Source organism: Dactylosporangium sucinum, from assembly GCF_014647515.1.
Classification (GTDB): Bacteria; Actinomycetota; Actinomycetes; order Mycobacteriales; family Micromonosporaceae; genus Dactylosporangium; species Dactylosporangium sucinum.
This window is the reverse complement of the sequence record NZ_BMPI01000046.1, coordinates 41,387-96,296: the sequence shown is the minus strand read 5'-3', so window position 1 is coordinate 96,296 and position 54,910 is coordinate 41,387. Positions and strand designations below refer to the sequence as shown.

Annotated in this window: 49 protein-coding genes and 1 pseudogene; 26 read left to right on the top strand and 24 right to left on the bottom strand. The window is 70.8% G+C overall.

The window, feature by feature from the left end:
• The first annotated feature begins 334 nt into the window (after positions 1-334).
• The 3 genes from IEZ31_RS37180 (at position 335) to IEZ31_RS37170 (ending at position 3,151) form a co-directional block, all read left to right on the top strand.
• On the top strand, positions 335-751 hold the full coding sequence (locus tag IEZ31_RS37180) for a lipocalin-like domain-containing protein (RefSeq protein ID WP_229836218.1): 417 nt from the start codon (positions 335-337) through the stop codon (positions 749-751).
• Between the two features lie 9 nt (positions 752-760).
• Positions 761-1,603 carry an MBL fold metallo-hydrolase gene (locus tag IEZ31_RS37175; protein WP_190254776.1) on the top strand — a complete coding sequence of 281 codons (843 nt, stop codon included), beginning with the start codon at positions 761-763 and terminating at the stop codon, positions 1,601-1,603.
• An 84-nt stretch (positions 1,604-1,687) separates the two neighbouring features.
• Positions 1,688-3,151 (top strand): Hsp70 family protein, encoded by a 1,464-nt coding sequence (locus IEZ31_RS37170; protein WP_190254775.1) that lies wholly within the window; start codon positions 1,688-1,690, stop codon positions 3,149-3,151.
• A gap of 25 nt (positions 3,152-3,176) precedes the next feature.
• On the opposite strand, the gene IEZ31_RS37165 is transcribed toward IEZ31_RS37170, so the two are convergent.
• Both IEZ31_RS37165 and IEZ31_RS37160 read right to left on the bottom strand, forming a co-directional pair.
• A complete protein-coding gene (locus IEZ31_RS37165; RefSeq protein ID WP_190254774.1) occupies positions 3,177-4,931 on the bottom strand; it encodes an extracellular solute-binding protein in 1,755 nt (584 codons plus the stop codon).
• Between the two features lie 172 nt (positions 4,932-5,103).
• Complete coding sequence (locus tag IEZ31_RS37160; RefSeq protein ID WP_229836214.1) at positions 5,104-6,192, bottom strand: sulfite oxidase; 1,089 nt, start codon at positions 6,190-6,192, stop codon at positions 5,104-5,106.
• Between the two features lie 166 nt (positions 6,193-6,358).
• Here IEZ31_RS37160 and IEZ31_RS37155 point away from each other — a divergent pair, with 166 nt between their 5' ends.
• Positions 6,359-7,975, top strand: coding sequence for a DUF4241 domain-containing protein (locus IEZ31_RS37155; RefSeq protein WP_190254773.1), 1,617 nt, complete (start codon positions 6,359-6,361; stop codon positions 7,973-7,975).
• 77 nt (positions 7,976-8,052) lie between these two features.
• Here the strand turns inward: IEZ31_RS37155 and IEZ31_RS37150 are convergent, their stop codons facing one another.
• The 3 genes from IEZ31_RS37150 to IEZ31_RS37140 form a co-directional block, all read right to left on the bottom strand.
• Complete coding sequence (locus IEZ31_RS37150; protein ID WP_190254772.1) at positions 8,053-8,412, bottom strand: hypothetical protein; 360 nt, start codon at positions 8,410-8,412, stop codon at positions 8,053-8,055.
• Positions 8,413-8,693: 281 nt separating this feature from the next.
• Positions 8,694-9,596, bottom strand: coding sequence for an NAD(P)-dependent oxidoreductase (locus IEZ31_RS37145; RefSeq protein WP_190254771.1), 903 nt, complete (start codon positions 9,594-9,596; stop codon positions 8,694-8,696).
• 187 nt (positions 9,597-9,783) lie between these two features.
• Entirely contained in the window at positions 9,784-12,243 is a 2,460-nt protein-coding gene (locus tag IEZ31_RS37140; RefSeq protein ID WP_190254770.1) for an IPT/TIG domain-containing protein, read from the bottom strand.
• A gap of 467 nt (positions 12,244-12,710) precedes the next feature.
• On the opposite strand from IEZ31_RS37140, the gene IEZ31_RS37135 reads away from it, so the two are divergent.
• Together IEZ31_RS37135 and IEZ31_RS37130 are read left to right on the top strand one after the other, a co-directional pair.
• On the top strand, positions 12,711-13,730 hold the full coding sequence (locus tag IEZ31_RS37135; protein WP_229836213.1) for a M64 family metallopeptidase: 1,020 nt from the start codon (positions 12,711-12,713) through the stop codon (positions 13,728-13,730).
• A gap of 337 nt (positions 13,731-14,067) precedes the next feature.
• Positions 14,068-15,303, top strand: a complete 1,236-nt coding sequence (locus IEZ31_RS37130) for an alpha/beta fold hydrolase (protein WP_229836211.1) — start codon at positions 14,068-14,070, stop codon at positions 15,301-15,303.
• Between the two features lie 24 nt (positions 15,304-15,327).
• On the opposite strand, the gene pruA is transcribed toward IEZ31_RS37130, so the two are convergent.
• Both pruA and IEZ31_RS37120 read right to left on the bottom strand, forming a co-directional pair.
• Positions 15,328-16,962, bottom strand: coding sequence for an L-glutamate gamma-semialdehyde dehydrogenase (gene pruA, locus IEZ31_RS37125; protein WP_190254768.1), 1,635 nt, complete (start codon positions 16,960-16,962; stop codon positions 15,328-15,330).
• 35 nt (positions 16,963-16,997) lie between these two features.
• Complete coding sequence (locus IEZ31_RS37120; protein WP_190254767.1) at positions 16,998-17,921, bottom strand: proline dehydrogenase family protein; 924 nt, start codon at positions 17,919-17,921, stop codon at positions 16,998-17,000.
• 124 nt (positions 17,922-18,045) lie between these two features.
• Between IEZ31_RS37120 and IEZ31_RS37115 the strand changes: the two genes are divergently transcribed.
• A complete protein-coding gene (locus tag IEZ31_RS37115; protein WP_190254766.1) occupies positions 18,046-19,188 on the top strand; it encodes a PucR family transcriptional regulator in 1,143 nt (380 codons plus the stop codon).
• A 127-nt stretch (positions 19,189-19,315) separates the two neighbouring features.
• A complete protein-coding gene (locus tag IEZ31_RS37110; RefSeq protein ID WP_190254765.1) occupies positions 19,316-20,320 on the top strand; it encodes a LysR family transcriptional regulator in 1,005 nt (334 codons plus the stop codon).
• 39 nt (positions 20,321-20,359) lie between these two features.
• Here IEZ31_RS37110 and IEZ31_RS37105 read toward each other — a convergent pair whose 3' ends face one another.
• From IEZ31_RS37105 to IEZ31_RS37085, 5 genes are all read right to left on the bottom strand, one after another.
• On the bottom strand, positions 20,360-21,391 hold the full coding sequence (locus tag IEZ31_RS37105) for an ABC transporter ATP-binding protein (protein WP_190254764.1): 1,032 nt from the start codon (positions 21,389-21,391) through the stop codon (positions 20,360-20,362).
• Entirely contained in the window at positions 21,388-22,377 is a 990-nt protein-coding gene (locus IEZ31_RS37100) for an ABC transporter ATP-binding protein (protein ID WP_190254763.1), read from the bottom strand. The genes IEZ31_RS37105 and IEZ31_RS37100 overlap by 4 nt, the downstream gene beginning before the upstream one ends.
• On the bottom strand, positions 22,374-23,351 hold the full coding sequence (locus tag IEZ31_RS37095; RefSeq protein ID WP_190254762.1) for an ABC transporter permease: 978 nt from the start codon (positions 23,349-23,351) through the stop codon (positions 22,374-22,376). The genes IEZ31_RS37100 and IEZ31_RS37095 overlap by 4 nt, the downstream gene beginning before the upstream one ends.
• 65 nt (positions 23,352-23,416) lie before the next feature.
• Positions 23,417-25,150: an ABC transporter substrate-binding protein gene (locus IEZ31_RS37090; protein ID WP_229836209.1), complete on the bottom strand. Its 1,734-nt coding sequence runs from the start codon at positions 25,148-25,150 to the stop codon at positions 23,417-23,419.
• 34 nt (positions 25,151-25,184) lie between these two features.
• Positions 25,185-26,156 carry an ABC transporter permease gene (locus tag IEZ31_RS37085; RefSeq protein ID WP_190254760.1) on the bottom strand — a complete coding sequence of 324 codons (972 nt, stop codon included), beginning with the start codon at positions 26,154-26,156 and terminating at the stop codon, positions 25,185-25,187.
• A gap of 240 nt (positions 26,157-26,396) precedes the next feature.
• Here IEZ31_RS37085 and IEZ31_RS37080 point away from each other — a divergent pair, with 240 nt between their 5' ends.
• On the top strand, positions 26,397-27,713 hold the full coding sequence (locus IEZ31_RS37080; protein WP_190254759.1) for a M64 family metallopeptidase: 1,317 nt from the start codon (positions 26,397-26,399) through the stop codon (positions 27,711-27,713).
• Positions 27,714-28,389: 676 nt separating this feature from the next.
• Here the strand turns inward: IEZ31_RS37080 and IEZ31_RS59520 are convergent.
• Positions 28,390-28,560: pseudogene (locus IEZ31_RS59520) on the bottom strand (hypothetical protein); the annotation flags it as partial.
• Between the two features lie 333 nt (positions 28,561-28,893).
• Between IEZ31_RS59520 and IEZ31_RS37070 the strand changes: the two are divergent.
• Positions 28,894-31,650: a helix-turn-helix transcriptional regulator gene (locus IEZ31_RS37070; RefSeq protein WP_190254757.1), complete on the top strand. Its 2,757-nt coding sequence runs from the start codon at positions 28,894-28,896 to the stop codon at positions 31,648-31,650.
• A 70-nt stretch (positions 31,651-31,720) separates the two neighbouring features.
• Complete coding sequence (locus IEZ31_RS37065) at positions 31,721-32,401, top strand: alpha/beta fold hydrolase (protein ID WP_190254756.1); 681 nt, start codon at positions 31,721-31,723, stop codon at positions 32,399-32,401.
• Positions 32,402-32,480: 79 nt separating this feature from the next.
• Here IEZ31_RS37065 and IEZ31_RS37060 read toward each other — a convergent pair whose 3' ends face one another.
• Positions 32,481-32,924 (bottom strand): Lrp/AsnC family transcriptional regulator, encoded by a 444-nt coding sequence (locus IEZ31_RS37060; RefSeq protein WP_190254755.1) that lies wholly within the window; start codon positions 32,922-32,924, stop codon positions 32,481-32,483.
• Between the two features lie 155 nt (positions 32,925-33,079).
• Between IEZ31_RS37060 and IEZ31_RS37055 the strand changes: the two genes are divergently transcribed.
• Both IEZ31_RS37055 and IEZ31_RS37050 read left to right on the top strand, forming a co-directional pair.
• Entirely contained in the window at positions 33,080-34,282 is a 1,203-nt protein-coding gene (locus IEZ31_RS37055; RefSeq protein ID WP_190254754.1) for a trans-sulfuration enzyme family protein, read from the top strand.
• On the top strand, positions 34,279-35,580 hold the full coding sequence (locus IEZ31_RS37050) for an amidohydrolase family protein (protein WP_190254753.1): 1,302 nt from the start codon (positions 34,279-34,281) through the stop codon (positions 35,578-35,580). Before IEZ31_RS37055 ends, IEZ31_RS37050 begins: the two co-directional genes overlap by 4 nt.
• Before the next feature lie 51 nt (positions 35,581-35,631).
• Here the strand turns inward: IEZ31_RS37050 and IEZ31_RS37045 are convergent, their stop codons facing one another.
• Complete coding sequence (locus IEZ31_RS37045) at positions 35,632-37,404, bottom strand: amino acid adenylation domain-containing protein (RefSeq protein ID WP_190254752.1); 1,773 nt, start codon at positions 37,402-37,404, stop codon at positions 35,632-35,634.
• Between the two features lie 327 nt (positions 37,405-37,731).
• On the opposite strand from IEZ31_RS37045, the gene IEZ31_RS58325 reads away from it, so the two are divergent.
• From IEZ31_RS58325 to IEZ31_RS36995, 10 genes are all read left to right on the top strand, one after another.
• Entirely contained in the window at positions 37,732-38,244 is a 513-nt protein-coding gene (locus IEZ31_RS58325; protein ID WP_190254751.1) for a methylated-DNA--[protein]-cysteine S-methyltransferase, read from the top strand.
• 46 nt (positions 38,245-38,290) lie between these two features.
• Positions 38,291-38,782 (top strand): RNA polymerase sigma factor, encoded by a 492-nt coding sequence (locus IEZ31_RS37035; protein WP_190254750.1) that lies wholly within the window; start codon positions 38,291-38,293, stop codon positions 38,780-38,782.
• Positions 38,779-39,393, top strand: coding sequence for a methylated-DNA--[protein]-cysteine S-methyltransferase (locus IEZ31_RS37030; protein WP_190254749.1), 615 nt, complete (start codon positions 38,779-38,781; stop codon positions 39,391-39,393). The genes IEZ31_RS37035 and IEZ31_RS37030 overlap by 4 nt, the downstream gene beginning before the upstream one ends.
• Positions 39,390-40,124 carry a 2OG-Fe(II) oxygenase gene (locus IEZ31_RS37025; RefSeq protein ID WP_190254748.1) on the top strand — a complete coding sequence of 245 codons (735 nt, stop codon included), beginning with the start codon at positions 39,390-39,392 and terminating at the stop codon, positions 40,122-40,124. Before IEZ31_RS37030 ends, IEZ31_RS37025 begins: the two co-directional genes overlap by 4 nt.
• On the top strand, positions 40,121-40,411 hold the full coding sequence (locus tag IEZ31_RS37020) for an Ada metal-binding domain-containing protein (protein WP_190254747.1): 291 nt from the start codon (positions 40,121-40,123) through the stop codon (positions 40,409-40,411). Before IEZ31_RS37025 ends, IEZ31_RS37020 begins: the two co-directional genes overlap by 4 nt.
• Positions 40,396-40,917, top strand: a complete 522-nt coding sequence (locus IEZ31_RS37015) for a type 1 periplasmic-binding domain-containing protein (RefSeq protein ID WP_190254746.1) — start codon at positions 40,396-40,398, stop codon at positions 40,915-40,917. Before IEZ31_RS37020 ends, IEZ31_RS37015 begins: the two co-directional genes overlap by 16 nt.
• A gap of 2 nt (positions 40,918-40,919) precedes the next feature.
• Positions 40,920-41,588: an alpha-ketoglutarate-dependent dioxygenase AlkB family protein gene (locus IEZ31_RS37010; RefSeq protein ID WP_190254745.1), complete on the top strand. Its 669-nt coding sequence runs from the start codon at positions 40,920-40,922 to the stop codon at positions 41,586-41,588.
• 18 nt (positions 41,589-41,606) lie between these two features.
• Positions 41,607-42,218 (top strand): DNA-3-methyladenine glycosylase I, encoded by a 612-nt coding sequence (locus IEZ31_RS37005; RefSeq protein ID WP_190254744.1) that lies wholly within the window; start codon positions 41,607-41,609, stop codon positions 42,216-42,218.
• Between the two features lie 236 nt (positions 42,219-42,454).
• Entirely contained in the window at positions 42,455-42,904 is a 450-nt protein-coding gene (locus IEZ31_RS37000) for an ester cyclase (protein ID WP_190254743.1), read from the top strand.
• Between the two features lie 221 nt (positions 42,905-43,125).
• On the top strand, positions 43,126-43,449 hold the full coding sequence (locus IEZ31_RS36995) for a GYD domain-containing protein (protein WP_190254742.1): 324 nt from the start codon (positions 43,126-43,128) through the stop codon (positions 43,447-43,449).
• A gap of 158 nt (positions 43,450-43,607) precedes the next feature.
• Here IEZ31_RS36995 and IEZ31_RS36990 read toward each other — a convergent pair whose 3' ends face one another.
• The 6 genes from IEZ31_RS36990 to IEZ31_RS36970 all read right to left on the bottom strand — a co-directional run bounded on the left by IEZ31_RS36990 (position 43,608) and on the right by IEZ31_RS36970 (position 49,790).
• Positions 43,608-43,778, bottom strand: a complete 171-nt coding sequence (locus IEZ31_RS36990; RefSeq protein WP_190254741.1) for a hypothetical protein — start codon at positions 43,776-43,778, stop codon at positions 43,608-43,610.
• Positions 43,757-43,885 carry a hypothetical protein gene (locus IEZ31_RS58320; RefSeq protein WP_268241720.1) on the bottom strand — a complete coding sequence of 43 codons (129 nt, stop codon included), beginning with the start codon at positions 43,883-43,885 and terminating at the stop codon, positions 43,757-43,759. Before IEZ31_RS58320 ends, IEZ31_RS36990 begins: the two co-directional genes overlap by 22 nt.
• 14 nt (positions 43,886-43,899) lie before the next feature.
• Positions 43,900-44,649, bottom strand: a complete 750-nt coding sequence (locus IEZ31_RS36985; protein WP_190254782.1) for a helical backbone metal receptor — start codon at positions 44,647-44,649, stop codon at positions 43,900-43,902.
• A gap of 26 nt (positions 44,650-44,675) precedes the next feature.
• Positions 44,676-45,185 carry a MarR family transcriptional regulator gene (locus IEZ31_RS36980; protein WP_229836207.1) on the bottom strand — a complete coding sequence of 170 codons (510 nt, stop codon included), beginning with the start codon at positions 45,183-45,185 and terminating at the stop codon, positions 44,676-44,678.
• Positions 45,186-45,289: 104 nt separating this feature from the next.
• Complete coding sequence (icmF, locus tag IEZ31_RS36975; RefSeq protein ID WP_190254739.1) at positions 45,290-48,538, bottom strand: fused isobutyryl-CoA mutase/GTPase IcmF; 3,249 nt, start codon at positions 48,536-48,538, stop codon at positions 45,290-45,292.
• Positions 48,539-48,707: 169 nt separating this feature from the next.
• Positions 48,708-49,790 (bottom strand): CaiB/BaiF CoA transferase family protein, encoded by a 1,083-nt coding sequence (locus IEZ31_RS36970; RefSeq protein WP_190254738.1) that lies wholly within the window; start codon positions 49,788-49,790, stop codon positions 48,708-48,710.
• A gap of 47 nt (positions 49,791-49,837) precedes the next feature.
• Here IEZ31_RS36970 and IEZ31_RS36965 point away from each other — a divergent pair, with 47 nt between their 5' ends.
• Entirely contained in the window at positions 49,838-50,632 is a 795-nt protein-coding gene (locus IEZ31_RS36965) for an enoyl-CoA hydratase/isomerase family protein (RefSeq protein ID WP_190254737.1), read from the top strand.
• A gap of 15 nt (positions 50,633-50,647) precedes the next feature.
• Here the strand turns inward: IEZ31_RS36965 and IEZ31_RS36960 are convergent, their stop codons facing one another.
• Positions 50,648-51,667, bottom strand: a complete 1,020-nt coding sequence (locus IEZ31_RS36960) for a phosphotransferase family protein (protein ID WP_190254736.1) — start codon at positions 51,665-51,667, stop codon at positions 50,648-50,650.
• A gap of 160 nt (positions 51,668-51,827) precedes the next feature.
• On the opposite strand from IEZ31_RS36960, the gene IEZ31_RS36955 reads away from it, so the two are divergent.
• Both IEZ31_RS36955 and IEZ31_RS36950 read left to right on the top strand, forming a co-directional pair.
• A complete protein-coding gene (locus IEZ31_RS36955; RefSeq protein WP_190254735.1) occupies positions 51,828-52,637 on the top strand; it encodes an enoyl-CoA hydratase-related protein in 810 nt (269 codons plus the stop codon).
• A complete protein-coding gene (locus IEZ31_RS36950; protein ID WP_190254734.1) occupies positions 52,634-53,389 on the top strand; it encodes an SDR family NAD(P)-dependent oxidoreductase in 756 nt (251 codons plus the stop codon). The genes IEZ31_RS36955 and IEZ31_RS36950 overlap by 4 nt, the downstream gene beginning before the upstream one ends.
• A 23-nt stretch (positions 53,390-53,412) precedes the next feature.
• On the opposite strand, the gene IEZ31_RS36945 is transcribed toward IEZ31_RS36950, so the two are convergent.
• Together IEZ31_RS36945 and IEZ31_RS36940 are read right to left on the bottom strand one after the other, a co-directional pair.
• Entirely contained in the window at positions 53,413-54,165 is a 753-nt protein-coding gene (locus tag IEZ31_RS36945; RefSeq protein ID WP_190254733.1) for a crotonase/enoyl-CoA hydratase family protein, read from the bottom strand.
• Positions 54,162-54,910: PucR family transcriptional regulator (locus tag IEZ31_RS36940; RefSeq protein WP_190254732.1), on the bottom strand; the 749-nt coding region annotated here is incomplete at its 5' end. The genes IEZ31_RS36945 and IEZ31_RS36940, both read right to left, overlap by 4 nt.

The following is a 54,910-nucleotide window of genomic DNA, read 5'->3' as shown; positions in this document are numbered from 1 at the left end:
GGTCATAGGGGTTGGCCCGGCGCACCGCCGCCCAGTCCGGGGCCGCCACCAACCCCTCCTGGATGAGCGAGTCGAGGGCCGCGAGGGCGACATTGTCGTCGGCGAACGGCGAACCGGCCATGCGCGCCACCCTAACGGGGGCCCGGCCGCGCGACCAGCACCGCGGACGGGACACTCGTGCACCACGGCGGCGCCGGTCCACGGACGGTCGGGCGCCTGATCGTCAGCCGGGGGAAGCTCGGCGTGTGTGGGACAACCGCGGCCGGGTAGCTGGAGAACCGGCCTGCGTTCGCAAACCGGGTGCACCCTGCCGCGACGGTCAAAGGAAGTGCCGATGCCCCAGTCGAAGATCCGTGATCGGCTTGCCGGAGGGTGGCGGCTCACCGGTTACGAGGTGACCGTCGGTGGCAAGACCGAGCACCCGCTGGGCGACGACCCGCGCGGTGCGATCCTCTACACGCCGGACGGCTACATGGCCGCGCAGCTGGCCGGGCCGGGACCCTACGCCGATGACGGCGAGCCGGATGCCTACTACATCGCATATTCCGGGCCGTATGACGTCGACGAGGACAGCGAAACGGTGGCCCATCACGTGCAGGTGTCGGTGATACCGAGCTGGCTGGGCACCACGCAGATCCGGCAGGTGCGGTTCCACGGCCCGGATGGCCTGACGTTGTCTGTTTCGGAACGCCGCCGCGGCGGCGTGATGAGCACAACCTCGATCAGCTGGGTACGCCAGCCGCCACGATAGGGGAATCGCATGACAGCCACCCGGTCCGCACTGACCTACGACGTCTTCGTCGCTCCGGAAAAGCCGTTCGTCGCCCCGACGCCCGCTGTGGGCGACGCGCCGGCCTGGGACCCGACGACGTCGACGTTGATCTTCGGTGCCCGCGATGCCGTGCTTGTGGACCCGCTGATGACCGTACGCGAGGCCACTGCCCTGGCCGACTGGGTGGCGCTGCACGATCGGCGCCTCACGACTGTCTATATCACGCACGGCCACGGTGACCACTATCTCGGCCTGCCGGTTGTCCTTGATCGTTTCCCGGACGCGCGGGTGGTCGCCACGGCAGGAACGGTGCGGCAGATGCAGGACGGCCAGGGGCTGGACATCTCGCTCAGGACGCGGTTCCCCGGCCAGATCGCCGACACGGTCCCGCTGCCCGAACCGCTCACCTCGCCCGAACTCCAGCTCGAGGGTTGCCCCATCCTGGTGATTGACACCGGCCACACAGACACGGCGGACACGACCTCGCTGCACGTGCCCGACCTGGACCTGATCGTCTCGGGCGACGTTGCCTACAACCACTGCCACATGTTCGTCGGCGCGACGACACCGGAAAGCCGGGCTGAGTGGATTGCCGCGCTCGACCGGCTGGCCGCACTCCACCCCGCTGCCGTCGTCTGCGGGCACAAGGATCCGACCCAGGGCAACCCGCCCGCGGTCCTCGGCGAGTCTCGCGGCTACCTCGAGTACTACGGGCAGCTCCGCGACGCAGCCATCCCCGATGGAGAGCTGTTCGACGCCATGGTCGACCGCTACCCGGGCTGGGTCAGCCGCCAGCAGTTCCTGATACTCGGCGCTGCCACAACGCCGTGATGCCTGCTCGTCGGTGCAGTGCCCGCGGGCCTTGACTGCCCTGCGGTGGCGGGCGGACATGCGGGGGCCGCGTACGCTGCAACGATGGCTTACGGCGTGCTGCTCGGGATTGACTTCGGCACCTTCAACACCGTGGCCATGGTGCGGCGCGGCGACGGTGAAGCACGTTCCCTGCTCTTCGATGGGTCACCGTTGCTGCCGTCGGCGGTCCTCCTGGAGGGCCCCGGCGACGTGTTGTCCGGTGCCGAAGCCGTGCGGTCGGCGCGGGTGCATCCGGATCGGTACGAGCCCAACCCGAAGCGAAGGATGGCAGACGGGATCGTCCTGCTCGGCGGCGACGAGACCGACGTGGTCGACCTGGTCGCCGCCGTGCTGGGACGCGTGGCGTCGGAGGCGCGGCAGGTCGTCGGCCAGCTCCCGGATCGTGTGGTGATCACGCATCCGGAGATCTGGGGCACGTCGCGGTTGAGCCGGTTGACCGCTGCGGCCGTCCGTGCCGGCCTGCCGGAGCCGACACTCGTGTCGGAGCCGATCGCCGCCGCCGCTTACTTCCTCGGCCAGGTCGGCCGGGTCGGCGCCGGTCAGTGCGCGGTGGTGTACGACTTCGGGGCAGGCACGTTCGACGCCGGTGTGGTTCGGCGCGGCCCCGGAGGAGCGCTGACGGTACTGGCCAGTGAAGGGCTGCCCGAGGTGGGCGGCCTGGACCTGGACGCCGCGTTGGTGGAGCACCTGGGCCGTCTGATCGCGCAGCGGGCCCCGGACGCTTGGGACCGGTTGCGGCGACCGGTCACCGCCGCCGACCGTCGTGCCCGGTGGCAGCTGTGGGAGGACGTTCGGCTGGCCAAGGAGTCGTTGAGCCGGCGTTCGCAGACGCTGGTGCATCTGCCGGTCCTGGACGACACCGTTCCGGTGAGCCGGGACGAGTTCGAGCAGCTCGCCGAACCGGTCATCGCGCGGACGGTCGCGGTCACCCGCGCCGCGGTGCGGAGCGCGGGCATCGGGCTGTCAGACGTCGGTGGCATCTTCCTCGTCGGCGGGTCGAGCCGCGTCCCACTCGTCGCGACGCTGCTGCACCGCGCGTTCGGGATGCCGCCGACGGTTCTGGAGCAGCCCGAGCTCGTGGTGGCGGAGGGTTCACTGATCCTGCACGATGCGTGCGAGGAGCGCACGCCGACCGGTGTCACGATGCGGCTGCCCGCCGTCGCCGGGGTCGAGGAGACCGTTGCGCAGGCGCATGGAACGGCCGCCGGCCCGTCACCCGGGCCGCAGGACGCACCGCAGCGGGTCATGCAGGTATCGCCGGCCTCGACGACGGCAGGCCGCGCGTCGCGCGTCGACGAGGTCGTCGAACCGGGGCGGGGGCGATCGATCCGCCCCCACCTCGTCGATCCGTGGAGTGTGGCAGCGGCCGTGCTGCTCGGTGCCCTGAGCGGCATGATCGGAGGCCTCGCCGGTGCGAGCGCGGCGGCCGCGCTGACTGCGGGAGCCGTGGTCACCGTGGTCGTGCATACGGTGCGGGTGGCCCTCGGCATTGTGTTCGACCGCTGAAGACGCGGTTGTCGGACGTTGCCCGCTAGAAGTTACTCAGCACCGAGCTGAATATCTTGTCGACGCTGGCCGGGTCGCGCGCGTCGTAGGCGGCTGCCCGCGACACTTTCGCGATCTTTTCGAGCGTGTCCAGGTCGGCCTCCTCGCCGAAGGCGATACCGAAGATGCGAACCGAGTTCTCCAGGGGTGACCCGTCCAGGTCGCGGAGCAGCTTCGCCTGGTCGTTGTCGGCCGGATACTCGTTGTGCCCATCGGTGAGCAGCACGACTGCGTTGATGCGGTCGGCGTCCAGCCGTTCCCGCATGTAGAGGTCGGCGGCGCGGGTCGTGTGGTACAGGGCCGTGCCGCCATCGGCGCTCAGCGCCCGGATGATGCCGATGAGTTGCTGCTTCGCGTCACGGATGCGCGACGTCGGCAGCCGCTCGGTGTAGGGCTGCGCACCGTTTGGTCGCTGCCCCGAGAACGTCCACAGTGCCACCTCGTCGTCGGGATGCAGCAGGTCGAGGCTCGCGATCGCCGCGTTCTTCGCGGCTTCCAGCTTGCTGATGTCACCGGCCGCCGTCTCCTTCATCGAGCCCGAGACGTCGAGGACGAGCAGCACCCTCGCCTTCTTGCGCAGGTCGTCCCAGCCAGCGAGGATCTTGTCCAGGACCTCTCCGACGGGTGACTGGATCAGGCTGAGCTTCTGCCCGGCCGGGATCTGCAGGGTCTGCGTCAACTCGGGGCCGGCGTTGCCCTGGTGGTCGCGGAAGCCCATCGTCGCGAACGCGGCCTGCTGGTCCGGTTGCTGCAGGAACGCGAGGAAGTCCGCGGCCGCTTCCCGTTGTGCGTCACTGGCCGAAGGCAGCACCACGTACGGGTGGTCGAGCATCAGCGTGCCGTCCCGCGGCACCATCGGCACGAGCGGTACCGTGGGCGCCTTGCCTTTCACCTTCGGGTCGCCGGTGGTGTTGCCCTTGTTGTAGAGGAAGGTGAGCTGCTCCTGGTGCACGACGGCGCTCACGTACGACATCGCGGCGCCCTTGGCGTCGGCTTCGGCCAGGTTGGCGAGGAACTTCACCGCATCGTCGGTGTAGTGCAGGACCCCGGCCTCGACGCCGCGGACGAAGTTGATCACATTGGGCTGGGTGAGGTCGGCCGCCGTCAGTTCGCGGGACAGGCCGGTCGCCGCGTAGTACGTGGCGACCGTCGCGGCCAGGCCGGACGTGGACCGGTGCGGGTTGTCCTTGCCGAAGGAGAAGCGCCCCCACTCGGGATGGCCGTACCGGCCCCACCCCTGCGGGTCGGACGCCAGTGCCAGCACGTCGCTCCACCCGAACTCGCGGTTCGGCCAGCCGAACGCCTCGGCCATCGGCTTCGGCATCGAGATGACCAACGGGCTCTGCGCGATCGACGGCATCCGCGTGCCGGCCGCCGGCACCACCTGCTTGCCGCCGGCGGTCTCCCGGTGGCGGGCCAACTGGAGCCACAGCGATGCGGTGGGCGTCCACACCTGCGGCGCCGGCCCACCGTCGCGCTGTTCGTCCCAGCCGGAGCCGAGCGCCTCCGCCGCCGCGCCGGACGTGAGCCGGTGCACGGTCACCGACGCGCACCGCTTGCCGCCGTACAGCGTGTCGGAGGCGTTGTACCGGCGCGCCAACTCGATCATCAGGTCGGCCTTCTCGGTCGACGAACTGACCTCGATGGGTTCGCAGCCGGCCCGCTTGTCGGCGCCCGCCTCTCCGGGGTCTCGACGGAGCACCACGTAGGTCACCACGACGGCTATCAGACCGACGATCACCGCAATCACCAACGGCATTCGCGTACGTAGCCCCGTGGCAACACCCATCGACGGTCTCCTGTTCAGCAACGGAGCCCCGCATCGTAACCGAGGGCCGCAACGTCGCCGCTGCCCGGCCGGATGCGGCCACCGGACCGCCCGCTACGGAGGGTACGCATCGACTCCTGGCGGCTCAGGCGCAGGTGACGCGGACGCGGCTCCATGCGGTGTTCATGTAGCCGAGTGGGTTCCACACGTTCTCGGCCCGCTCCGGCTGCACGGTGGCGCTGGTGTCCCATGCCCTCGCCACGATCTGCGCCGGGCCGGGCGGCAGCTCCAGGCTGATCTGCCACAGCCGCCAGGCCCACGGGTCGTCCGTCTCGCCGAACTCCGCCTGGCGCCAGTGCCGGCCGCGGTCCACGGACACGTCGACCCTGGCGACGCCGCGGCCCTCGCCGGCGACCGCGTAGCCGCTGACACGCACCGGGCCGGCGAGCAGTGCCTGTCCGTCGGTCGGGGTCAGGATCGCCGCGTTGAGCGCGGCGACGCCGAGGGACAGGCCGTGGCCCTCCTCGGCCTCGGCCCGGTCGGCGTCCGGGGGCAGCATGCGGTAGTCGGCCGCCTGGAAATGGTTGTCGGAGGGCTGCTCCTGCGCGGTGACGCGCTGCAGCCACTTGACGCTCCGCGCGCCGATGTAACCGGGCACGATCACCCGGACCGGCCCGCCGTGCACGGCGGGCAGCGGCGCACCGTTCATCTCCCAGGCGAGCAGTACCTCCCCGGCCGTGGCCTTGCCGACCGGGATGGACCCGCCGAACACCGGCCACTCGCCGGCCTTCGGCTGGGTGTGCGCTTCGACAAAGGCAATGTGTTCGGCCTGCGGAAGGAGGCCGGCGTCGGCGAGCACGTCCGCAAGCGGTGCGCCGACCCACCGGGCGGTCGAGATCGCGGCCGGACCCCACAGCACCTGGCCGGGGATCGGCCGCACGGCGGTCAGCTCGGCACGCCGGTTGCCGGCACACTGCAGCGTGGCCACCACGCCGCGGTGCTCGTACCGGCGCTGCAGCTCAGCGAGGGAGAAGGTGCGCGGGCGGTCGACGAGCCCGTCCACCCGCAGCCGCCACGCATCCGGATCGATGTGCTGGATCATGCCGTGGTTGCGGCCGAAGAAGGTGCCCAGCGGCGTGAGCGGATGGCGGTCCAGTGCGGCAGGGGCCGGCTCCGCGTTGTACGGCGATTCCTGATGGACGATCATGTCGTCGCGTTTACCCCATTTCCCCATATTTGCAGCGTATGCCGTAAGCGTCTGCGGGCGCGGGTGGAAGTCGCCCCACTCCCCCTGCGGCGGTGGACGTTCGCCCATGACGGGCCGGGGCACCCGGCGACAGCGGTAATCGGTCGGCAACGGCCGAATCGGATGATTGGGGGACCCATGGGATCATGACGTCATGTCGACCCAGAACGACGGCGGTGACAACGACGCCGTTGACACGGTGGCGAGCGGCCCGGCCCGAGGAACTGCAGATCGCGGCGGGTTGTGGGAACGCCTGCGGGAGTTCAATTCGGCCGGCAGGGCGCTCGGCCGTCGGCGATCTGGTCTGGTGCCGCTGATCTGCCTGGCGCTGGTGGGCGGCCTGTCCGTGGCGATCGGCTGGTCAGTGATCAGGAGGTCGGAGCGGAGCGTCGCCGCCGAGAGCGCAGTCGAGGTCATCTACTGCGCGGGCTGGGATCCGCAGATCCGCAAGCCCGTCGGCGTGATGAATGCGGACGAGGCCCGGACGCGCGATTCGGCCGGGAACCCGTACGCGGTCCTGCTCACCACCAACACACAACCCAAGGCGCTGTTGCACATCGACTGGGGGCGCCGCTACCTCGGCCTGTTCCTCTTCGAGCAGCACGGCCGCCGCGACCGCGCCTACGACTACCGCGAGCTCGAGCCGGGCCTGCTCCATCTGATCCGCTACGAGCAGTGGCGTTACGCGTCTGCGGACGCGCCGGAATTCCCCGAGCGTGGCTGGCACCTCACCCTCACGGCCCGGCCGGACACCGACACCGCAAGTGTGGAGCTGGACCATGGCAGCCTCCTGCAGACGGCTCACGACATACCTGAGCGGTACCGCAGCCTGCGCAGGGCCCCGTTCGGCGACTGGATGGCGTACGCGCACGGCCGGATGCTCGGCTTCGATCCCGGTGCGGGAGGCATCGGTGGCGTGAAGGTCGTACCGTCCCCTGACGGGGGGTCCCAGGAGCCCGCAACGCCGCTGTGGCGGGCGCCGTCGGGCATGCAACCCCGCCATCTGCAGGCGCTGTTCACTCCCGGCAGCCGCTTCTCCGGCACCGACCTCGACACCGCGGTCGTCACCGAACCCGAACCCGCCGGAGTCCTGCAGGTGCCCACAGGTGCGGTGATCGCCGCCGACCCCGGCACCCTCCACAACAGCGACGAGCCGTTCACGGTGCTGGTCACGCCCGGGAACTACCCCGTGCTGATCGCCGGCCTGCGGTGGGAGGGCAAAAGCTGGGGCGAGACAACCGCAGCCATGCTGCGAATCCTCGACAAGCCCACCGCGAGCTGGGAACTCGCGGTCCGTCCGGGGCAGGACGTACGGCTGCTCGGGGACGACGAGTTCTACGGCTTCGGCGTGGACTCCGGCACAGGTGCATTCTTGGACGCGTCCGGACGGGACGCCCTCGCCGCTGCACACGAGCAGGAACAGCAGAGCGAGGCCTCGGCCGGCGGCAAGGCGACGGAGACCGCCGACCCGAAGACCGGCACCAATATGATCGTCTACCCGAGCGGAAGAGGCGACGGCTCCTACCCGGTCTGGATCGGTCGCGCCGCCGACGGTGCGGTCACCTGTCTGGTGGCCGACATGCTGCTCCTCCGCGACATGAAGCCCCTACCGCCCGCCACACCCGACACGGCCGTCTTCCTGACCCCGACCCCGACGCGCAACGGCGCGCGGCCGCAGCCGAAGCCGGCGCGCCCCGAGGCAACCGCCGAGTTCCTGGCCACCGTGGTTGCCGACGCCGAGGCCATGAAAGAGCGGATCAGCCGCCGCTGACGCACCGCCCGCCCGACGGCGTCCGGGTCCGGGGGGCGAGCCGGTCGCGTCGGCGGCGGCCACCCTCGCACGCATTTTCAGGCTTCTCGCCGTCGCAAGCTGAGCAGCACAAGGACAGCGACCATCGCGACCAGCGCGGAGAACACACCGCCCGCCCATCGCAGGCCGGCGATCTCGATCACGATGCCGACACCGATCGCGGGGAGCACGAGCGCTGCGTACAGCACCACGAAGAAGACGGAGAACGCGCCGCCGCGCCGTGCGCTGGGCACGCGTGAGTTGATCGCACGGAGCCCGGCGCTGAAACCGACGCCGGTACCGAGCCCGACGACGACGACGGCCGCCGCGAAGAGCAGCGATAGCGAGGACGCGAGCACAGCCGCGGCGATCAGCGACGACCCGGCGGCCAGTGCCGCGCAGGCCGTCGGCAGCGACACCGCCGGCGACCGATCTGATCGGACAGTTCCCCGAGCGCGACCAGGCCGGTAACAACGCCGATGGCATACACCCCGAACAACACCGTGACATCGAGGGGATCGATGCCGTACCTGCGCTCGTACAGCGGAAAGAGCGGTGTGGGTACCGTCGTCCCGAGCAGCACCGCCAAGAATACGAACACCGTGATGGCGACACTACGCACCGGGCTGCGATACCCACCCCCAGACGCCGGATCGGGGGAAATCTCGCACGGCGAGGGCTAACACGTGGTCAACTCGGCTCAGGCCAGCGCGAGCACCGCGGCGCTGACGTCCTCGCGGCCGTGGCCCGCGTCGACGGCGGCACGCCACTGGCGGGACAGTGCTTCGATCAGCGGCAGCTTGCTGCCGCCGGCCGCGGAGATCGCCAGGTCCACGTCCTTGAGTGCCCATTGCAGCGGGAACTCCGGCGCGAAGTCACCGCGCTCCATCTTGTGCAACTTCGCATCGGCGATAGGTGCGTCCAGCGGCCCGCCCTCGATCGACTGGGCCAGGGCGCCGGCGTCGACATCCAGCCGGTCGGCGAGTTCGAGGGCTTCGGCCACGCCTTCGATCAGGATAGCCATGTAGGCGTTGAGGACGACCTTCATCGCGCTGCCTCGGCCGGCGTCGCCCAGCCACAGGGTCTTGCGGCCGATCGCGGCGAACGCGGTGTGCACAGTCGGCTGCGCGGCAGCCGGACCGGAAGCGAGGATGAGCAGCTGGCCGTTCTCGGCGGGGCCCTTGGTGCCCGAGACGGGCGCGTCCACGAACAGCACGTCGGGCCGCCGCTGGGCGAGCCGGCCGGCAAGTTCGGTGATCGCCGCCATGCCGATGGTGCCCATCTGGGCCCACACGGCGCCTTCGGCGAGCGCGTCCACCGCCTTGCCGGTGAACATCACGGACTCCACAGCGTCGGCGGTGGGCAGCATGGTGATCACCACATGGGCATCGTCGACCGCCTCCCGGGCCGACCCGGCCACGTGCGCGCCGGCGACGGCGAGTGGTGCCGTCGCGTCCGGCGAGCGGTCCCATACCGTCGTGCTGAGCCGGGCGTTGAGCAGGTTGCGCGCCATCGCCGAGCCCATGATGCCGGTCCCCAGCACGGCCACCTTCTGACCCGGCTCCGCGCCGGCCGTCCGTCCGGCCGATGTCGTATCACTCATGACTGTCCCCTCGCTCGGTTGCCCGTCGTCGACCGCTACAGCCTCGATGACGGCAAGGACGCCTACGTCGCGGTGGCGAACCGGGTGCACGGCCGGGTCACTATCTGCCCCTGAACCCGAGCCGCTCCGACGCCCCGGGGCTGAGGGTCGCTCAGCCCCGGGGCGCCGTGCCCTCCCGCCGTGTTCCCTACCGCAGGCCGGGCGTCGTGCGACGCTGCCACGGACGGAGCAGGCCGAGGCCGGCCAGCACCATCGCGAGGCCGCCCAGCGCCAGCGGGCCGGTGGGCGCGCCGGTGACCGGCAGGCCACCCGTCGACGTGCTCGCCGCCACCGTGACGGTGAGCTTCATCGCGCGCGGGTTGCCCGACGGTGCGACGCCCTGCGCGACCAGCGTGTGCACGCCGGCGGCGAGGGAGTGCGGCACGGTGACCGGCTTGCTGAAGTCACCGTTGCCGTCGGTGACCACGGTGCCGAGCGTCACCGGTGTCGAGTACAGCGTGATCGTCGCCGTGGAGTAGGCGGCGAACCCGGTGCCGATCACCACGATGTCCTGCCCGGGCGCGGCCCTGCTGATGACGCCCTTGTCCGTGGTCAGGGTCAGCGGAGTGTCCGGCGGCGCGGCCGGCACGACCGGCGCGGCCGGTGTGACCGCGTTGCTCGTGGCCGGTTCCGAGGCTCCGGCGGCCGAGTTGGCCACGACCGACACCGTGTACTGCTGGCCGGCCGTCGCCCCCAGCACGCAGCCGAGCGGGTTCGGGTCGGTGACCAGTGTGGTGCAGGTCGCCGGGCCGGGCGTGGCCGTCGCGGTGTAGCCGGTGATCGGCGAGTCGTTCGGCGTGGCCGCCGTCCAGCTCACGATGATCGACGATGTACCGGCGGTGGCCGTGACCGGGCTCGGCGCGCTCGGCGGGGCCGGGCAGGCTGGGGGCGGCAGCTGGAAGAAGACCTTCTTCATCCTGGGCGCGGCCGCGGCGTCCGCCTTGGCCTTCGCCTTCGCCTTGGCTTTCACCTTGGCCTTGCCGGCGGCCTTGTCCGCCTGCTTGGCGTCCTGCTTGTTCGCCTGCTTGGCGTCCGCCTTACCGGATGCCGTACCGGATGCCTTGCCGGATGCGTTGTCCGCCTTGCCGGACGCCGGGGGCTTGGCCGGCTCCAGCGTGGCGTCCTTGTCGGCAGCGTGCGCGGCGAAGGTCGCGGCCTGCGACACGAGGTACTCGTACCCGCCCGGCACGCTCGGCGAGCCGTTGGGCGTCGTGACGGTGACCGGCACCGTGCCCGAGCCCGGCGGCGTCATGGCCGTGATCTGCGTGTCACTGTTGGCGACGAACGAACTGGCGTTCACGCCGCCGAACGTCACCGCGGTGGCGCCGGTAAAGCCGGTGCCCGTGATCGTGACGAAGGTACCGCCCAGGTCGGGGCCTGTCGTCGGGAACATCGACGTCGCGGTCGCCGCGGCCACGTACACGTATGCGGCGATCACGACGTCCGTGCCGCCCGGCCCGGTGACCTGGAGGTCCACCGTGCCGGCCGCGTGCGCCGGTGTCACGGCCGTGATCGACGTGCCGCTGTTCACCGTGAACGAGGTGGCCGGGCTGCCGTCGAAGACCACAGCCGTGGTGCCGGTGAGACCCGACCCCGTGATCGTGACCGACGTACCGCCGGCCGCCGGGCCCGAGGTCGGCGACACCGAGGTCACGGACGGCGGGGCCGCGTAGGTGTAGGCGTTCGCCGCGGTCGCCGTGCCGTCCGGCGTGTTGACCTCGACGTCCACCGTGCCGGCCGCGTGCGCCGGCGCCACGGCGGTGATCTGCGTGTCGCTGTCCACCGTGAACGAGGTGGCCGCGTCGGCGCCGAAGGCCACCGCCGTCGCGCCGGTGAGGCCCGTGCCCGTGATCGTCACCGTGTTGCCACCGGCCGCCGGGCCCGAGGTCGGCGACACCGAGGTCACCGCCGGCTCGGCCACGTACGTGTAGCCGGCCGTCACGGTCGTCGCGCCCATCACCGTGGTGACAACAACCGGGACGTTGCCCGCGGCGTGGGCCGGCGTGACCACCGTGATCGAGGTCGCGGTGCTGTTGCTCACCGAGCCCGCGACGCCGCCGAAGGTCACGCTTATCGTGCCCGCCAAGTTGGTGCCGGTGAGGGTGACGGTCGTGCCGCCCGCGGTCGGCCCGCTCGTCGGCGACATCGACGACACGGTCGGGATCGTCGGAATGACGATCTGCGGAATGTACGTGAACGTCGCGCCGATGACCGACGAGATGCACGTGCCGATGGCGACCTGCACGAGCGCCGGCCCGGCCGCGCCCACGGGCGTCACCGCTGTGATCTCGGTCGGGCTGACCACCGTGAACGACGTAGCGCCGATGCCGTTGAAGGTCACGGCCGTCGCGCCGGTGAACCCGGCGCCCGTGATCGTCACCGTCGTGCCGCCGGTGGTGAACCCGGAGCTCGGATTGACGCTCGACACGACCGGCTGGATCACGGCGCTGGCGAGCGTCGGCGCCCCGCTCTCGTGCTCGGCGGCCGGCCCGCGCGGGGCGGCCGTGGCCAAGGTGAACGCGCCGAGCACCAGCACGCCCAGTGCGACATTCGGCCACGACGATCCGCGCCGTTCGGGGTCCTGGCGCCGCCTGAACAATCTGATCACACAAAATCCCCCGTCTGTACGACCGTGACGATGAAATGCACCGCCGTCGCGACCGTACCGAACATGTATCCCCTAAGTACATGTAACCGACAAATCGGCTATTCCGGACGGCAGCACGAACACCGCCCACCGCGGCGCGGGAGGATCGCCGGGCAGCCCGACACGGTTTGCGGCCGCGCAACGGAAGTGCGCGGAGGACCGTCAGATGTATCCGTGCACTACTCGGCGGAGCCGGACGCCTCGGCCAGCATGCGCTGCCCGTTCCGACGCCCCATGTCGTCCGGTTCAGCGACGGCGCGCTCCCGCAGCATGTCCATTGTGGATGCGTCGCTCCATCGATGGATTGCCGCCATAGTCCACGGGTTATGGCTTGCCGTGATTGTCGAGCGGCTCGGCTCTATGGACATATTTGAATCTCGTCCAGCCGCCGCAGCCACCCGTCCGCACACGATCCCAGGAGGCACTCGTTGCGCCCAATCATGCGCCTAGCCGCCGTAGCGGCTCTTGCCATCGCCGCCGCGGTCGTCGCACCGCCAACCCAGGCCCTTGCCGCGCCGACCGGCACGCAATGGCTCGAAGCATTCTCGCCCGACGGGACGATAACCCAGGTCGCCGCGCCGGTCCAAGCCGCTCCTGCCCCCGCAACCGCAGCCGCCGCCGCACCGCCGCCGGCCACCGTCACCGCCCTCCAGCAGACCGGGAGTACGGCCAATCGCTTCGACCTCGTCTTCGTCGGTGACGGCTACACCTCCTCCCAGCTTGCCCTGTACCACCAGCACGTGGCCGAGAAATGGGCGACACTCACCTCGATCGCGCCGTACAGCACCTACAAGAACTACTTCAATGTATGGATGGTCGACGTCATCTCCAGCGAGTCCGGTGTGGACAACGACCCGACCCAGGGGGTCAGCAAGAACACGGCACTCGGCATGTACTTCTGGTGTTCGAATACCGAGCGCCTGCTGTGCCTCAATCAGTCGGCGGCCCAGTCGTACGCGGCGAACGCCCCAGCGGTCGACATGATCGTCGCGATCGGCAACAGCACGAAGTACGGCGGCGCAGGCTACTCCAACATGGCGACCTCATCCGGCGGCAACGCCCTGTCCGGCCAGATTGTCCAGCACGAGTTGGGCCACTCGATCGGCGGGCTCGCCGACGAGTACGACGTCCCCTACGACCGCTACTCGGGAGGCGAGCCCACCGAGGCCAACGTGACAAAGTACACCGCCGCGCAACTCACCTCGGGCAAGCGAAAGTGGTATTCGCGGCTGGGACAGTCAACTCCCGACGGCGGCGTGATCGGTACCTACGAAGGGGCGGCCTACTACGCACACGGCCTCTACCGGCCATCACAGAACTCGATCATGCGCTCACTCGGGCAGCAATTCAATACGATCGGCCTGAACGTCATGACGCAGAAGCTCCTCGCTAAGATCAACCTGAACGCACCACCACAGCTCGTCGCCGGCTACGGAACATTCGGCTGATCCGAGCGCTCCAGGGCCGGTGATCCACAGGGCGAACGCGAAAGTGCCTTCCGGACCGGAATGATGAGGCTTGTCGACGGTCTCATCACGCCCACAAGGAAGGCACTGCGGCGACCGTTGACCTGTGCGGATGCCACGCGCACAGACGGATCCAGCTCACGATTCTGCCGCACGCTCCCGCTGCCCGCTCGGTTCGCATAACTGCCGGGTTGTCGGCGGATGGGATGGGACATCCCCCACGGCGCCGGGCGATAGTCCCTGCAACCCACCGAACTGCTGAGGATGCGTCAGGATGTCATTGAGGTACGGTCGCCCGGGCCAGGTATGCGTGGAGCACGTGCTCGAGGTTCCGCTCGACCATGCGGATCCCGCAGGGCCGCGGATATCGCTGTTCGCCCGTGAGGTCGTCGGTCGCGGCAACGCCGAAGAGGATCTGCCATGGCTGCTGTTTCTCCAGGGCGGCCCGGGATGTCCGGCCGACCGGCCGTCGGCGGCGGGTGCCTGGCTGAGCCAGGCGCTGCGGCACTACCGGGTGTTGCTGCTCGACCAGCGCGGCACGGGGCGCAGCTCGCCGGTCAACCGGCAGTCGCTGGCAGGGCGCCCGGACGCGGAGGCGGCGGCGTATCTGCGTCACTTCCGGGCCGACGCGATCGTCCGTGACGCGGAACTGGTGCGTCGGCAGCTGCTCGGGGACCGGCCGTGGAGCCTGCTCGGGCAGAGCTTCGGCGGCTTCTGCGCCATGACGTATCTGTCCCTGGCGCCGGAGGGCCTGGCCGAGGTGATGATCGCCGGCGGGTTGCCGAGCCTGACCGCCCATCCGGACCAGGTGTACCGGGCCGCGTATCCGCGGGCGTTGGCGCACACCGAGCGGTTCTATGCGCGGTACCCCGGTGACCGGAAGATCGCGCGGCAGGTGGTCGATCATCTGGACGACACCGAGACCCGCATGCCCAGCGGCGAGCGGCTGTCCGCGGAGCGGTTCCAGATGATGGGCACCTCCTTCGGACACGACGGCAGTTTCGATCTGCTGCATCATCTGCTGGAGCAGGCATTCATCACCTCCCGCGGCGAGCCGGTGCTCTCCGACACGTTCCTGCGCGGCGTCGACGGCGTGCTGTCGATGGCCGACCGGCCGCTGTACGCACTGCTGCACGAGGCGATCTACTGCCAGGACGCCGCCTCGGCGTGGTCCGCCCAGCGGACGCTGGCGGAGTTCGGCGAGTTCGACCCACGGCGGCACGCCGAGGTCAACTTCACGTCGGAGATGTTCTATCCATGGCTCTTCGAGCAGGACCCGGCGCTGCGGCCGTTGCGCGGCTGTGCCGACCTGCTCGCGGCGTACGACGGCTGGCCGCGGCTCTACGACCCGGACAGATTGGCCGGGAACACCGTTCCCGTCGCCGCCGTCGTCTACGCCGACGACCTCTATGTCGACTTCGACCAGTCACGGGCGACGACCGGTCAGGTCGGTAACCTGCGTCCCTGGATCACCAACGAGTATCGCCACAACGGTCTCGCCGCCCGGCCGGCGGTGTTCGACCGGCTCCACGCCATGGTCCGGGGTGAGGTCTGAGGCGGTGAGGACCTCCGACGCGGCCTACGGCTGCGTCAGGTGGGGGTAGCGGTAGTCGGTCGGGGGGACGAACGTTTCCTTGATCGACCGTGGGCTGGTCCACCTGAGCAGGTTGACCGCGGCACCGGCCTTGTCGTTGGTGCCCGAGGCACGGCCGCCGCCGAAGGGCTGCTGACCGACGACCGCGCCGGTCGGCTTGTCGTTGATGTAGAAGTTGCCGGCCGCGAACCGGAGCTCGTGCTGCGCCCACGCGATCGCCCGGCGGTCCCGAGCGATGATCGACCCGGTCAGGGCGTACGGCGCGATCGACTCCATGCCCCGGACGACGTTCTCGAAGTCACCGTCGTCGTAGACGTGGACGGCGAGGATCGGGCCGAAGTACTCGGTCGTGAACATCTCGTCGGTCGGGTCGCCGCCCTCGACGACGGTCGGGTTGACGAAGTAGCCCACCGAGTCGTCGAACCCGCCGCCGACGATGATGTCAAGCGTGCGGGAGTGCCTGGGGCGCTCGATCGCCGCTGTGTGCTTGGCGAACGCCCGGTCGTCGATGACTGCGCCCATGAAGTTCGAGAAGTCCGTCGGGTCGCCGACCGTGATCGACTCGACCTCGGAGACGAGCGAGTCCTTCATCTTCTTCCAGACCGACCGGGCGACGTACGCCCGCGAGGCGGCCGAGCACTTCTGGCCCTGGAACTCGAACGCGCCGCGGATCATCGCGGTACGCAGCACCTCGGGGTCGGCCGAGGGGTGGGCGACGATGAAGTCCTTGCCGCCGGTCTCCCCGATCAGACGCGGATACGACCGGTAGTTCTGGATGTTGTCGCCGACCTCGCGCCACAGGTGCCGGAAGAGCGGCGTCGAACCGGTGAAGTGAATGCCCGCGAGATCCGGATGCGCGAGCAACGCCTCGGTCACCTGCCGCCCGTCGCCGGGGAGCATGTTGATGACGCCCGGGGGCAGGCCGGCCTCCTCCAGCAGCTCCATCGTCAGCGACGCGGCGAGCTGCTGGGTCGATGCGGGCTTCCAGATGACCGTGTTGCCCATCAGCGCCGGGGCGGTGGGCAGGTTGCCGGCGATCGCGGTGAAGTTGAACGGCGTGATCGCGTAGACGAAGCCCTCCAGGGGGCGGTGGTCGGTGCGGTTCCACACGCCGGGGCTGTTCGCGATCGGCTGGCCGGCCAGGATCTCGCGCGCGTAGTGGACGTTGTAGCGCCAGAAGTCGATGAGCTCGCAGGCCGAGTCGATCTCGGCCTGCAACGGCGTCTTCGACTGCCCGAGCATGGTTGCGGCGTTCAGACGCTGGCGCCACGGACCGGCCAGCAGGTCGGCGGCCTTGAGCAGGATCGCGGCCCGGTCGTCGAAGTCCATGTCGCGCCAACCCGGTGCGGCGTCGGCCGCGGCCTTGACCGCGGCGCGGGCGTCGGCCTGCGTCGAGTTCTTCAGCGTGCCGAGCACGTGCCGGTGGTCGTGCGGCTGGACGACCGTGATTTCGGCGCCGCCGCCGGCCGTCCAGCAGCCGCCGACGTAGCCACGCAGGTCCTTCTGCTGCTGCTCGAGCTCCCCGATCTCCGTGAGCAGGACCTCCCGTTCGGGGGTGCCCGGCGCGTAGGTCAGGCTGGGCTCGTTGACGGGAGCAGGCGGAGTGGTGATGCCATGCATGGGCGCTCCAGATGTCGTCGAAAGGGCGAGGGAGGTCAGCCGCGGGCGAGGGCGCGCAGGAAGAAGGCGACGTTCGCAGGCCGTTCGGCGAGCCGCCGCATGAAGTAGCCGTACCAATCCGTGCCGTACGGGAGGTAGACCCGTAGCGCGTGGCCCGACCTGGCGAGTTGCGCCTGAAGGCCGGCGGAGATGCCGTACAGCATCTGGATCTCCCAGCCGTCCAGTCCCTTGCCGTGTCGCTGAGCGGCGTCGTTCGCGTCCCGGATCATGGCCGGGTCGTGGGTGGCGACCATCGGGTAGCAGTCGGACGCCATCAGCCGGTGCAGACCCTGCCTGTACGCGGCGTCGACCTCGCTCTTGCGCTGGTACGCAACCGATTCGGGCTCCCGGTAGGCGCCTTTGACGAGCCGGATGCGGGCCCCGGAACCGGCGAGCTGGGCGAGGTCGCCGGCCGTCCGCCGCAAGTTGGCCTGCAGCACGTTCCCCGTCAGCGGGAACTCGCGCCGGAGCTCGTCGCCGATCGCGAGGGTGGAGTCGACCGTCGTATGGTCCTCCATGTCCAGGGTCATCCGGCAACCGACGGCGGCTGCCGCGACGGCGATCTGAAGCGCGTGTCCCAGCGCGGTCTCGTGGCCGTCCCTCGGGATGGACTGCCCGACTGCGGAGAGCTTGACGGAGACCTCCGACCGTTCGGCTTCGCCGGCCTCGTGCAGCCGGTAGAGCAAGGACACGTACTGGTCCCGGACGCGACGAGCGCCGGCCAGGTCGCTGACGTCCTCCCCGAGGAAGTCCAGGGTCGTCGTGGCGCGCGAGTGCAGTCGGTGGACGACAGCCAGCACGGCGTCCTGGTCCTCCCCCGCCACGAATCGCGTGACGACCTTACGGGTCAACGGGTTCCGCTCGATCACGCCGCGCAGCCGTTCGTTGCGCGACGCCCGCAGCAACGTGGGTCCCAGCACTTGCCCTCCTTCGGGTGCGACGTGCCCCCGGCGGCACCACCAAGCAGAAACTAGGAGGGCATGCGCACCCACAACGAGAGACGAATGCCACGAACGCAGCTCCGAAGGTTGTTACATTTGTCTGATGACGGAGCTGGACGACCTGGTCGAGGAGATGGCCGTCCTGCTCGGCGCACCGTGCACCCTCGAAGACGCCGACTTCAACCTGCTCGGCTACTCGGGACAGCGCGATGTGGACGATGTCCGGCAGCGCTCCATCCTGGAGCGGCGGGCGACCAGCCAGGTGCGCGACTGGTTCCACGCCCAAGGCATCCGGACATCGAGCACACCGATCCGGACCCCCGCCGACCCGGACCTCGGCATCTCGGCTCGCCTGTGCGTCCCCGCCCGGCACCTCAACCGCGTCCAGGGATACTTCTGGCTCCTGGACCCCAACGAGACCATCTCCGAGAACGATTGGCCGGCCGCGACCCGCATCGCCGAGGTCGCCGCGCTGCTCCTGAGCCAGTCGACCCGGCGTCAGACCCGGCTGAACCTCTTCTACCGGGACCTGGTCGAGGGTGACCGGATGACCGCACGCGCGGCCGCCAAGGAGATCGCCCTCGCCTCCAACCTGCGGATCGGCGACCCGGTCACCTGCCTCCTCGTCGAGCACCCGACACCCGTCGAGAACCTCTCGGCGCAAGCACGCCGCGACGACGTCGTCTGGGTCCAGGAGTCACCCACGATCGCCAGCGCCATCGTGCGTGGCCACATCAAGACGCAGGCCCTGTCCGCGACCGAGCTCCTCACGCGCCTGGGGTATCTCCGCCGGTCCCGACCACTGACCACTGCGCCGTTCGTAGGAATCGGGCCGCAGGTCAACGCGCTGGAGGACCTGCGGCGGTCCCGCTGGGGTGCGCTGACCGCGCTTCGGATCGCTCGCGCCAACCCCCCTGGTGAACCGACCGAGTGGGCGGCGCTCGGCGTGCTCAAGCTGCTCTCGGCGGCCGCCGATCACGACTTGGCCGAAGCGGTCGTCTCCGAACAGCTGATGGCCTTCCTGAGCGACGATCGTCACGCGGAACTCGTGCACACCGCCCGCGTCTACCTCGACGCCGCCGGGAGCGCCGCCCACGCAGCATCGGTGCTCAACGTGCACCGCCAGAGTCTCTATCACCGCCTCGCGCAGGTCGAACGCAGAACCGGACTCGACCTCAAGCGTGGAGCGGACCGGACCTACCTCCACCTCGCCTTGATCCTGGGTGACTTCCTGCTGCCGTCCTAGCCACGGCTGGGTCCGACCCGTCGACGGGCGGCCGGACCGGACGTGCCCATGCCGCCGCGCCACCGGGGTTGACACGCGACGTTCACGGTGGCTTCCGAGCCCCGATGACGTGCCGTAGCCTGGGCCGATGGAGCTGGAGCTGCGGCACCTGCGTTCGCTCTGCGCAATCGCCGACGCGGGTAGCGTCACGAAGGCGGCCACGGTGCTCGGCGTGTCACAGCCGGCGCTGACGGCACAGTTGCAGCGGGTGGAGCGAGAACTCGGCGGGCCGGTGTTCGTCCGCGACCGGCACGGCGTCACGCCGACCGCACTGGGCCAGTTCGTCCTCACCAGGGCGCAGGCGATCCTGCTGGCGATGGACGAGCTGCGCCGCAACACGGGCCGGCACGCCGCCCTGGGGCGGCAGACGATCCGCCTCGGCGGGGTGGCGGGTCCGATCACGGTGGGACTGGCCGACCGGGTCAGCGACCGGTTTCCCGACGCCGAGGTGCGGTTGCACGCGGAATACTCGCCGCGGGTGCTGTGGGACCTGATGCTCGCCGATCGCCTCGACGCGGCGGCGATCGTCGACTACCCGGACTTCACGCTACGCCAGCCGTCCACCGTCCAATGCGCGGTCATTGCGGTCGAGCCGGTGTTCGTGGCGATGTGTGCCGAGCACCCACTGGCCGGCCGCGACGAAGTCACCCTGGCGGAGCTGGCGAACGAGCCCTGGGCGCTGACCCCGCCGGACGGCGCGGGTTGGCCCGACTGCTTCCACCTGGCGTGTCAACAGGCCGGCTTCACCCCGCGCGTGCTCTACACCGTCTCCGACGCGCTCCCGATCCGGGAGATCGTGGCCACCCGGCGCGCGGTCTCCCCATGCCAGGCGGTCTTCGAATCCAGCGGCGGTGTCGTGGTCAAGCCGCTGTCCGGGGAGCCGATCCGGATGCGTCATCTGCTGGTCTGCCGCCGTGACGGGCCGCTCGCGGACAGGTTCGACCAGCTCCTGGACCTGGCCCGCGAAGCGTACTGGGCGTTTGCGGCGCGGCGGCCGGACTACCTGAGCTGGCTGCAACGGCACGACCCGCGGCATGCGGAGCCGCCGGCCGGGCCCGGACCGGGGATCGCCGCGTTCGCCCGCTCGGCCTGACGCCGCGACCGCCGGACGGCGGTCGTGGCGTCGCGGTTGTCACCGCGGCGGACCGCTGGTGGCCTCGGCGGCGCCGGTGTGCTCGGGGCCGCCGGCGAGTTCCGGGAAGTGGCAGGCGACCAGGTGGCCGGGGCCGCGGATCGCGACCGGCTCGGGTTCCCGTTCCGCGCACAGGTCCCGCGCCTTCCAGCACCGGGTGCGGAAGCGGCAGCCCGACGGCGGGTCGACGGGACTGGGTACGTCGCCGGCGAGCCGGATCACCTCGCGGCCCGCTCCGCCGTCCGGGTCGGGGTCGGGCACCGCTGAGAGCAGCGCGTGGGTGTAGGGGTGTGCGGGGCGGCTGTAGAGCGTCTCCCGGTCCGCGATCTCGACGATCCTGCCGAGGTACATCACGGCGATGCGGTGGCAGAAGTAGCGGACCACGGCGAGATCGTGGGCGATGAACAGGAACGCCACGCCGAGGTCGTCCTGGAGGCGCCGGAGCAGGTTGATCACCTGGGCCTGGATGGAGACGTCCAGCGCGGAGACCGGCTCGTCGGCGACGATCAGCCTGGGCTCCGTGACGAGGGCCCTGGCGATGCCGACCCGCTGACGCTGCCCTCCGGAGAACTCGTGCGGGTAGCGATGGTAGTGCTCGGGGTTGAGGCCGACGGTCTCCAGCAGCTCCTGGACCCGGCGGCGCCGGCCGCCCGCGGGTTCGAGGCCGTTGACCTCCATCGGGGCCGTGATGATCGAGCCGATCGTCTGGCGCGGGTTCAGCGACGAGTACGGGTCCTGGAAGATCATCTGGATCTCGGGCCGGATGCTCGCCAGGTCGCGCCTGGAGATGGTGGCCAGGTCGCGCCCGCGGTACTCGAGACGACCCGAGGTGGGCTGGATCAGCCGGGCCACGAGCCGTCCGGTGGTGGACTTCCCGCACCCGGACTCCCCGACCAGGCCCAGGCTCTCGCCCGCGGCGAGGCCGAATTCGACGCCGTCGACGGCCCGCAGCGTGCCGCGGCGGCGGCCGAGCAGCCCACCGCGGACGGGGAAGTGTTTGGTCAGGCCGGTCACCTGCAACAGGGGGTTCAACGGCGGTCCTTGGCGTCGAGCCGGGTACCCGGCGGGAGGTGGCAGGCGACGTCCCGCCCGGTTGGGCGCTCGTTTCGGCAGCGCTCGCCGCCGACCAGTGCCGTGTACGCGCACCGCGGGTGGAACGGGCAGCCGGTCGGCGGGTCGAGGAGGCTGGGCGGCTGTCCCTCGATGGGCTCCAGCGCCCTGGTCACGTCGCCGTCGAGGCGCGGGGTGGAGGCGAGCAGGCCCCGGCTGTAGGGGTGGCGCGGGGACTTCAGCACCGCACGTACCGTGCCGCGCTCCACGCATCTGCCGGCGTACATCACCAGGACCTCGTCGGCCGCGGTCGCCACCAGGCCCAGGTCGTGGGTGACCAGGATGACGGCGGTGCCGTACTCCCGCCGGATCTCGCCGAGCAGGTCGAGGATCTGTGCCTGTACCGTCACGTCCAGGGCGGTCGTGGGCTCGTCGGCGATGAGCAGATCAGGGTCGCAGACCAGCGCTATCGCGATCATGACCCGTTGCCGCATGCCGCCGGAGAACTGGTGGGGGTAGTCGGTGGCGCGCAGCCGCGGATGCGGGATGCCGACCCGGTCGAGCACCTCGACGGCGCGTTGTCTGGCCTTGGCCCGGCTGGCGCCACGGTGGCGGCGGTAGCTCTCGGCAATCTGCTCGCCGACCGTGTGGTACGGCGAGAGTGCGGTCAGCGGGTCCTGGAAGATCATGGAGATTCGGTCGCCGCGGAGCCGCGCGAGCCGCCGTTCAGACGCCGCGAGCAGGTCGGTGCCGTCGAAGACGACCTCCCCGTCGATCTCGGTCCGCCGCCGGTCGTGCAGGCCGAGCACGGCGAGGTTGGCGACCGACTTGCCGGAGCCGGACTCGCCGACGATCGCCAGCAGCTGGCCGCGATCGAGGTCGAAGGACAGGCCGTCCACCGCCTTGACCACACCGTCCCGCACGGGGAAACGCACCCGCAGGTCGCGCACGGACAGCAGCGGGCTCATCGGGTCCTCACCCTCGGGTCAAGGGCGGCGTAGCAGGCGTCGACCACGATGTTGGCTACGAGGATCGCGGTGGCGGCCACGAGCGTGACGCCCATCAGGATGGGCAGGTCCGCGCTGGTGACCGACCGCACGGCGAGCTGCCCGATACCGGGGATGTTGAAGGTCGTCTCGGTGATCACCGCACCGCCGAGCAGCACCGCCAGGTCCAGGCCGAAGATGGTCGCCACCGGTGCGGCGGTGCCGCGGGCGGCGTACTTGAAGAAGACGGTGCGGCCCGGCAGGCCCTTGGCCCGGGCGGTGCGGACGAAGTCCTCGCCCAGGGTCTCCATCATGGTGGAGCGGGTGAACCGCGTGTAGGTGGAGGTGTAGATGAACGCCAGGACGATCCAGGGCAGCAGCATGCCGGCGAACCACTGGCCGGGGTCCTGCAACGGGCTGGTGTAGCCGGGCCGGGACAGCAGTTGCCACTGGTCGACCAGGACGTACATGGCCACGATGCCGATGAAGTAGATCTGCAGGGACGAGCCGACGAGGGCGATCCCGGTGGCGGTCTTGTCGAGCCAGGTGCCGCGGAACCGCGCGGCCACCATGCCGGAACCCACTCCGGCGATCAGGAACAGCGCGGCGGCGCCGATCGCGAGGGAAAGGGTGGCCGGGAACCGGTCGGCCAGGACGTCCAGCACAAGCCGGTTGTCGGTGTAGGAGTACCCGAGACAGGGTGCGGCGCAGTGCACGTCGCCGATGTCACGGCCGGCCACCAGCCCGACCAGGTAGCGCCAGAACTGCGTCGCGAGCGGCTGATCCAGACCGAGGCTGCTGCGCGCGTGGGTCAGCATCTCCGGCGTGCAGATCTTGCCGCAGAAGAGGCGGGCGGGATCACGCGGTACCGCGTAGAAGAGCACGAACGTGGCCGCGATGATCACCAGGAGGATGGCGGCTGCCCCGGTGATCCGGCGGATGAGGAAATTGACCATGCGGAGACTTTCCGGGACAGGCCCCGGGCGGGCGGTGGGGCGCACCCGCCCGCCCGGGTGCGGGTTCAGGCCTTGAGGAAGAGGTTCACCAGGGAGGTGGCGCCGTACACGTCGAGTTCGGCGGCGCCGACGTTCGAGCCGTACAGCCGGGTGGTGCGGGAGTAGACGAACGGAACCACCGGTACCTGCTCCATGATCTTCTTGTCGAGCGCCGTCCACTGCACGCTCTGCTCGGTCACGTCGCCGATCGCGGCGATCCGGTCGATCTCGGCGTTGACGGCGGCGTCGTTGAATCGGGCGTAGTTGTAGGTGCCGTCGGCGATGGTCCGCCCGTCGAACAGCACCGGGATGAAGCCGGACCCGCCCGGCCAGTCCGACGCCCAGCCACCGAAGTACAGGTCGAACCCGTTGTCCTTCTTGGTGGACTCGTCGTACCAGGTCTCGGCACTGACCGGCTTCTTGACGACCTTGAACCCGGCCTTCTCCAGGCCCTGCTGGATGGCGACGGCGACCCGTTCCGCGACCTCGGACTGGCTGTAGGCGTAGACGATCGTCGGGGTCGCTCCCGCGAGCAACCGCTTCGCCGCCTCGGGGTCGCCGGCCGGTGGCACGTTGAACTGGTCGTACGGCTGGAAGCCCTGCACCGTCGGGCTGAGGATCGTGGTGGCGAAGTCGCCGTAGGCCGGCCCGCCCAGGATCTGGCGCACCTGCTGCTTGGGGAACGCGGTGAGGATCGCCTTGCGCACGTTCAGGTCGGTCACCCGGCTGGTGTTGATCGCGTAGTAGTAGACGTAGGGATTGACGCCGGAGAGCAGCCGCGCCTTCAGGTCGTCCTGGGTCTGCACCTGCTGGGCGTACTGGTTGTCGACGCCGAAGCTGAGCGAGACGGCGTTCTTGTCCGGGCCGACGTCGGCGATGAACTGCTGGGTGGCCTGCTGCGTCTGCAGACCGAACTTGACCTCCCACCGGTCGGGGTAGTTGTGCCGGACCGGGTCGGTGGCCGGGTTCCAGTGCTCGTTGCGCACCAGGGTCAGCTTGGTGTCGTCGTGGCTGTCAATCTTGTACGGGCCGGTGGAGGCGGGCGCGTTGTCGTACGCCTTGCCGGCGCGGCTCTTCAGGACGGGCGAGGTGTAGGGCATGGCGACGGCGAAGGGGAACTCCGCGTGGACGTCCTGCAGGTGGAAGACGATCGTCTTGTCGTCGGGCGTCTGGACCACGCTGTCCGGCAGGGAACCGCTCTTCGCCGGCCCCTGGTAGGACTTCGTGTAGTCGCTTCCCGACAGCCACTGCGGCACGTACTTGGGCCCGAGCACCTTGCCCGGGTCGTAGAGGCGTTCGATGCCGTACTTGACGTCTTGGGCGGTGACCGGCGTGCCGTCGTCGAACTTGAGGCCGCCCTTGAGGGTGAACTTCCAGGTCTTGCCGCCGTCGCTGGTCGTGCCGGTGTCGGTGGCGAGGTCCCCGACGAGGACGAACTTGCCGTTCACCTTCTTGTAGGTGGTCAGTTGCCGGGTGAACAGCATCGAGATGGCCTGCGCGTTGGAGGGGTACGCCTCCGCCGGGTCGAGGTGGGCGATGTCGGTTTGCTCGTAGACGGTGACCGTGCCGCCGGTGCGGGCGCCCGGCACCGCAGCGGCGGGTCCGGTCGAGGCGGCGGCGTCGCCGATCGTCACGGTGGACGTCTCCGCCTTGGCGGGCGCCGACGCATCGCCGCCGCCCTTGCCGCCGTCGCCTGCGGTACACGCCGTGCTGGTCAGCGCGACCGCGGCGAGCGCGGCGGCGACGTTTCGTCTTCTCATTGTCCGCATCTGGTGGTCCCTTCGAAGTGATGGTTCACCGGGATGCCTTTGGGTCCAGGGCGTCCCGGACGGAATCCCCGAGCAGGTTGAAGGCGAGCACGAAGATCAACATCGCCAGACCGGGGAAGATCATGTATGTCATGTCGGTGGCGTACACCTGAGCGCCGCGATGGATCATGCGACCCCAGTCCGGGGTCGGTTCGACGATGCCGACCCCGAGGAACGACAACGCCGCCTCGGCCGTCACGTAGGCGGGCAGATCGAGGGTGACCGTGACCAGGATGGGCGTCCACAGGTTGGGCAGCAGCTCACGACGGATGATCCGCCACGGCTTCGCCCCGCTGACCCGCGCGGCCTCGACGAACTCCCGCTCGCGCAACGACAGCACCTGCCCGCGCAGCAGCCGAGCCGTACGCGTCCAGCCGAAGAAGGACAGGACGAGCACCAGGGCGGCGATCCGCAGCGCCACCGGTGTCTCCTCGTCCGGCGACACGAACAACGCGGTCACCACGGGCATGACGGTGATGAAGAACAGCAAGCCGGGAAAGGCCAGCAGGACGTCGATGACCCGGCCGATCGCGAAGTCGGCGAAGCCGCCGAAGTAGCCGGCGGCGATCCCCACGAAGACACCGACGACCGTGACGATGACGACCACGGCCATCGCGATGAGCAGCGAGGTACGGACGCCGTACAGCAGCTGGGTGAAGACGTCCCGGCCGAGCCCGGGCTCCAACCCGAACCAGAACTCCGGGTCGATGCCGCCATTGGGCTTGAGCGGGAAGCCGTACTCGTTGAGCAGCCCCGGGGTGTTCTGACCGTAGGTCTCATAGGGATTCTTCCCGTACAACCAGGCGATCGCCGGCGCACCCAGCCCAACGGCGAAGAACAGCAGGACGATGACGCCGGAGACGACCCCGGTCCGGTCACTGCGGAATCTCGTCCAGGCGAGCCGCCAGGGCGAACGGCCCTCGCGCTCCCCGGCTGCCGAACGTCGGCGTACGAGCATGGATCGCCCCTCACGTGAAGTCCAGCGATCGTCACACGGGCCCAGGTGCCCGGATACCTCCCGCATTCCCATACCTGACCGGTTATGGCGACTGCGGATGGACGCATCCCGAAAGGACATAACAGCAGCGTTATCCACCCGCGCTGAGCTGGGGATTCACCAAACCCGGGCCCGCACACGTGACCGGCCCGTGACCCGTGAACGCGACGATCTGCGCACTTCCCAGGAAGGAGCACCCCTGTGCGCAGCGTTCCCATGTTCGTCAGCGCGGTTCTGGTCGCGGTAGTCACCGTCTTCGCCGGGCCCGCCAACGCGCAGACCCCGAGTGAGCGGAAGGTGGAGGCCTTCAGCGAGTCCGGCCCGCAGGGCTACGTGGCGGTACCGGCCCAGACCGGCAGCCGGCAGAGCCTGGCCAAGCCATCCGCCACCGTGACACCGATCGAGGTCAACGGCCCCAGCGACAAGCGCATCGACCTGGTCTACCTCGGTGACGGCTACACCGCGGACGAGCAGGCGCTGTTCGCCACCCAGGTGGCCTACAGCTGGAACATCCTCGCCCAGCGCGAGCCGTTCAAGAGCTACCGCAAGCTGTTCAACGTCTGGCAGGTCAACGTCGTCTCCAACGAGTCCGGATCCGACAACGACCCCACCGAGGGCGTGCTGAAGGACACCGCGCTCAACAGCACCTACTACTGCGAGGGCCTGGCCCGCCTGGTCTGCGTCGACGTCCCCGTCGCTCAGTCCTACGCCGCGCTGGCGCCCGCGTTCGACCAGATCGCCGTCGTGATCAACAGCCCGACGTACGGCGGGGCCGGCTACGTCGAGGACGACCTCGTCACCTTCTCCGGCGGGCACTGGGCCGGTGCGGAGATCCTGCCGCACGAGCTCGGCCACTCCCTCGGCGACCTGGCCGACGAGTACCCGTACTGGGCCTACCCCGGCGACGGCAGCCGTTACACCGACGATGAACCGCCGTTCGCCAACGTCTCCGTCCACAACGCCGAACAGCAGGCCGCGCAGCGGACGAAGTGGTGGTACTGGGTCGGTGAGAACACCCCGGACGGCGGCACCATCGGCACGTACGAAGGCGCCTACTACTACAACCTCGGCATCTACCGGCCCAGCGACGACTCCCTGATGCGCTCTCTGCTCAAGCCGTTCAACCTGGTCGGCCGCGAGGAGATGACCCGGAAGTTCTACGAGATGACCGGCCTGGTCGACCGGGCCACCCGCAGCGACGTCCCGGCGTCGGCGCCGGCCAGGCTGTCGGTCACCCCGGTGCCCATCCCGACCGTGTCCACCCGCTGGTTGATCAACGGCCACGAGATCCCCGAATGGGCCGGCCGAACCTCGGTCGACGTCGTCGGCAAAAAGCCCAAGCCGCACAAGGGGCAGACCGAGCCACCGTGGTGCGGTCGCAAGGACCTGCAGGTCAAGAAGATCTGCACCTACACCGTCCAGGTCTTCGACGCCACCGACTTCGTCCGCAACCCCGCGTACCAGCAGGAGGCGCTGACCTCGACGATCACCTGGACGATCCAGATCAAGCACAACTAGGGCAGGTCGAGAGCAGACGGCGGGCGGCGCAGGCCGCCCGCCGGGTTCCTCAGCCGGCCGAAACCGCGAACTCGAGACTGCGGAAGGGGTATCCGTCCGAGGATGCGCGTTGTGCGTCGGCCGGCGCGCTTGCCTGCCGAGGTGTCCCGTTCCACAGCAGGGTCTGGCGGCTCCGGGAGTTGTATCTCGTGAATGAGCGTCGAGGCCTTCCAGGCCGCAGCCGGCCCGTGCGGACGGCTATCCGCTGACTGGTGCGGGGCGGACGATGACCCGGTCCCACCGGTTGGCGAAGAACTGCACGTAGGCGGGGACCTCGGGCATCGCGCCGGCGGCGTTGGCGGTGGCGGACAGCAGGGCCGTCGTGTCGTGGGCGGCGTAGACGGTGTAGCGGCGGTTCGGTCGCAGGCCGCGTACGTCGACGATGATCTCGTCCAGGCCGGGCAGGGAGCGGATCTGTGCGGTGCCGGAGCCGTGCCGTGCGGTCCGTGGCCACGATGCTGGACCCGCCGACCCTGTTGGTGGCGGTGTCGACGACGTGGGCGGCGTTGGTGGTCACGTCGATCACGTCCAGGTACCGCCCGTCACGCGAGAACCCGAGGCCGTGAACGTCCAGTTGGCCGTCGTACATCGCGCCGAGGGTGTCCGCGCCGGTGTCCATCCGGACACTGCCCAGCGCAACGGTGCCGAGGACCCGGTTCGCGTGGGGGTCGATCACGGTGACCGTGTTGGAGGTCTGGTCCGCCGTGTAGACCCGGTCGTCGGACGAGATCGGCGGCGGCTGCGCCGGCGGAGCCTGCTGGAGGGGTGGGGGAAGCAGGAGCGCCGCGACGAGCAGGGACCGCAACATCAACCGCGATTACCCGTACCCCAATACCGCTAACGCAACAGCGCATCAGGACGATGCCCGGGGTCCGCCCACTCCGCTGAGGCGCGGCACGCTGCGTTGCCGGGTTCACGCCGGCCGCGGTCCGAGCATCGCCCCCGAATGGCCGGTTTCGTGCCGCTCGGCGCGCACCTATGGTGATCCTGTGGGTGAGCACCTGGTGCGGAGCGACTCTGCGCCGCGGGTGTGCCGCCGCGACGTCTGCGCTAGCTTTCCTGCCGGGCCCCGGCCGTCGGGGTTTCGGTAGCGGACCGGGACAGGTTCACGGGTTCGGGGTGCGACTCCTCGGCGGTCCACGTGCTCAATGCGTCTCCTGGTGGTGTCGATCTCGTCGGGCGCGACGACGAGATCGCGGTGCTGCGTTCGTTCCTCGATGCGGCAGCGGGTTCCGGTGGCGCGTTGCTGCTGGTGGGCGAGCCGGGGGTCGGCAAGACGGCGTTGTTACGGGTGGCCGCCGATGACGCTGCGGCAGCCCGGGTCCGGGTTCTGGCGGCGTCGGGCACCCCGTTCGAGGCCGAGCACAGCTTCTCCTGCCTGCACCAGCTGCTGCACCCCCTGGCCGATGATCTCGGGCGGCTGAGCGCGGCCCACCGGCGGGCGCTGCAGGTCGCGCTGGGCGTCCGCGAAGGTTCCCCGCCGAGCCTGCTGATGATCGCCAACGGGGTTCTCGCGCTGCTGCAGCGCGGGGCCACGACGGGCCCGATCCTGCTGATCGTCGACGACCTGCAGTGGCTCGATCGCGCGAGCGCCATGGTACTGGCGATCGTGGCTCGCCGACTGCCGCGCCGAGCCGGGCTGCTGGCCTCGTACCGGTACGGGCAGGAGACCTTCTTCGACCGGGCCGGCCTGCCGGAACACGAGATCCGGCCGCTGGACGACGAGGCGGCCGCGGCGCTGGTCACCCAGCGCTTCCCGGCCCTGGTCCCCCGGGTGCGAGGGCGCCTGCTCGCCGAGGCGCACGGCAATCCGCTGGCGTTGCTGGAACTGCCGCTGGCGCTCACCGGCCGCCAGCAGTCGGGTCTCGGGTCGCTGCCGGAGGTACTTCCGCTCAACCATCGCCTCCAGGCGGCGTTCGAGTCACGGATCAGTGGCTTGCCCGCGCCGGCCCGACGCGTGCTCCTGCTCGCGGCGCTCGACGGCAGCGGCCAGCTGAGCAGCCTTGTCACCGGCGAACCGGACCTGGCGGCGCTGGCCGCCGCCGAGCGGGCGGGCCTGGTCCACGTCGACGAACAGGCCGGCCGCCTGGCGTTCCACCATCCGCTGACCAGGTCGGCCGTGGTCGAAGGGTCCACGGTCGGCGAGCGCATGCGGGCACACGCCGAGCTGGCCGCCAGGATGGCCGACCGGCCGGAACGGGCCGCCTGGCACCTGGCGCAGGCAACCGCTGGGCCGGACGAGGAGGTGGCCCGGCGTCTCGAGCATGCCGCGTACACGGTGCGCAGCCGCGGCGACGCCGCCGGCGCGGTCACCACCCTGCTGCGCGCCGCCGACCTGAGCCCGGCCGGTGCCGACCGCAGTCGCCGGCTCGCCGAAGCGGCCTACCTCGGTGCCGTCGTCACCGGAGACCTCCGCCAGGTGCCCAGGCTGCTGGCCGACGCCCGGCCGGGCCTGGGCGAGCAATCGCTGGTTTCCGCCGTCGCCGCGGCGCATCATCTGCTGCTCAGCGGGGAGGGCGATACCGACACCGCGCATCGGCTGCTGGCCGGCGCCATCGAGATGCAGCCGCTGCCGTACGACGGGGGCAACGCCACGATGGTCGAGGCCCTCTACACGCTCGGCTGGGTGTGCTACTTCGGCGGGGAGCCGCAGCTGTGGGAGCCGTTTCACGCCGCGCTGGCCGGGCTGTCCCCAGCCGTGCCCGAGCTGCTGGTCCTGCTGGCCGGCACGTTCGACGACCCCGCCCGCACGGCGGCACCGCTGCTCGACCGGCTCGACGCCGCGGTCGCCGGTCTGAGCGTGCAGGCCGATGCCGTGTGGAGCATCCGCGTCGGCCTGGCCGCGATGTTCCTGGACCGGCTGACGCTGTGTCGCACGGCGCTGACCGCGATTCTCGGCGACGACCGCCGCCCTGGGGTCGCCCTGACGCTGCACGCCCGTTCCCTGCTCGGGCTCGACCAGTTCATGACCGGCGAGTGGGATGACACCCGGCGCATCGCCGAGGAACACGTCGAGCTGTGCCGCACCCACGACTACCGGCTCCTGGAATGCATCGGCCTGTATCTGCTGGCGATGCTGGCGGCCGCGCAGGGCCACCACGATCAGGTGCGGCAGCTGACCGACCGGATGACGATCTGGGCCACGCCGCGACGGGCCGGTCTCGTCCTGCGGATCGCCGGGCAGGCGAAGTTGCTGGACGCTCTGGGGCGCGCGGACTTCGAGGAGGCGTACCAGCAGGCCCTCGCGATCGCCCCCGTCGGGCAGTTGGCGGCGCATGTCCCGCACAGCCTGTGGCTGATCATGGACGTCGTCGAGGCCGCGGTTCGCACCGGACGCATCGCGGAGGCCCGGGCCCACGTGGCAGCGGCCCGCGCCTGCGGCGTCGGCGCGATGTCCGCGCGGCTGGCCATGACCGTCGACGCGGCAGGCGCGCTCGCCGCGCCCGACGACGAGGCGCCGGCGCTGTTCGACTCCGCCCTTGCCGTCAGCGGCGGCCGGCGCTGGCCGTTCGAACGCGCCCGGATCCTGCTCGCCTACGGCGAACGGCTGCGCCGGGTCAAGGCCAACACCGCGGCCCGCGAACATCTGGCGGCCGCGCTGGAGACCTTCGACCGGCTCGGGGCCCGCCCGTGGGCGGCGCGCGCCTCGGCGGAACTGCGGGCGACCGGCCAGACCATCGGCGGCCTGGCTGCGGCTGGGCCGGCCGCGCTGACACCCCAGCAGCGGCAGATCGCCGAACTCGCCGCCGCCGGGCTGACCAACAAACAGATCGGCGAAAAGCTGTTCCTCTCGCCACGGACCGTCGGCACGCACCTCTACCAGATCTTCCCGAAGCTCGGCATCACCTCCCGGGCGGCACTGCGCGACGCACTGGCCGAAACCAGTCATTTGACGTAGTCGAACGCCGCGACCGGCCGCCTACCGTCACTCGCATTCGCACCGATCCACCACGCGAGGAGTGAAGGTCGTGAGTGCTGCTACCAACGTCGTGCTCGTGCACGGCGGTTTCGTCGACGGATCCGGCTGGCAACCGGTCTACGACCTGCTCAGGCAGGACGGATACCGGGTCAGCGTCGTCCAGAACCCCACCCTGTCGCTGCAGGGCGACGCCGAGGCAACCCGCATGATCCTCGACCGGCAGGACGGCCCCACGGTCCTGGTCGGTCACTCGTACGGCGGCGCCGTGATCAGCGAGGCCGGCACCCACCCCAACGTGACCGCGCTGGTCTACATCGCCGCGTTCGCACCGGACAAGGGCGAATCGGTGAACACGCTGATCGCCGACCCGCCGCCCGGAGCCCCGGTCCCGCCGATCCTGCCTCCGGTCGACGGGTTCCTCTTCCTCGACCGTGACAAGTTCCACGCCTCCTTCGCCGGCGACCTCCCGGCGGACCAAGCCCAGTTCCTGGCCGACGCGCAGGTCCCGTGGGGCGTCGACGCCCTCGCCGGCGCCGTCAACGAACCCGCCTGGCGCAGCAAGCCGAGCTGGTACCTGGTCGCCACCGACGACCGCATGATCCCGCCGCCCGCCCAGCGCGCGATGTCTGAACGCGCCGGCTCCACCGTCGTCGAGGTGGCCGGCAGCCACGCCATCTACGTCTCCCAGCCGGCCGCGGTCGCTGATCTGATCAAACAGGCCGCCCGCTGACGCACCTGCGCGTGCCGGCCGTGGTTCCCCGCGGCCGGCACACCGCTGCGGCCTTGCACGCCGGCGTTCGTCCAGTCGATCACGCGGTGTCGGGCGAGAGCGTCTTCATGGTGACGTAGCTGGTCACCATGGCCACGCCGGGCAGGCTGGCCAACCGGTTGGCGTGGAAGTCCTCGTAGGCGGGCAGGTCGGCGACCTCGACCTGGAGCAGGTAGTCGTAGTTGCCGGTGACGTGGTGGCTCTGCACCACCTCGGGCAGTCGGACGACCGCACGCTCGAACGCGACCACGTCGGCGCGGGCGTGCCGCACCAGCCGGATGCCGGCGAACACCCGCAGGCCGCGTCCGACCGCGGCGGGATCGACCAGCGCCCGGTAACCGCGGATCAACCCGGTCTCCTCCAGCCGGCGCACGCGCCGCAGGCAGGGCGACGGCGACAGGCCGACCCGGGCGGCGAGCTCGGCGTTGCTGATCCGGCCGTGCTGTTCCAGCACCGCCAGAATCGACCGGTCAACCTCGTCCATGGTGGCAGATTATTGCCGTACGGCGCTATCTACCACAATCACGTGCCCCGAACTGGGGCGCAACTTGCTGCCAAAGTTGCCGGGATCCGTTTGCGCCGGCGTTCCGGCCGGTCATGCTCCATGGCGTCACATCCGACGGTCCACGGAGGGAATCCATGTCGGGCAGCAGCACGGTCGCCATTCACGCCGACCGCGGCGTCCAGCCCAGCCGCGCCGTTGCACCACCCATCTACCAGACGGCAACGTTCTGGGCCGACGACGCGGAGCAGTTCACCCAGGCCGCCGTGCACCGGCGGGGCCAGGGCTTCTACACCCGCTACGGCAACCCGAACCACGCGCAGGTCGCGGCCGTGGTCGCGGAACTGGAGCACACCGAGGCGGCAATGGTCACCGCCTCCGGGATGGCCGCCCTCACCACCGCCGTGCTGGCCCTGGTGTCCGCCGGCGACCACGTGATCGGGCAGCAGTCCACCTACGGCGGCACGGCGTCGGTGTTGCTGAACCTGCTGCCGCGGCTGGGCGTGTCGATCACCCAGGTCGACCAGACCGACCGTGCGGCGTTCGAGCGGGCGCTGACCCCGCAGACCCGACTGATCCTGGTCGAATCGCCGAGCAATCCGCTGCTGCAGCTCACCGACCTCCGCGCCGTCGCGGACCTGGCCCGCGCACACAACGTGCTGACCATGGCGGACAACACCTTCGCCACCCCGATCAACCAGCGACCGGCGGACTTCGGCATCGACCTGGTCTGGCACAGCGCGACCAAGTACCTCAACGGCCACTCCGACGTGTCCGCCGGAGTGCTGGCCGGGCCGGCGCAGCTGCTGGACCGGATCTGGGATGTCGCCGTGCTCACCGGTGCCGTGCTCGGCCCGATCGATGCGTGGTTGCTGCTGCGCGGCCTACGCACCCTGCCGCTGCGGATGCCGCGGCACAACGCCAACGGCCAGGCCCTGGCCGAGGCATTGCACGACCACCCAGCCGTGACCCGGGTGCACTACCCCGGCCTGGCGTCCCACCCGCAGCACGCGTTGGCGGCCGGCCAGATGAGCGGTTTCGGCGGGGTACTCGCGATCGAGCTCGCCGGCGGCTTCGAGGCGGCCGACGCCTTCCTCGGCCGGCTGCGCTATGCCCGCCGGTCGGCCAGCCTCGGCGGCGTTGAATCGCTCGCCGTACATCCGGCCTCGATGTGGCGCGGCATGCTCAGCGAGCAACAGCTTTCCGACTCGGGGGTTCCGCCGGGCCTGGTCCGGCTGGCCGCCGGCACGGAGGACACGGCCGACCTGGTGGACGACGTGCTCGCCGCGGCCGACGCGGTGGCCGCAGTCCCGACGACGGCGCAGGAGCTCGCCCGATGAGAACCCTGCTCACCGGCGGCACCGTGGTCAGCATGGACCCGGCTGTCGGCGATCTCGACCGCGGCGACGTCCTCATCGAAGACGGCGTGATCGTCGAAATTGCCGAGCGGATCGACGTCCCCGGCGCCGAGGTGATCGACGCGACCGACCGGATCGTCCTGCCCGGCTTCGTCGACACCCACCGGCACACCTGGCAGACAGCGTTCCGAGGCGTCGGCGCGGACTGGACGTTCGCCGAGTACCTGGCGGCGGTGCACGGCACGTTGAAGCCCCACTACCGGCCCGAAGACGTCTACCTGGGCAACCTGCTCGGCCGGCTGGAGGCCCTGCACTCCGGCGTCACGACGATGCTGGACTGGTTCCACTGCGGACAAAGCCCCGCACACGCCGACGCCGCCGTCGCGGCGCTGCGGGACGCGCCAGGGCGGTCGATCTTCTGCTACGGCGCCGGGTTCCGTACCACCGACCCGATCGACGCCGAGATCCGCCGCGTCCGCTCGACACTTTCCGCAGACGGCCTGCTCACCATGGCGCTCGGGCTACGCGGGCCGGAAATGACCACGATGGACACCGTCGGCGACGACCTGAGCCTGGCCGCCGAACTCGGGCTACGGACCAGCGTGCACATCGAATCCGGCAGCGCCGGCGGCCGCCCGATCGCCGAACTCCTCGACAACGGCCTGCTGTTCGACACCACCACCTTCGTGCACGCCAACGGGATCAGCGACGAGCAGCTGCGGATGCTCGCCGATGCCGGCAGTTCGGTGTCGATCAGCCCGGACGTGGAGCTGAAAATGGGCATCGGCTGGCCGGAGACCGGCCGGATGCTCGCCGCCGGCCTGCGTCCGACGCTGTCCACCGACGACTGCCCGTCGGCCGGTGGCGACATGTTCGCCACCATGCGCACCGCCTACGTGGTGCAGCGTGGCATCGACGGCGGCCTGCGCTCCCGCGACGTGCTGGAGTTCGCCACCATCGACGGCGCGCGGGCGTGCGGGCTCGCCGCCCGAACGGGCAGCATCACACCCGGCAAGGACGCCGACCTGATCCTGCTGCGCGCCGACGACCTGACCGTGTTCCCGGCGAACAATCCGGCCGGCACGATCGTTGCCGCGGGCCATCCCGGCCTGGTCGACACGGTGCTCGTCGCCGGCTGCGTCGTCAAACGCGACGGCGTGCTGGTGAACGTGGACCTGCCGGCGCTGAAGGCCCGACTGATCGAATCGCGCGACCGGATCGCGGCGGCTGCCGGCGTTCCGCTCGACGGCACGTGGCGTCCCCGGCCAGCATCGGAGTAGCTCATCCTGCGCGGCCCCAGGGCCGCCAACGGCCGGCCCGGATCGACCTCGCTACGGTGGACTCGATGCGACCCGGGCCGGCGTCCGGGTGTGCAAACGGTGCGCACGCCAGACGCCATCGGCGAACCCCAGCGCCGCACCGACGTTGACGACGCCGAGACTGCGGGCGGCAGCGCGCGTGGCCCCACCTCCCAGCGCGGCGAGCGCGCCGAGGCCGGTGGCCGCCCGCGTCAACACCATGCAGTCCCGGTTCACGGAGCGAGCCGCCGCCACCGCCTCCACGAGCAGCACGGCCCCGCCCAGGTCGGATCCGATCAGCACGTGCGCGCCCCACGGCGGCGGTGTGCCGTCGACGTGTACACCGAGCCCGCAGTCCGCCGCGGCCAACGCCCGCCGGTCCCCCGACAGCAGCATGACCACCCCGCCCGCGGCCTGGACGTCGCGTACCACGCCGACCGGACTCCGGCCGCGCTCCACCAGGACGTCGGCGTACTGCGCTCGCGGCCGCTGGTCGTCCGTGGCGAGCACGATCCGAAGCCCGGCGCGGCGGGCCGCGCCGACGACCGTGTCAAGCCCCGGTGCGGTATCCGCCTCGACCGCCAGCACCGCCTCCAACCGGCGCCGGCGGGCCAGACCCAACACCACTTCGGCGCCGGCGTCAGCCAGCCCTCTCCGCTGCCGGACGCCGGTGCGTCCACGCACCTCCAGCTTGTCGACCGGGGCCAGCGTCCACTCGCCGGCCGCCCGTACGTCCCACGGGTTCTCGACCGCGAACAGCGCGGAACCGTGCTCGACCACCTCACCGAAGTCGGCACCGGCGAGCGGAACCAGGTCGGTCAGCGCCCAGCGACCCGAGCGCAACGCTGCGCCGTCCAGCACCAGCGTGTCCAGCCGGTCCAGGCGGCGCAGCACCGCCCGATCCAGCACCAGCGCACCGCTGCGGGCCAGCACCAGCCCCAGATGCGACGCGAACGCGGCACGACCCGCCTCGGCCGCCTTGGGCAGCGCCGCAAGCCCCACCGCCCCCGCACGCCGCAGCCCGACCAGCGGCGCAGCCCCCGCCGCTACGGCCGCCCCGCCGGCCAGCACCCGCCGCTGGTGGCGCTCCACCGGACCGTCCGGCAGCGGGCGCGGGCGCTCGACCACCGCCGGGTCGGCCCCGGCATCCTCCGGACCGCGGATGAGCCGCGGCTCCGCCGCACGCCACGCCTGCTGATCCGCGTGGGCCTCCCGCCACCGGACGATGCGCTCGGCGACGTCCACCACCACGCCCGACCCACCTGCCGCGAGGGCCTGCGCCAACCCGGCAGCCATGGAAACCAACGACTCCGCCCGCTCCTGCCCATGCAGCCGTCTGGCGGCCAACTCCCGTAGCCGGGGATGCAGCTCAACGGCGGACACGAGGCCCGCCAACTCAGCGGGCAGCGGCGCCCACGGGGCCACCCGGGCAAGGCCGGCCAGTACCAACGCGACCGCATCGACCGCCAGGTTCGCCAACACACCGGTACGCTGCAGGCCCTCGGCAGGGTGGTGCAGTTCCTCCTCGGCGATCTCCTCGCCCACGTCCGTCGGTGCGGACTCGGCGCGCGCCACCAGCGCCACCAACTCCCGGCGCGGCGGCGGCGGATCGGTCACCTCGACCACCACCCGGCAGCCCGGTGCGTTCACCCTCGCCCACACCACACCCGGATGCCGCTCCAACACCCGCTCCACCCGGCGAGCCACCCGCGCACCGTCCACCCCGTGCACGCCATGCGTCTCGATGTGCAGCCGGCCGGGACGCGCCCACACATCACGGCCCCCACCGGTCAGCCGGCCCGCCACCCCGACGGCCAAGCCGACCGCGCCGGAGACCGGAGCGGGCACCCGCAGGCCCAGCAGCACCATGGCCCTCCCGTACCCGTCGTCCCGCGTCGGGTGCCGTCACTCCCCACATTGGCGCGCACCATGCCGCCATACCGCCGGGAGTGCTGACCACACCCGAACGATCACCCGGAGCCATTGCGGAATCGGACAGTGAGTTATAAATCGCCCGAGCACGGCCCTATCGCCCAGTAAGGGCCATCGAGCGTCGGGTGGATTCGTCGAAACTGCCGTCTCACGTTCGGCTCCGATCTGACGTCTACAGCGCGGAGAGAGAAAGGAACCGTGATGAGCACGCGACACATACTGGTGGAGACGTCCCTCGGACCGGTCACGATCGTCGCGAGCGGTGACGCGATCATCGGCCTCTACTTCCGCCATCACATCCGCCGGCCCGCGCGGGAGTCGTTCGGGCAGGAAGTGACGACGGCCGAGGATGCGCTGCTGGCCGAGGCGGCCGTGCAGCTGATCGAGTACCTGGCCGGCGGCCGGCGTGCGTTCGACCTCCCGTTCGACGCCTCGGGTGATGCGTTCCAGCACTCCGTGTGGAGCATCGTCGCCGAAATCCCGTTCGGCGAGACCACCACCTACGGGCAGATCGCCGAACGGCTCGGCGACAGGTCCCTGGCCTACCGCGTCGGCCAGGCGGTCGGCGCGAACCCGCTGTGCATCTTCGTGCCGTGTCACCGCGTCGTCGGCGCGAACGGGAACCTCACTGGCTACGCCGGCGGGCTGCGGCGGAAGCAGGCGCTGCTGGAGCTTGAGGAACCCGCTCAGGTACGCGCCGGAAGACTGTTCTAGCGAATCTCACGAAAGACTCGACTTCCCCGACTTCAATGGGATGGACATGAAACAGCCGTTCGAATCCGTGGTCGCGCAGCACAGCGTCACCGTGCTGCGCGTCTGCCGAGCGCTCCTCGGAGTGCAAGATGCGGACGACGCCTGGTCGGAGACCTTCCTTGCCGCGCTGCGCGCCTACCCGGACCTTCCGGAGACTGCGAACGTCGAGGCCTGGCTCGTGACCATCGCCCGCCGCAAGGCGATCGATGTCCAGCGGGCCGCGAAGCGGGACCCGCTGCCGGTGGAGACATTGCCGGAAGCACCGACCTCAATCGGAATCCCGGGCACCGACGACACGGATGTCTGGGAGTTCGTCGGCCGTCTCCCCGGCAAGCAACGGCAGGCGGTCACCTTTCGGTACCTCGCCGGCATGTCACACGCGGAGATCGCGGCGATCCTCGGCGGAACGGTCGACGCGGCACGGAGAGCCGCCGCCGACGGACTCAAAACCCTCAGGAAGCACTATCCGGGCGCAGACACGAAAGGAGCAGTCCAATGAGCGACATCCGCAACGATGACGCCCTCACCGCCCTATCGGCGCCCATCGACCCCGAGACCCTGGCAAGGCTGCACGCCCGACTCGAGAACGAGGCGCAGGCCGAAGGTCTCGTCGACATCGCTTACACGACCGTCGACAGCCCGGTCGGGAAGTTGCTGCTCGCAGCGACCCCGAAGGGCCTGATCCGCGTCGCCTACGCCCGCGAGGACCACGACCGCGTGCTGGAGAACCTGGCCGAGAAGGTCAGCCTCCGCATTCTGCGCGCACCGAAGCGACTCGACGACGCGGCGCGCGAGCTCGACGAGTACTTCGACCGCCGCCGGAAGGTTTTCGACCTGGCGCTCGATCTGTCCCTCTCGCGCGGCTTCCGGCAGCTCGTCCAGCGGCACCTCCCGCACATCGGCTACGGCCAGACCCGCAGCTACCGGGAGGTCGCCGAGCTCGTCGGCAACCCCAAGGCCGTGCGCGCCGTCGGCACCGCGTGCGCGACCAACCCGCTGCCCGTCGTCGTTCCCTGCCACCGTGTGCTGCGCGCCGACGGCTCGCTCGGCGGCTACGTCGGCGGGCCCGATGCCAAGACCGCCCTGCTTGAACTCGAGGTCGCAGCATGACCACCAAGACGAAGCCCCCCGCGAACCCCTGGCGGAAACGCGTCGAGTCCGCGGACTGGGCCGCCGTCGCAGCCGAGATCGACGAATACGGCGGCGCCCTGCTCCCGCAGCTCCTCGACCCCGAGGAGACGAAGGGGATCCGCGAACTGTACGACAGCGATGAGCTGTTCCGCAGCACGATCAACATGGGCCGGCATCGCTTCGGCGAAGGGCAGTACCGGTACTTCGCGGCACCGTACCCCGAGCCGATCGAGGCACTGAAGCAGGCTCTCTACCCGAGGTTGCTGCCGATCGCCCGTGACTGGTGGACCAAGCTCGGCCGGCCCACCCCTTGGCCGGACGCGCTCGATGAGTGGCTGCAGATGTGCCACGATGCCGGGCAGACCAAGTCGTCGGCGATTCTGCTCCGCTACGGCGAGCAGGACTGGAACGCGCTGCACCGCGACCTCTACGGTGACCTCGTCTTCCCCCTCCAGGTCGTGATCAATCTCAACGAGCCCGGAGTCGATCACACCGGCGGCGAGTTCCTGCTGCTGGAGCAGCGGCCGCGCGCGCAGTCCCGCGGCACGGCCACACTCCTGCCGCACGGTCACGGGTATGTCTTCACCACTCGCGACCGCCCCGTCCGCTCCGCCCGCGGCTGGTCGGCGGCACCGGTGCGGCACGGGGTCTCCGCGATCCGCTCCGGCGAGCGGCACACGCTCGCCCTCGTCTTCCACGACGCGGCATGAGCACTACGAAGACCTACACGCTCATCGGCGCGGACGGGCGCTCCCACTCGTCTCCCGCCAAGGGCGAGTGGGGCGGCCACCGCGGCAGCAAGGTCTACGGCCGGCTCGACTGCCCCGCCGCGCTCCGAGCGCTCGCGCGAGACGGCTACGCGAAGCACCGCGTCTTCTTCGCGGACGAGGCGACCGCGATCTCCGCCGGCTACCGGCCGTGCGGGACATGCTGCAAAGACCGCTACCAAGCGTGGAAGGTCGCACGGGAGAGAGGCGAACCGTGGACGCCCTGGTGAGCCCGCTCCTTCGCGGCTCGCAGGGAAGCCGGCCCCGACTTGCTCCGGCGGCGACGGCGGCGGAGGTCGCGGCGATCACGGCACTCGCCTGGACCCGCGACGCGACACGGTTAGCCATCGGGTCGGGCCGGGCGGCCGACGACGTCACGACGGTCCACGCCATCGCGACTCGGTGGGAAGCGCTCGGCGGCGAGATCGTCACGACCCTGACCTGGCCGGAGACCGCTGCGTCGTGGTTGCGGCAGGCCACCCGGTTCACCGCTGCTGATCCAGATTTGTGGATCATGACAGGTTCCCCGGTCGGATGGGCGCAGATGGCCCGCAGGCTCCTCTGGTCGACCACGTGGCGGCCGGAACGAACCATCCTGGCGGCGGCGCTGTCCGAGCGGGCGACGCTGGATCTGGTCGGCCTCGTCAACCTCGATGGAATCACCGGCGTCACCGAATCAGGCGACGCCTGGCGGATCGAGAACGGGGTCGTCACAGCACACCAGGTGGGGGGTTGACGATGACGCTCTTCACTCCGGACCTCGGCCCGGGGGAACGCAGCGAACCCGGTCCCGGTGCGATCCTGATCCCGAGTTGGCTCAACTTGGAGCAGCAGGAGTGGGTCGTGGGCCAGTTTCGCTGCTGGACGCAAGGGCCCGTTCCCATTCGGGCCGCAAAGGTCCGCGGCCACGAGATGTCCGTGCGCACCGTGTGCCTGGGCTGGCACTGGCAGCCGTATAAGTACACACGAGAAGCGACCGACGTCAACGGCGCCCGGGTCCTTCCGTTTCCGGACTGGATGGTGCGGCTCGGCCGGCGTGCGCTTCGCGACGCCGGCTACCCCGAAGACCAGGTGAACGCCTACACGCCGGACACGGCGCTCGTGAACTACTACGACGCTTCCGCACGTCTGGGCATGCACCAGGACAAGGACGAGCGCTCCCTCGCCCCGGTCGTGTCGCTGTCGGTCGGCGACGACTGTACGTTCCGCTTCGGCAACACGGAGCACCGCGGGAAGCCCTACACCGACCTCCGCCTCCGCTCCGGGGACCTCTTCATCTTCGGCGGAGCATCCCGGCTCGCCTACCACGGCGTCACGCGCGTGCATCCCTGCACCGCCGCTGACGGATGCGGCCTGGACACCGGCCGGATCAACATCACCATGCGCACCACCGGACTCACCGACTGACGGAGAAGCAACACAGCAATGAGCGAGGCACTCGAAGACCCCGGCGTCGTGATCGGCGAAGACGGCCTGGCCCGGCCCGCGTGGGCGTCGGTCGATCCGATGCTGCGCGACTACTACGACACCGAGTGGGGCATGCCGGTCACCGACGAACGCGGCGTCTACGAGCGGGTCACGCTCGAAGGGTTCCAAGCGGGCCTGTCCTGGGCCACGATCCTCCGCAAACGCCCCGCATTCCGCGCCGCGTTCGACGATTTCGATCCCGATGCGGTCGCCGCCTATACCGAGCGCGATGTCGAACGCCTCCTCGCAGACACCGGGATCGTCCGAAACCGGCAGAAGATCGAGGCCGCGATCCGAAACGCCCAGGCGACGCAGAGGCTCCGCGACGACATCGGACTTTCCGCGCTCATCTGGTCGTCCAAGCCGGCAACGACCCCCCGGCCGCGAACCTTCGCCGACATCCCCACCACCTCGCCCGAATCCGTCGCCCTCTCGAAAGAGCTACGCAAGCGCGGATTCGCGTTCGTCGGCCCGACGACGATGTTCGCGCTCATGGAGGCGATCGGCATCGTCGACACGCACCTGATCGGCTCGCACCGACGCGGCACCTCCGGCGTCTGGCCCGAATGAGCACGTGGCTGGGCGCCCTACTGACTGAAACCGCTGGCCTCTGATCTCACGAACCCGGCCGTCGGCGCGTCTGCTGGATGTCGGGGCACTGCTTCGATGGCACCCGCGGTCGTATCGCGCCCGGCGGCCGCGGGTGTCCAGGTGCCGGTCTCACGAAACACCCGCCGGACACGTCTTCTCAGTATCGCCGGCCAGCAACCGGCCGGCGATCACCCACAAGAGAAAAGGACGACATCATGTCGCTGGAAGAGAACAAGGCCATCGTCGGACGGTGGTTCACCGAGTTCTGGGCCAACCCCTGGAACCCTGCCGTCATCGACGAGCTCGCGCACCCCGACATCCGCTTCGAGTACTCGCTGCACAAGCCCATGCGCGGTCGCGACGAAGTGCGGGCGTTCGCCACCAACTTCCGCACCGCGTTCCCGGACCTCAACTTCTGGGGGACCGCCGACCTGATCGCCGAGGGCGACTACGTGGTCGGCCAGTGGGAAGGCGGCGGCACCCACACCGGGCCGATCGCCTTCGACGACGTGCCCATCGGCTCGGTGCCCGCGGCGTCCGGCAAGACGCTCCGCTTCACCGGCACGACCGTCCTCAAGGTCGTCGACGGACTCATCGTCGAAGAGGTCGGGCTCGACGACGGCGTGAAGGTCCTCCAGCAGCTCGGCATCATCCCCACCGAGTAGGTCGACGAGTACGCCGTCCGTTGAAGGCAGGGAGGGGTCGAGCGACGTGCGCGGCCCCTCCCTGCGCAGTTCCCGGCCTGCTGAATTTTCGGTGCTCTCATGGATTGCACTCGGAATGTTTGTGTCGCCGACACGGGGAAATTCTCGGGTCGTGGCGCCGCCGCAGTAAGGCGCAAGCGTGCGGTGGCCGCAGGCGGGACCCCTGGAAGAAGGTGACATGCGTGGCGAAGTACCTGTTTCGAAGCACCTACACGACCGAGGGCGTTCGTGGCCTCCTCGACGAAGGCGGCGGCGGCCGCGTTGCGCAGACTGAGAACCTGATCGCCCGCCTCGGGGGCCGGCTGGAGTCGTTCCACTTTGCCTTCGGTGGTGCGGACGTCTTCCTCATCGCGGAGCTGCCCGACAACGCGACGGCCGCCGCCGTCGGCCTTGCCGCCACCGCCTCCGGCGCGGTCAGGACGGAAACGGTTGTACTGCTGACGCCGGAAGAGATTGATCGAGCCGCCCAGCGAGAGGTCGGTTACCGGCCACCCGGTGCCCGGTGAGGCGATCTCAGCAAGCCGGCCCACAGAACCGGGATGACGGACCATGACCGTCCACATTGGACGTCGATGGACGGACGCCACCGCCGCTGCCGTCCGCCCGACCGGCAGGTCGCCGGCGCGGACGGCAGGAATGGACGGTGCGCGGCTGGGCCGCCGAGTCAGTCCGCCGCCAACTCGCCGTACCTGACACCCAGGTCCACGGCTGCTCCGCCACCGTGCTTGCGGGCGTTGGTGAGTGCCTCCTGCACGATCCGGTAGGCGGCGAGGTCGGCAGCGCCGGTGAGCGGTCGCGGCGTGCCGGCGCGGGTCAGGCGGACTTCAAGCGCCACCAGGCCGTCTCGCGTCGTCGGCCGACCACGGTGACCGCACGTACCGCGGTCGCCGCAATCGAGCCCGGCGTACCGCCGATGCAGTACCCGGCGAGCCCGAGCAGCATCGCCCGCGACACCTTCAGCGCAACTGATCGAGCAGCTCCGCGCGGGCCGAGGCCAGCGACGGGCCGTACCAGGTGAGCTGACGCCCCGACACGAGCACCGTCCTGATGCCGGGGAACGCCTCCGGCCCGTCGTCATCGGTGAAGGGGTAGGGCTCGTCGGGCAGCAGCACGAGGCCCGGGTCGGCCGACCGCAGTTCGGCGAGATTCACGCGGGGATAACGCTCGGGGGAGGTACGGAAGGCGTTGACCAGGCCGAGCCGGACCAGGACATCACCGGCGAACGTGCGGGAGCCCACCACCATCCACGGATCGCGCCAGATGGGGACGACGACCCGCGACGCCGGCTGCGGCGCCGGGCGGCTCCACTCGTCGGCCGCGGTGCGCAGCCAGCCCGGTTCACCGACGGCGAGCACGTCGACGAACAGCCGCCGCAGCGATCGCAGCGCGTCGTCGAGGGATTCGATCACGGTGACCCATACCGGCACACCGGCAGCCCGCAGCCGGTCCACGTCGATCCGGCGGTTCTCCTCCTGGTTGGCTACCACGAGGTCCGGCCGCAGCGCCTCAACCGCGGACCGATCCGGGTTCTTCGTGCCGCGCACCCGTGGCAGATCCAGCCCCGGCGGGTGCGTGCACCAGTCGGTGACCGCGACCAGCCGGTCCGGGACCGTCACGGCCAGCGCCTCGCTGAGTGAGGGGACCAGGGAGACGATGCGTCGGGGCGGGCCGTCCAGGGTCAGGTGGTGGCCGAGATCGTCGGCCAGGTGGCGGCGCCCGGCTCCGGGGCGGGTCACGTCTCGAAGTCTCCCGCCACTTGCCGGAGCTCCCGAAGGGTGTCGACGAGAGCGTGCATTCCGGGCGAGGTCAGCTCGGGCCGGCTGAAGACCTGCTCGTTGAGGAGCTCCGTGGCCCGTGCCGCCACGGATCGGCCCGCGCCGGTAATGGTCACCAGCACGCCACGGCCGTCGTTCGGGTCCGGACGACGGACCACCAGTCCCGCGGCCTCCAGGCGCGAGGCTGCGTTGGTGACGCTGGTCGGGTGCACCTGCAGCCGGGCGCCCGCCTTGGCCATCGGCAGGCAGCCTTCCCTGGTGAACGACAGGAGCATCAGCAGTTCGTACCGGGCGAAACTCAGCTGTAACGGGCGCAGGACGTCGTCCACCCACGCTTGGACGATCGCCTGGGCCCGCATGAGCGAGGTGACGGCGGCCATGCCGTCGGTGGCGGCCTCCCAGCCGTGCTCACGCCACAGCCGGGCAGCTTCCCCGATCGGGTCGAACGGGAGCCGTGCGGTCGTCACCGGGTTCCTCCTCGGCTGGTCGGATACCCCGGAGGTTACAACGTGCGCGAGGACGGGACGGTCCTGTGCCGCCGCAGGAGGCGCCCCGGCGCTCAACACCGCGGTCATACGTTGCGCCGGTACTGGCCACCCACCTCGAAGAAGGCGTCGGAGATCTGGCCGAGCGAGCAGTGCCGCACTGCCTCCATCAGCTCGGCGAACACGTTGCCGCCGTTCATCGCGACCTGCTGGAGCCGGGCGCGCGCGGCGGGCGCCTCCCCGGCGTGCCGGGCGTGGAAGTCGGCGAGCCGGGTCAGCTGGGACTGCTTCTCGTCCTCGGTCGCCCGGGCCAGCTCGACGGTCTGCGGCGGGGTCTCGTCGCGGTGCGGGTCGAGGAAGGTGTTGACGCCGACGAGCGGCAGGCTGCCGTCGTGCTTGCGGTGCTCGTACAGCATCGACTCGTCCTGGATGCGGCCGCGCTGGTAGCCGGTCTCCATGGCGCCGAGGACCCCGCCGCGCTCGGCGATGCGGTCGAACTCGGCCAGCACCGCTTCTTCGACCAGGTCGGTCAGCTCGTCGATGACGAACGAGCCCTGCAGCGGGTTCTCGTTGCCGGCCAGGCCCCATTCCCTGTCGATGATCATCTGGATGGCCAGGGCCCGGCGGACTGAGCGTTCGCTGGGGGTGGTGACGGCCTCGTCGTAGGCGTTGGTGTGCAGGCTGTTGGCGTTGTCGTAGATGGCGCACAGCGCCTGCAGGGTGGTGCGGATGTCGTTGAAGTCCATCTCCTGCGCGTGCAGCGACCGGCCGGAGGTCTGCACGTGGTACTTCAACTTCTGCGACCGCTCCCCCGCGCCGTACTTCTCCCGCATCGCGATGGCCCAGATCCGCCGGGCGACCCGCCCGATCACCGTGTACTCGGCGTCCATACCGTTGGAGAAGAAGAACGACAGGTTCGGCGCGAAGTCGTCGATCGCCATCCCGCGGGCCAGGTACGACTCGACGTAGGTGAAGCCGTTGGCGAGCGTGAACGCCAGCTGGCTGATCGGGTTGGCCCCGGCCTCGGCGATGTGGTAGCCGGAAATGGACACCGAGTAGAAGTTGCGCACCCGGTGGTCGATGAACCACTGCTGGATGTCGCCCATGCAGCGCAGCGCGAACTCGGTGGAGAAGATGCAGGTGTTCTGGCCCTGGTCCTCCTTGAGGATGTCGGCCTGCACCGTACCGCGGACGCTGGCCAGCACCCAGGCGCGGATCTCCTCGGCCTGCGCCGCGTCAGGTTCGCGACCCTGCTCCGCACGGAAGGCGTCGATGCGCTGGTCGATGGCGGTGTTGAGGAACATGGCCAGGATCGCCGGGGCCGGGCCGTTGATCGTCATCGACACCGAGGTGGTCGGAGCACACAGATCGAAGCCGGAGTAGAGCACCTTCATGTCGTCGAGCGTGGCGATCGAGACACCTGAGGTGCCGACCTTGCCGTAGATGTCCGGGCGCGGGTCCGGATCGCGCCCGTAGAGGGTGACCGAGTCGAACGCCGTCGACAGCCGGGTGGCCTCGCCGCCCCGGCTCACCAGTTTGAACCGGCGGTTGGTCCGGAAGGCGTCGCCCTCGCCCGCGAACATCCGCGCCGGGGCTTCGCCCTCCCGCTTGAACGGGAACACCCCGGCGGTGAACGGGAAGAACCCGGGCAGGTTCTCGCGGCGCAGGAACATGAGCAGCTCGGCCTCGTCGCGGGTGCGCGGCAGCGCCACCCGGCGGACCCGCGAGCCGGACAGGGTCTCCCGGGTCAACGGCGTGCGGATCTCCCGGTCACGGACCCGGTAGACGTACTCGTCGCCGGAGTACTGCGCGACCCGCGCCGGCCACGTCGCGAGCAGCTCACGCACCTCCGGCAGCAGCTCGCGGTCGGTGACGGCCGCCAGCTCGCGCACCGCTCCCGCGGCTGGGTCGTCGCCGAGCAGCTCGACCGTCACGCGCAGCGACTGGCGCCGGCGCGCCACCTCGGCCTGCGCGTCGGTCGCACGGTGGTATCCGCGGACCGCGTCGGAGATCTCGGCCAGATAGCGGGAGCGGGCGGACGGAACGACACTGGTCAGCCCGGAGGAGGCGCGGACGTCGACGGCAGGCTGCGTCCCGGCACCTGCCGGCAGCCCTTTGGCCACCAGCAGGTCCCGCAGGTGCTGGAAGAGCGCGGTGACGCCGTCGTCGTTGAATCGGGCGGCGCTGGTGCCGAACACCGGCATCTCCTGCCATGCGACGCCGAACGCCTGCCGGTTGCGCACCAACTGTCTCGCCACGTCGCGGCGGGCGTCCTCAGCACCGCGCCGCTCGTACTTGTTGATCGCCACGACGTCGGCGAAGTCGAGCATGTCGATCTTCTCCAGCTGCGACGCGGCACCGAACTCCGGCGTCATCACGTAGAGCGCCACATCGGAGAACGGCACGATCCCCGCGTCGCCCTGGCCGATGCCCGGCGTCTCCACGATCACCAGGTCGAACCCGGCCGCCTTGACCGCGACCAGGATGTCGTCGAGGCGCTCGGGCAGCTGCGCGCCGGCGGTGCGGGTGGCCAGCGACCGGAAGAACGTGCGGCTGCCCAGTCCTGTCTCCAGCGCGTTCATCCGAATCCGGTCGCCCAGCAGCGCACCGCCGCCGCGCCGCCGGGTCGGGTCGATCGCCAGGACGGCGACCCGCAGCTTGTCCTCCTGGTCCAGCCGCAGCCGGCGCAGCAACTCGTCGGTCAGCGACGACTTGCCCGATCCGCCCGTGCCGGTGATGCCCAGGACCGGCACGGTGCGCCCGGCCGCCGCGGCCCGCAACGGGGCGGCCAGCTCCGGCGACTGCCCCGTCTCGAGCACCGTGATCGCCCGGGCCAGCGCGGCCGGATCGCCGGCCAGCAGCGCCTTGAGGTCCGGACCCGTGCCGGTGAGGTCGACGTCGCAGGCCCGGATCAGCTGGTTGATCATGCCGGGCAGACCGAGCCGCTGGCCGTCCTCCGGGGAGAAGATCGTGACGCCACGCTCACGCAGCAACGCGATCTCCTCCGGCACGATCACGCCGCCCCCACCGCCGAAGACCCGCACGTGGCCGGCGCCGGACTCGGCCAGCCGCTCCACCAGGTAGGTGAAGTACTCCACGTGCCCGCCCTGGTAGGAGGAGATCGCCACTCCCTGCACGTCCTCCTCCAGCGCGGCCCGCACCACGGTGTCGACACTGCGGTCGTGCCCGAGGTGGATCACCTCCGCACCCTGCGCCTGCAGCAGCCGCCGCATCACGTTGATCGCCGCGTCGTGCCCGTCGAACAGGCTCGCCGCGGTCACGAACCGGACCGGGTGGGCGGGAACGTGCAACTCGGACGGTGCGCTGGGAGCCATGCCCACTCCTGATTCACGGGCCGGATACTTGGACGTCCATGTACCTTACGATGGAATACTAGGATGTCCAAGCATCACGGTCGAACGGCCACCGTGAACGAGATCTCCCCGTCGGGCAGGCCTGGCGCGGATGCGGCTGCCCGCCGGCAATGACCTGGTCTCCTGCGCGTCACGGCCCGGCCCGCCACGCCGCCAGCGCGGTGTCCAGATCGGTGTGGACCGCGCCGGCGGACGCGACGCCGGCATCTGATCGCCCGAAGCGCGGCGCGTGTCCGGCGACAACGTGGCCCTGCGCGAGCCGCAACGCACCGCGCGCGGCCACGTGCGGCTCGTGCACGGCCTCGTCGAACGTCAGCACCGGCGTCACGCACGCATCCGTGCCCGCGAAGCTTTCGGCCCACTCGTCGCGGGTGCGCCTGCGGAAGACGCTCGCGAACCGCTCGGCCAGGACGGGCCACCCGGCCCGGTCGTACTGCTCCGGCAGTGCCGACCCGACCAGTCCGAGCCCGTGCAGCAGCAGCGCGTAGAACTTCGGCTCCAGCGCGCCGACGGCCACGAAACGGCCGTCGGCGCACGCATAGGTCCGGTAGAACGGCGCGCCGCCGTCGAGCAGGTTGGCGGCACGGCCCGGGAGCCACGCACCCTGCGCCCGCATCTCGAGGATGTGCTGGGCGAGCACGCTCGCGCCGTCGACCATGGCGGCGTCGACGACCTGCCCCAGGCCGGAGCGACCGCGCTCGACGAGCGCCACGAGGATACCGGCCACGAGGAAGAGCGAGCCGCCGCCGAAGTCGCCCACGAGGTTCAGCGGCGGCACCGGCGCGTCGGGCCGGCCGATCGCGTCGAGTACGCCGGTGACCGAGATGTAGTTCAGATCGTGGCCCGCAGTGCCGGCGCGCGGCCCCTCCTGTCCCCATCCGGTCATCCGCCCGTACACCAGACGCGCATTGCGGCGCAGGCACTCCTCCGGCCCGATCCCGAGCCGCTCGGCCACGCCGGGCCGAAAACCCTCGATCAGCACGTCGGCGCACGCCGCGAGGTCCAGCACGCGGTCGAGATCGCGCTTGAGGTCGGCCTCGACGATGGTCCGGTTGCGCAGGACGTGGCTCGGGAGCTGCTCGGCCGGCGCGCCCGGCCGCTCGACCCGCAGCACCGCCGCGCCCATGTCGCCCAGCAGCATCGCCGCGTGCGGGGCCGGACCGATACCTGCCAGCTCCAGCACACGCAGTCCGGCCAGCGCTCCGTTGGTCACGACTGCTACATTAGTTATCGCTCGCTAAGTTGGGAAGGAGAACGCCGGTGCAGCCTGAGGTTCTGGTCGAAGCCGGTGATGACGGCATCACGACCGTCACCCTCAACCGCCCGCAGTCGCTGAACACGCTGAACGAGCCGCTCGTCGCCGGGCTCACCGCGGCGCTCGACGACATCCGCCGCGACCGGCGCTGCCGGGTCGTCATCCTGACCGGCAGCGGCCGGGCCTTCTGCGCCGGGCTCGACCTCAACGGCTACGGTGCGGACATCGACGGGCAGATGCTGCGGGTGTTCGAACGCCAGCGGGAGATCGCCGAGCTCGCCCACCGGCTGCACGAGCTGCCGCAGCCGGTGATCGCCGCGGTCAACGGCGCGGCGGCCGGCGGCGGCCTCGCCCTGGTCTGCGCCAGCGACGTGCGGATCGCCGCGGACGGGGCGGTGTTCGCGGTGTCGTTCATCCGCGCCGGCTACTCGGCCTGCGACATCGGCGTCTCCTGGCTGCTGCCCCGGTTGATGGGCGCCGGCCGCGCGCACGAGCTCATGCTCACCGGGCGCCGGTTCGACGCGCCCGAGGCCCTGTCGGGCGGGCTGCTGGCCCGGGTCGTCGCCCCGCAGCGGCTGCTCGAGGCGGCCCGGCAGACCGCGACGGAGATCATGCGTAACCCGCCGGCCTCGGTCGAGCTGACCAAGGTGGGCATGTGGATCGCCGTGGAGACACCGGGCTTCCGCGCCGCGGTCGAGTTCGAGAACCGGCAGCAGATGGTCGCCGCGATGACCGAGGATCAGGCGGAAGCGGCGCGGGCCTTCCTGGAGAAGCGCGCCCCGCTGTACCACCGGCGCTAGGCTGCGCCGGCAGGCTCAGCCCAGTCGGGCGAAAGCGTCGCGCGCCGCCTCCGCGAAGCGCACCACGCGCTCGCCCTCGGCCGCGGGGTCGACGCCGTCGTCGCCCATGACGCCCGCGCTGTAGCGCACGAAGATGCCCTCGAAGATGCAGGCGAGCCGCCACAGCGCGAACGCCTGGTACCACGGCAGGTCGGAGACGTCCCGACCGGTGCCGGCCTGATATGCCGCCACCAGCTCCTCGCGCAACGCGAATCCCGGATGGGCCGTCGGCGACTCCAACAACTCCGCCTCGCCCGGCTGCCGCCAGGTGGCGACCAGCCAGCCGAGGTCGGCCAGGGTGTCGCCGAGGGTGGCCAGCTCCCAGTCGAGGACCGCGTTGATCCGGCCTTCCGGACTGAGCAGCACGTTGCCCGGGCGGAAGTCGCCGTGGACCAGGCCGGTGAACCGCTGCGGCGGGATGGTCCGCTCAAGCTGGTCGTGCAGCTCCTCGACGAGCGGGAGCCGGCGGCGGGTCGTCAGACGGAACTGCCGCAGCCAGCGGCGCAGCTGACGCGCGCCGTAGTTGTCGCGCCGGCCGAGGTCACCCAGGCCCACGGCATCGACCTCGACTCGGTGGACGGCGGCCAGCACACGGACCAGGTCGGTCGAGGCTTCCCGGCGCGCGTGCACCGGATAGCCGGCGCCGTCCTCGTCGCCGGCGAGGACCGTGCCCGGCACCATGCTCATCACGTAGAACGGCGCGCCCAGCACCGTCTCGTCGGTGCACAGGCCGTGCGCGACGGGCACCGGGACGTCCGTCGTCGCGAGGCCGGTGATGATGCGGTACTCCCGGCCGACGTCGTGGGCGCTCTGCAGCACCCCGCCGGTCGGCGGGCGGCGCAGTACGTAGCGGTCGCCGGTGCCGTCCGCGACGCGGTACGTGAGGTTGGACCGGCCGCCGGCGATGAGGGTCAGCCGTGGCGGGCCGTCCAGTGCGACGCCGTTGCCGGCGCACCAAGCGGCCAGGCCGGCCGTCGCGCTCGTGTCGAACTCCATCGGCTCCATCCTCGATGCCGGGTCGCCCAGGGCGGTCGCCGTCGAGTAGAGCAGCCGTGGCCGCCGACGGCCATGATCGCGGTGATCATGGTTGGAGGTTTCTCCAGGCCCGCCGCCGGGCCGCACCCGCGCCGGCGCCACGCGCGCCTATGGTGCGGACATGACGGTCTGGATCGACGAGGAGTACGTGCCCTCCCTCGCAGTGGCGCGGGCCGGTGGCGCCGTGCGGATCGAGTTGCGCCGGCCCGGCTCGCTCAACGCGTTCGACACGCCGACCGCGAAGGCCTTCCGGGACCTGCTGCAGCGACTCGGCGACGACACCTCGGTGCGCAGCGTGCTGATCACCGGTGCCGGCCGTGCGTTCAGTGCCGGTGCCGACGTCAGGACGCAGTTCGGCGACGAGGCGGCCCGCGACGTCGTCGAGACGGAGCTGCGGGAGATCACCACGCCGACGATCCTGGCGTTGCGCCGGATGGCCAAGCCGGTGATCGCCGCGGTCAACGGGGCGGCCGCCGGGCTCGGCTGCTCACTGGCGCTGGCCTGCGATCTCGTGCTGGCCGCCGAGTCCGCGTACTTCCTCCTGGCCTTCGCCAACATCGGGCTGACGCCCGACGGCGGCGCGAGCCTCCTCGTGCCGGCGCGGGTCGGCCTCGGCCGGGCTTTCGTCCTCGCGCTGCTGGCCGAGCGCCTGCCCGCGCGCGAGGCGCTCGGCTGGGGGCTGGCCGACCGGGTGATCCCGGACGCCGACCTGCGCGCCACCGCGGAGGAACTGGCGCTGCGGCTGGCCACCGGTCCGACCCGCGCGTTCGCGGCGACCAAGGAAGCGATCAACCGCAGCACGCTGGGCGGTCTCGCCGCTGCGCTGGAGACGGAGGCGACCCTGCAGGGCGGCCTGGTGCGCAGCGCCGACTTCCTCGAAGGTACCGCCGCCTTCACCGCGAAACGGTCACCGAAGTTCGCGGGCCGATGAGCGCCGGACCGGGCCGTCGGGCCCTCGTCACGGGCGCCAGCCGCGGCATCGGCCAGGCCGTCGCGGTGGCCCTCGCCGCGGCGGGTCACACCGTCGCCGGCTCCGCCCGCACGGTCGCCGCGACCGCTGAGGACGGCGTGATCGGCGTCCCGTGCGACATGGACGACCTGTCCGCGGTCGCGGCGCTGCCCGCGCGGGCGGCCGAGGCCCTGGGCGGGCCGGTGGAGATCCTCGTGCACTGTGCAGGGATCACGCGTCCGGCGCGGGTGACCGACATCGCGCTGGACGACTGGGACGCCGTGATGCGGGTGAACGTGACCTCGGCGCTGCGGCTCGCGCAGGGCTGCGTGCCCGCCATGGTCGACGCCGGGTGGGGGCGCGTCGTCACGATCGGGTCGCTGTACTCCCGGATGGGCGGCCGCTTCGCCGGCGCCTACGCCGCCAGCAAGCACGCGCTGCTCGGCCTGACCCGGGTGCTCGCCCTGGAACTGGCCACCAAGGGCGTCACCGCCAACGTGGTCGTGCCCGGCTGGACCGACACGGAGATGGTCCGCGCCGAGGCACGCAGCGTGGCCAGGGCCAACGGCTACGGCGAGGACGAGGCACTGCGGCGCTTCCTGCGCGGGCAGCCGCTGGGCAGGATGGTGACGCCGGCGGAGGTCGCCGCACTGGTCACGTTCCTGTGCGGCGACCCGGCGGCGTCGATCACCGGCCAGGCGATCAACGTCGACGGCGGCAGCCTGCAGTCCTGAGCGGGGAGGCCGGGTGCGGGGCGCTACCGCCCCGTCCACTGCGCAGTCCGCTTCTCGGCGAAGGCCAGCGCGCCCTCCCGGCCGTCGGCGGAGTCCAGCACCGCACGCAGCAGCGGCGTCTGGTGCTCGAAGAACTCCTGCTCGGTGCGGCCCTGCATCTCGCGGATCAGATGCTTGGACCAGCGCACGCCCAGCGGCGCGTTCGCCGCGATCCGCTCGGCCAGCGAGGTCGCCTCGGCCAGCGCGCCGCCCGGCTCCGTCAGCCGCGCCAGGAGGCCGTGCTCCCAGACGCGCTCGGCCGGAATCAGGTCGCCGGTGAGCGCCAACTCCATCGCCATCGCGTACGGCAGCCGGCGGGGCAGCCGCAGCAGCCCTCCGCCGCCGGCGAACAGCCCGACCTTCACCTCGGGGATGCCGAGCTTCGCGCCGCGCGCGGCGACCAGCAGGTCGCAGGTAAGGGCGATCTCCAGGCCGCCGGCCACCGCGAATCCCTCGATGGCGGCGATCAGCGGCTTCTGCGTGCCCAGCTGGAAGAACTCCTCGATGCCGCGCGGGTCGCCCGCACGGGTGAACGCCTTGAGGTCCATGCCCGCGCAGAAACCGCGGCCGGCCCCGCTCACCACGCCGACGGTCAGGTCGTCGCGGGAGTCCAGCAGCCGCCCGGCGGCGAGCAGCCCTTCGCCGAGGGCGCTGTCGATGGCGTTCATGGCCTCGGGCCGGTTGAGCGTGATGAACAGGATCCGGCCGCGGATCTCGGTGAGCACGGCGGTCGTCATGCGGCGCTCCCCGGATGCGGTGCGGGCTCGTCGAACATCGGCTCGTGCTCCTTCGTCTCGGGCTGGTCGGTGCCGGCGTTTGGGGATCCCGACAATCCGGCGGGTCCGCCGAACAGGCGCAGCACCTGGATCGCCAGGCAGGCGCCGAACAGCGAGTCCACGCGCTCCGGATCGATCGCGGACAGCTCGCGGATGCGGTTGAGCCGGTACCGGACCGTGTTCTCGTGGACGTCGAGCGCCACGGCGGTGGAGCGGATGCGGGCGTGGCAGTCGATGTACGCCGCGATCGTCTCGACGAGACTGCCACCGGTCGCCGCGTCGTGCGCCACGAGCGGGGCCAGCAGGTCGTTTGCCTGCCGGTGTGCCCCGGCCAGGCCGTCGCGCTGGTTGACCAGCCGGACGAGCTCGAAGTCGCGGGCGAAGGCCAGCCGGCGGCCTGCACCGGCGTGCCCGAGCAGGGCCGCGACCTCGCGCGCCCGTTCCGCCCGCGCCGGCAGGTCGGCCAGCGCCCGGCACGGTTCGGAGGCGACCGCGTGGACGACCCCGTACCCCCGCACGAGTTCGTCGAACGCCGTGGCGAGCCGCGCCCGGAAGTCCGCCTCCCACGCCTCGCCGGCGGCCGGGACCTCGATGAGCAACAGGTCCTCGCCCGCCGTGCCGGTGTGCGCGACGCAGCGGGTGCCGGCGGCAAGGTGGCGGCCCACGGCCGCGGCAGCGGCGTCGTGCCGCCGGCTCCCGGTGGCGT

Bases quoted from the DNA above. Each gene is read 5' to 3' on its own strand.
- icmF (WP_190254739.1), bottom strand. From the start codon at position 48,538: ATGGCTCCCAGCGCACCGTCCGAGTTGCACGTTCCCGCCCACCCGGTC.
- IEZ31_RS37035 (WP_190254750.1), top strand. From the start codon at position 38,291: ATGAAACAGCCGTTCGAATCCGTGGTCGCGCAGCACAGCGTCACCGTG.
- IEZ31_RS37085 (WP_190254760.1), bottom strand. From the start codon at position 26,156: ATGCTCGTACGCCGACGTTCGGCAGCCGGGGAGCGCGAGGGCCGTTCG.
- IEZ31_RS58325 (WP_190254751.1), top strand. From the start codon at position 37,732: ATGAGCACGCGACACATACTGGTGGAGACGTCCCTCGGACCGGTCACG.
- IEZ31_RS37100 (WP_190254763.1), bottom strand. From the start codon at position 22,377: ATGAGCCCGCTGCTGTCCGTGCGCGACCTGCGGGTGCGTTTCCCCGTG.
- IEZ31_RS37155 (WP_190254773.1), top strand. From the start codon at position 6,359: ATGTCGACCCAGAACGACGGCGGTGACAACGACGCCGTTGACACGGTG.
- IEZ31_RS37160 (WP_229836214.1), bottom strand. From the start codon at position 6,192: ATGGGGAAATGGGGTAAACGCGACGACATGATCGTCCATCAGGAATCG.
- IEZ31_RS37020 (WP_190254747.1), top strand. From the start codon at position 40,121: ATGAGCACTACGAAGACCTACACGCTCATCGGCGCGGACGGGCGCTCC.
- IEZ31_RS37115 (WP_190254766.1), top strand. From the start codon at position 18,046: ATGACGGAGCTGGACGACCTGGTCGAGGAGATGGCCGTCCTGCTCGGC.
- IEZ31_RS37170 (WP_190254775.1), top strand. From the start codon at position 1,688: ATGGCTTACGGCGTGCTGCTCGGGATTGACTTCGGCACCTTCAACACC.
- IEZ31_RS37025 (WP_190254748.1), top strand. From the start codon at position 39,390: ATGACCACCAAGACGAAGCCCCCCGCGAACCCCTGGCGGAAACGCGTC.
- IEZ31_RS37060 (WP_190254755.1), bottom strand. From the start codon at position 32,924: ATGGACGAGGTTGACCGGTCGATTCTGGCGGTGCTGGAACAGCACGGC.
- IEZ31_RS37005 (WP_190254744.1), top strand. From the start codon at position 41,607: ATGAGCGAGGCACTCGAAGACCCCGGCGTCGTGATCGGCGAAGACGGC.
- IEZ31_RS37175 (WP_190254776.1), top strand. From the start codon at position 761: ATGACAGCCACCCGGTCCGCACTGACCTACGACGTCTTCGTCGCTCCG.
- IEZ31_RS37055 (WP_190254754.1), top strand. From the start codon at position 33,080: ATGTCGGGCAGCAGCACGGTCGCCATTCACGCCGACCGCGGCGTCCAG.
- IEZ31_RS37030 (WP_190254749.1), top strand. From the start codon at position 38,779: ATGAGCGACATCCGCAACGATGACGCCCTCACCGCCCTATCGGCGCCC.
- IEZ31_RS37090 (WP_229836209.1), bottom strand. From the start codon at position 25,150: ATGAGAAGACGAAACGTCGCCGCCGCGCTCGCCGCGGTCGCGCTGACC.
- IEZ31_RS37110 (WP_190254765.1), top strand. From the start codon at position 19,316: ATGGAGCTGGAGCTGCGGCACCTGCGTTCGCTCTGCGCAATCGCCGAC.
- IEZ31_RS37000 (WP_190254743.1), top strand. From the start codon at position 42,455: ATGTCGCTGGAAGAGAACAAGGCCATCGTCGGACGGTGGTTCACCGAG.
- IEZ31_RS36945 (WP_190254733.1), bottom strand. From the start codon at position 54,165: ATGACGACCGCCGTGCTCACCGAGATCCGCGGCCGGATCCTGTTCATC.
- pruA (WP_190254768.1), bottom strand. From the start codon at position 16,962: ATGCATGGCATCACCACTCCGCCTGCTCCCGTCAACGAGCCCAGCCTG.
- IEZ31_RS36960 (WP_190254736.1), bottom strand. From the start codon at position 51,667: ATGGAGTTCGACACGAGCGCGACGGCCGGCCTGGCCGCTTGGTGCGCC.
- IEZ31_RS58320 (WP_268241720.1), bottom strand. From the start codon at position 43,885: ATGCTGCTCGGGCTCGCCGGGTACTGCATCGGCGGTACGCCGGGCTCG.
- IEZ31_RS37180 (WP_229836218.1), top strand. From the start codon at position 335: ATGCCCCAGTCGAAGATCCGTGATCGGCTTGCCGGAGGGTGGCGGCTC.
- IEZ31_RS37145 (WP_190254771.1), bottom strand. From the start codon at position 9,596: ATGAGTGATACGACATCGGCCGGACGGACGGCCGGCGCGGAGCCGGGT.
- IEZ31_RS37095 (WP_190254762.1), bottom strand. From the start codon at position 23,351: ATGGTCAATTTCCTCATCCGCCGGATCACCGGGGCAGCCGCCATCCTC.
- IEZ31_RS37010 (WP_190254745.1), top strand. From the start codon at position 40,920: ATGACGCTCTTCACTCCGGACCTCGGCCCGGGGGAACGCAGCGAACCC.
- IEZ31_RS36955 (WP_190254735.1), top strand. From the start codon at position 51,828: ATGACGGTCTGGATCGACGAGGAGTACGTGCCCTCCCTCGCAGTGGCG.
- IEZ31_RS37050 (WP_190254753.1), top strand. From the start codon at position 34,279: ATGAGAACCCTGCTCACCGGCGGCACCGTGGTCAGCATGGACCCGGCT.
- IEZ31_RS36950 (WP_190254734.1), top strand. From the start codon at position 52,634: ATGAGCGCCGGACCGGGCCGTCGGGCCCTCGTCACGGGCGCCAGCCGC.